Consider the following 57,671-nt stretch of genomic DNA (forward strand, 5'->3'; position numbering starts at 1 on the left):
CTACTACTACTACTACTACTACTACTACTACTACTACTACTACTACTACTACTACTACTACTACTACTACTACTACTACTACTACTACTACTACTACTAATAATAATAATAATAATAATACTAATACTAATACTAATACTAATACTACTAATAATACTACTACTAATAATAATAATAATCTCCACTCGCTAGCACTCGTTTGTAACGAGTGCTAGCTATAATTACTTCCGCTAACGCAAGCATCTTGCTTGTGCCGTCAATCCAATATCCTCCCAATTTATTATAACTTATTTATTTAGGTATTTTTATTGTGGATAGCGAAACGCCAGAGAAACCGACATATTAAGTTATAGTTATAATAATAGAGATTCCTGCCTCCGCAGGAATGTTTAACCCAACCAACCATCACGATCTAAACTACGATATTGAATCGCTTCGCTTATATGCGCTCCATTAATATTATTAACACCTTCTAAATCGGCTATAGTTCTAGATACTTTCAAAATCCTATCGTACGCCCGAGCCGATAAATTTAAGCGTTCCATGGCGGTTTTTAATAGTTGTTTCGAGGCATCATCTAAAACACAATGTTTTCTAATTTGCTTCACGTTCATTTGTGCATTATAATGCACGCTATCAGAATCTTCAAAGCGCTTAGTTTGTACTTCTCTAGCTTTTGTAACTCGTTTTCTAATATCTACCGACGTTTCTCCTTTTCTGTCGTCACTCAACTTGTCAAACGGTACAGGGGTTACTTCAATATGAATATCAATTCTATCTAACAACGGGCCAGAAATTTTCCCCATATAACGTTGCATTTCCGCTGGAGACGATGTTATTGGGGCGTCTGGATCGTTAAAAAAACCACTCGGACTCGGATTCATACTGGCCACCAACATAAAAGACGAAGGATAGGTAACCGTAAATTTTGCTCTAGAAATAGTAACCTCTCTATCTTCTAATGGCTGTCTCATCACTTCTAAAACCTCGCGTTTAAATTCGGGTAATTCATCTAAAAACAAAACACCATTGTGCGATAATGAAATTTCTCCGGGTTGCGGATAACTTCCGCCGCCAACAAGCGCTACGTTGCTAATGGTGTGATGAGGGCTTCTAAACGGGCGTTGCGCCATTAAACCTGTATCTTTTACACGCCCTACAACCGAATGAATTTTAGTGGTTTCTAAAGCTTCATGCAACGTCATTGGTGGTAAAATGCTAGGTAAACGTTTTGCTAACATTGTTTTACCTGCACCCGGAGGACCAATTAAAATAATGTTATGGCCACCAGCAGCCGCAATTTCCATACAACGTTTTATGCCTTCTTGTCCTTTTACATCGGAAAAATCAAACTCAGGAAAATCTAGATTCTTTTCAAATTCTTCTCTAGTATTTATTATGGTTTGCTCTAAGGGTTCGCCTTTATCAAAAAAATTAATAACCTGCTTAATATTTTCTACACCATAAACCTCAAGATTATCTACAATAGCGGCTTCTTTGGCGTTTTGTGCCGGCAGAATAAAGCCTTTAAATCCTTCTTCCCTTGCTTTTACAGCAATAGGTAAAGCACCTTTTATAGGTTGTAAACCGCCATCTAAAGACAATTCGCCCATAATAAGGTATTTGTCTAGATCTTCGGCTTTAATTTGATCTGTAGATGCTAGAATACCAATGGCTAAAGTTAAATCGTATGCACTTCCCTCCTTTCGTAAATCGGCAGGCGACATATTAATTATAATTTTTTTACCTGGAATTCTATAGCCGTTATTTTGAAGGGCTGCCGCAATTCTGAAATTACTTTCTTTTATAGCATTATCGGGTAATCCTACAAGATGATACCCTACACCTTTATCTACATTTACCTCTACAGTTATGGTTGAAGCTTCAACACCAAATACAGCACTAGCAAAAACTTTTTTAAGCATAAAATTTAGTTTACCCCTTAAATGTAAGAAATGTATTTTAATTTTAACACTAAATCATCGCCTTCTATATCAACCATTTTATAACGAGTACTCAATTTTTATGGCTTATATGATACTATTTCGAGAGAAACATTCTGCTTCTTGATAGTTTAAAAAAGTCCTATTTATGAACTAAAACATTAATTCATCAAAATATTGGAGTAAAAAACATCGACAAGAAGTAAATATGTTAGATAAAATACTTATTTTTGTAGCAGTAAAATTTTACGATTCACTTAATTTATGTTTTAATTTTAAACTTATTTTAGGAAATCATAAAATAAATTAGCCCCAAATGACTCTATACAAAAGCTTGCTTTTGATGCTCTTCTCTCGTAATTTACAATGTGAAACAAAGACTCAAAAGTCCTTTTATATTTCCTTTAATAATCAATCATTTATTGGTAGAAGTACACTTGGCGCATTTTTTTGTACAATTTAAAATTTTAATAACCTGATAAAAATCATGATGCCATAACAAGAGATTCTTTTAATTTGCCCAAATTATAGAATCTAAAGTTAGAACAGACACCTACTAAATGTTTAACTTAAAGTTACCCAAAAATATAATCTTCATTGCTAAGAAATTAGCATTTATCTGCATCTTTTTATGCGTGGGTAACATTGTTAATGCTCAAAAAATAGCTGTACCCGAAAATATTCAGGCGGCACTATTAACCAAAGTTTTAAAATATAACCCTCAAATACCCCAAAACAATAAAATTAAAATCTTAGTTGTTTATAACAATAATACTTTACTGGATAAAGACGAATTCATTAAAGGACTAGGATCTTCTATGGTTGTAAAAGCCATTACCCCAAAAGAATTAGAGAAAAACATTTCTGGTTTCCAAGTAGTTTATTTCATGGAAGGCATACATGGTTTTTCTGATCTATGTAAAGCTAATAAAGTTTTATCAGTAACCGCTACAACTCGATTTGTAGAGGAAGGCGAAGTTTCCCTCGGATTTGGAATTGAAAATAGTAAACCTAAGATATTGGTGAATTTAACATCGTTAGATATGGAAGGTCAATCATTCTCTTCAGATATATTGAGAATTGGAAAAATTTTTAAATGAAACAAGTTATGAATTTTAAGGAAAAAATACTTTTGTTCATTATCATCATAACATCAACGTTATGCCTTAAAACCTTTGCCCAACAGGACAAAGTGTATAATGAAATGACTCTTGAGGAGTTGTTGGATATAGATGTAGTTGTAACCGCTTCTAAGCACCCAGAAGATTTATTTGAAACCCCCTTATCTACAACTATTATTAGTAAGGAGGAAATAAGTAATTCTGGTGTAGCTAGTATTCCTGAGGCACTTCGATTATCTCAAGGTTTGATTGTTAGAGAAATAACCCCTGGTAACTATGATATTCATATTAGAGGGTATGATGATATTACAAAAAATGTGTATTTAACATTGTCTTATAATACAACCATATTGGTTATGATTGATAACCGAATTGTATATAGTTATTTTAGTGGTGGAACATTTTGGGAAACCTTACCTGTAGATTTAAATGATGTTGAAAGAATTGAAGTGGTTAGAGGTCCTGCATCTGCTTTATATGGCCCTAATGCGGTTACGGGTGTTATTAATATAATTACCTCTCATGCCAATAAAAAAGGAAAAAATATTACTGTAAACACCCAAATGGGAACAAATAAGGCTAAAAATGCAAGTTTAAATATTGGCTATAATTGGGATGACAAAACAAAACTAACGTTCTCTGGTAATTTTTCTGAACGCTATCGTTTTGATAGTAAGTACTATGATTTTATAAGAAAAGATTATGTAGGTGTAGATAGCTTAACCATGTTTGTGGCACCTGTAAAAGATCATGGCACCAATGAACCTTGGACCTTTAATGAATACCAAAAAGAATTAGAGGCTTTTTATGATGAAGATCTTAGCTTAAGAAGAGCTGGCGGAAACATCTTTTTTACACATAATTATGGTGTAAATTCTAATATAGATATTGCAGTGGGAGCTCAAAAGTCGCAAAGTCAAAGAACAGGCTTTTTAAATTTAGCAACACCATTGTCTCAAACCGAATCAGAAAGTTATTACATAAATGCAAAAATAAAGCACAATAATTTAAACGGACAGTTTAATATTAACTCTGGTAAAGACGAAAACAATTACCAATTTAATTCTTATAAATTCACTAATATTGAAGGTAACTTAGAGTACTTTAAAGAATTTAAAACGGTAAGTATTAGACCAGGAATTAACTATAAACATTTATCGTACAACAGTCCTTTTACCTATGAAGAAAGGTTTAGTTTTAATGATCTAAATTTCGATTTTAAAGATGAAGCACGAGAAACATCCTCTTTTTCAGCATTTATGCTTACAGAATGGAAACCTAGTGCAAAACTTAGGGTTATTGGTGCTGCTCGAGTAGATAAATTTGGATTTAACAAACACTATTTCATGAATTACGAAATAGCTTCTACCTATCGCATTAATAAAAACAATTTAGTACGTGCTGTACACTCTAAAGCGTCAAAATCACCTTTCTTTTTTGACACCTATTTAAATGGCAATATTCTAATAAATTATGATCGAACAGTAGAAGGGGTAACAGATCCCATCAACGTACCTGTTCATCTAACTATTAACGGAAAAGAGGACCTAAAATACCCTACTATAACAAGTACCGAGATAGGATGGAGAACTAAAATAACAAACAGTTTAAGTTTAGATTTGGAAATATTTTACTCAAATGTAGATAACTTTGTAAATCCTAATGCGTACCATAATTATACCAGCGAACAAGAACTAGACGAATCTGGAGCCCCAGGAACGTTATTATCAATAAGAGCAGATGGTGCTGTTAAATTTGAAAACTACAACCTAAATGCTAGCCAATATGGTTTAGGGTTTACGCTAGATTATGACTTTAGCGATAAATTTAAAGCAAAAGCTTTTGGTAATTATCAAAAAACGAACATTTCGGGTAGGAAAGATATTGATGTTCAATTAACAGATATTGAATTTAGTTTTAATCCTGAAGGAGATATTTTAACAACTACATTAAGCAATACCACAAACCCTACACAATGGAGTGAAGACGCTACACCATCATTTTTTGGAGGTTTTACTTTAAACTATAAACCAAATAGTAAATGGAGCTTTAATACAGATGGTTACATCTATTCTCAACATGAATTTGCAAGTTATAATTACTATCAAATAAGCGATTTAGAAAATCTTGAAAAGGATAAATCGCAAGTGGATATAAAAACCAACCTAGTTTTAAATGCGAAAACAACTTACCAATTAAATAAACACGCCTTAATACATATTACTGGAAAAAACCTATTAGGAAAACATCGCGAATATGGCTTTGCAGATAACATAGGCTCTATTGTATTAATAGGCTTACAATGGAAATATTAAATTAAAATAATTTAAACCCCAATTTATTATGAAAAGAAAATACTTTTTAATTACAATTTTCAGCTTAGTTCTTAGCTTAATCTCATGTAGTGAGGACGAATCGACGTCGTCTAATGATATATTAAGTTCTAAAACTTGGGTTATAAAAAGTAAAATGCTTTCTCCTAGCATAGTTTACGCAGGAGTAGAAATTACAGATATCACCTTATTTGAAACCGATGAAACCAAAGACTATTCTTTTTCATTTAATTCAGATGGTACATTAGTAGTAAATGATGCTAATAACAGCGTTGTTTTAGAAACCACTTGGGAATTAAATTCAGATGAAACAGTACTTACCTTTGGAGAAACATTAATATATGCCATACCATTAGTTGGAGATATTGGATATTCATCAATCGACATTAAATCGATCTCATCTTCAGCAATTGTAGGTACAGTTACTATGCCTTTTGAAGATGAAGTTTATATAGTAACAATGACCTTTAAATAGCAGCATTTCATTTATCATAGTATAATATATGTTATTTAAAAACCTATCCATAAAATTTAAAATGATACTTGTTATCCAACTCGTATCCTTATTTTCTCTTGTAATAGGTTTAACGTATGTCATCTTTAGCAATATTGCTAATTTTAAAGAAGACATGAAAAATAACACCATTATTAATGCTAATTTAATTGGAGAGTATTGTGCTGTTTCCCTAGATTTCGATGTTTCAGAAAACGCTGTAGAAACATTAGAAAAACTAAAAAACATTCCATCTGTAGATGTTGGAATTGTTTATAATAATGACAATGAAATATTTGCAGATTTTTATGCAGACGGAGAAAAAGTCGTAATTTCAAATACCAATAGTTCTGATTCTTGGGAGAATTTCGACGCCAATTTTTTAAGCGTTTTTAGACCCATTTATATTGAAAACAGTAAAGTAGGCTCTATTTACTTAAGAGTTTCTACCGAAGTGTTATCATTAAAAATTAGAGATTACGTAACCACTATGCTCCTATTATTAGTAGGGCTTCTTATTGCTAATTACTTACTTGCTTATTGGTTACAAAAAATAGTATCGGAACCTATAATACATTTAACAAAAGCCACTAAAGAAATTTCGGAGAAAGGGAATTATCAAATGCGTGTTGAAAAACAAGGCAATGATGAAATAGGCGTGTTAGTAGATGAATATAATAAAATGCTTCTACAAATTTACGAACGAGAAGAATCATTAAAACAACGAACAACCGAATTAACAGAAACATTAGCTAACTTAAAACAAACGCAACAAAAACTTGTTAATTCAGAAAAATTGGCTGCACTTGGTCAAGTTATCGCTGGTGTTGCACACGAAATAAACACACCACTTGGCGCAATTCGTTCTTCTATAGGTAATATTAAAAACACCTTAAATTTTGTATTAAATGAGTATCCAATATTCATTAATGAATTGCCAGAGAAACTTAGGGTCGAATTTTTAGCCCTTATGGAAGACTCCTTTAAAAACAGACATATGTTAACCTCGAAAGAGGAGCGTGTTTTCAAAAAAAAGATAGCAGAAATATTTGAAAACCATAATATAAAAAATGCCTACTCTTTTGCAGATACTTTTGTAGACATGATGGTTGTTGAAGGTGTCGAAAAATATTTGGATCTTCTAAAAACAGAAAATTCTGAAAAAATTCTAGAAGTTGCGTATAAAATTACAGGTTTACAACGCAGTACAGAAAATATTGAATTTGCAGCCGAAAGAGCATCAAAAGTAGTTTTTGCTCTTAAAAATTCTTCTCGAATTAATAATAATGATGAGCAAATGCTTGCAGATATAACTGAAGGCATTGAAAACATCTTAACGCTTTACAACAATCAAATCAAACAAGGTATTGAAGTCTCTAAAAGTTACGATAAAGTACCAAAAATCCTTTGTTATTATGATGAGCTAAATCAAGTATGGACCAATATACTTCACAATGCCATTTATGCCATGGAATTAAGTGGTAAGCTAGACATAAAAGTTTACACTGAAAAAGATTGGGTAGTTGTTTCCATTACCGATAACGGAAAAGGTATTCCTAAAGATGAAATAAACCGAATATTCGAACCATTTTTCAGCACCAAACCAACAGGAGAAGGAACGGGAATTGGATTGGACATTTCAAAACGAATAATAGAAAAGCATAACGGAAAAATTGAAGTAGAAAGTAAACCGGGTAAAACCACTTTTAGCGTTTATCTGCCTACAATGAACCGTAAACATGACTCAACAAAAATATAAGAATATTGCTATGGAGAAAACTGTAATCTTATGTGTCGATGATGAAAAAATCATATTAAACAGCATTAAAGCACAATTAAAGGCAAATTATGGGAATTCATTTCTGTACGAAACTGCCGAAAGTGCTAATGAGGCCTTAGAGATTATTGATGAAATAATGATGGACCTTACTGTTAGATTAATAATAATTAGCGATTGGTTAATGCCAGGTATTAAGGGTGACGAGTTTTTAATTAAAGTGCATAACAAATACCCTAATTCTTTAAAAATAATGCTAACAGGGCAGGCAGATACTAAATCCATTGAAAAAACTAGGAAAGAAGCGAGTTTATATAAATGTATTAGAAAACCGTGGGTTCAATCGGAATTGTTTTCTTGTATAGATTCTGGAAGTGCAACTAATTAAAAACTAGGACGTATGAAAACGGGAGTAATATTTTGTGTAGACGATGAAAAGATCGTTTTAAATAGCTTAAAAACTGAACTAAAAAATGCTTTTGGTAATAATTATATTATTGAAACGGCAGAATCTGGTATAGAAGCGCTAGAGGCTATCGACAATTTATTAGAATTAAATTATGAAATTCAAGTTGTTATAGCAGATTATGCCATGCCAATTATGAAGGGTGACGAGTTTTTAACTAAAATTCATGAAAAATCACCTCATGCATTAAACATATTACTAACCGGGCAAGCCACTATTGAAGGCGTTGCAAATTCAATAAACTATGCGAGCCTGTATAGATATATTTCTAAGCCTTGGCATACTAACGACCTTGTTTTAACTGTAAAGCAGGCACTTAAAAGTTACCAGCAAGACAGCCAGCTTAAAATAAAAAACGACGAACTAAGTGAGTTAAGCGCATCCTTAGAGCAAAAAGTTAAGTTACGTACCCAAGAGCTAAATACTAAAAACGGCTTACTTCTAGAAAAGCAACAGGAAATTACGCTTCAAAACGAAGAACTTGAAAAATACAGAAACAACCTAGAAAACTTAGTTAAAGAGCGCACTCTAGAACTAACGGATGCCAAGGAAAAAGCTGAAGAAAGCGACCGAGTAAAATCTGAGTTTTTAGCCACCATGTCTCATGAGTTAAGAACGCCTCTTAATGCTATTATTGGACTTTCAGATTTAATAGAAGGCGACTCATCCATGGAAGAAATCCTGGAGTATGTAAAAATCATTAATATAAGTGGAGAGCATCTATTAAAACTTATTAATGATCTGTTTAAGATGTCGCAAATTGAATCTGGTAAAGAAAAGTTGATTCTGAAGGATGTTGATTTAAACATTTTATTTTACGACATTCATAAATCAATTAGAGATTATCGAAATAATTTAGGAAAAGAGCACATAGACTTCAAACTATCCATTCCCACAAATTATAGCAAATTAATCATTTATACCGACGAGTTAAAACTTAAACACATTTTAACAAACCTATTAAAAAATGCTATTAAGTTTTCGGAAACCGGCACTATCGATTATGGGTTTAAAATTTGTAAAAAAGATGATGATATGCGTATTATCTTTTTCGTTGCAGATGAAGGTATTGGTATAGACCAAAATCATCAAGATTTAATCTTTAATGGTTTTACACAAGTTAATGGTTCATTTAACAGAACGCACGAAGGCGTAGGTATAGGCCTTACCATTGCAAAAAAACTAGTTAATCTTTTAGATGGTACTATTTGGGTAAATTCCAAACTAGGTGAAGGTAGTACCTTCTTTTTCTCCTTGCCATTAAAAGACGTTCAAGGAGACGTTACTATTGATGACAACTGCAATGATGCCGGTTTATCAATAAGAGCAAAAAACAACTAACTGTTAGCCTTAATTTATCTACTAGAATACATTTATTAAAGCAAATAACTTATGTTTCATTTAGTACAAACTAAATGAAACATAAAACTACTGTAGTTGCTTAATAACAAATTCCGATCTTCTATTAATTTCATGCTCCTCTTCGCTACAAGCATCTTCTGTAACGCACTTTTGTAACGGTTTAGACTCACCATAACCGATGGCAGTAATTCGGAAAGATTCTATGCCTTTAGACACTAAATATTCTTTAGTTGAAGTTGCTCGTTTTTGAGATAAATCTTTGTTATAAGCTTCATTTCCTCTAATATCGGTATGCGATTCAATCTCAATTTGCATATTAGGATACTTTTTAAGTAAATCGACCACAGGTTGCAAAACTTTTTTAACATCCTTTCGAATGTACCAAAGTTTATAATCAAAATTTATATCTGCCGTAACAATAACAAGCCTGTTGTTTTTGGTTTGTATATTAGGCTCCGAAGCTATAATATTATCAAATTCTTTCTTTTTATTTTCCGCATCCTTCTTAAGCTTTACTTGTTCTTGCTTTAGTTTTTCCTGCTCTTTTTGTCGTTCTTTCTCGAAAGCTATTTGCTGCTTTTCCTGCTCTTTTTTGTTAATTGAAGCTAAAGACACAAGTGCTAAAGATGCATCATTCATTAAATATCGCTCTCCTCCTATTGTTATTTTACGCTCAGCATCTTGATAACCATTAGCAGATGCTTTTACCAGCACTGTTATTTCACAATTAACATTGGTATTAAAAGCACCATCTTCCTTGGTTGTAAACGTAGCTAAATCTGTATTAGGATCTTCAGAAATTAAAGTAAGTGTCACCTTTGCATTTGCAATACATGCCTCGGTTTCTTTATCGGTAATAATCCCATTTATGTATTGCTTACAATTTTCTATAATTAAAGGTTTAGATTCGTTAAAACTATAAATATCGTCACTCCCTTTACCTTTTATTCTATTAGATGATACAAATCCAGATTTTAAGGTTTTATCTAAATAAAAAGCAAAATCATCGTAACCAGAATTAAGTGGTAACCCCAAATTGTCTGGCTTTTGGAAACTAGTTCCGGATTTCTTCGCCCAAAACACATCTAACCCTCCAAAACCAAATTGCCCGTTAGATGAGAAATATAAATCCCCATTATCTGCTATAAATGGAAACTGTTCGCGGTGTTCCGTATTTACGGCAGCACCTAAATTAACAGGAGCTCCGTAAGTACCATCTCCTTTTACATCGACATAAAACAAATCGAACTCACCTAAAGTTCCAGGCATATCCGAGGCAAAATACAATCTTGTACCATCCGGACTTAATGCTGGATGTTCTACTGAAAAATCATCACCATTAAATGGAAGGGCTTCAATGTTGGTCCAAACACTATCAATTAATTCGGCTTTATAAATTTTTAAATGAGTTACAGATTTATCGTCTTTTATCTCTTTACCTTTAGTATAATTATTTCTAGTAAAATAGATGGTCTTAAGATCTTGCGTAAACGCAACCGAACCTTCGTGAAGTTTAGTATTTATAGCCTCTGAGATAGACTCTGAAGCAGTATTTCCTTTTGAAACACTATCTTTATTAATCTTATAAATATCTAAAAAGGGCTGATTGTTCCAACCGTAATACTTACTAAAAATATTCTTTTTATGTACTTCCTTTCTTGAAGCTGCATACACTAAATTATCTTGATAAGCCAACATACCAAATTCTGAATTCTCAGTATTTATAGCTAAGTTTTCAAGATTATAACGATTACCAATAGCCATAATATTTTCTTGCTTAACAACCTCAGCATCAAAAGTTTTTAAAACTGAAACATCTCCTTTTTCTGCTAGAAATTCACGACTAACACTATTAGCATCTTTATAATTCCCAGAAGCTTTAAGCGCTTGAATGTACTTAAATACATTCTGGTCTGTTTTATTACCACGTTTACTATTTACTAAATAACCGTAAAGTCTTGCAGACGATTTAAGATCTCCAATATTATAATAACATGTTGCTAAATTTTCAACCACTTGAGTAATACGCTGTTTTGTATTTACTTTTTCGTAAAACGGAATAGCTTTAGCATAATCCGCACGCTCAAAATAGGCATTAGCACGTCGTAAATCATTATTAAAAATGGGTTTAACCGAAGCTTCTTTTTCCTGTGCAAACCCAGAAAACATAAGTATGAATGCAAATATTGGTAGTAATTTTTTCATCAATAATATTTTTAGAAAAATCTTGGTGATTTTTTATATCCTTCTTTTAAACCGAATAACGACACATCGAACAATAATACAATTTCGTGCGACCCGTTGTTATAATTAGAAAACTCTGAAACCGTAGCATCATAAGAGTAAGCCACCTTAAACGATGGTGTAACTCTAAACCCAACAATACCACTAACAGCATCGTCCAATCTATACGAAAGACCAGCTTCTAAACGATCGTGTATTAAGGCATTTACAGAAACATCAAAGTTAACTGGAGCTCCTTTTACGGCTCTAGCCATAAATGAAGGTTTTAATTTTAAATTTTCGTTTACAGGATATACATAACCACCAATCATATAAAAGTGCACCTCCTCTTTTCCTAGTTTTGTAGCTACAACAGCATCATCAAGTTGAGTTGTTCGTAAAAAATTAGGAGCAGATAACCCCAAATAATAGGAGTCTGTAAAATAATAAGCACCTGCACCAATGGTTGGATACACCTCATTTACATTATTAGTAAATGTTGGGTCGTTAGGATTTATTAAAGTTCCAGTAAAAGCAGTATCATATAAAGTAAAACCGGCTTTTAACCCTAAAGACAACTTACTGTTGGTATTAATATTTAAAACGTATGCAAAGTCTGCATTAATATTTTTTTCGTTTATTTCGATAACATCCTGCCCAATTTGATCGGTTGTAAATGTTAATCCCATTTCAATTTTATCATTAAAAGGGGTATGTGCAAAAAATGAAAACGTTCTAGGACTACCAATGGTGTTTGTCCATTGCTTACGGTAATTAGCACCTAAATTAACAACACCGAAATCGGTTGTGGAGTACGCAGGGTTTACAACGCTCATATTGTAAGTATACTGCGTAAATTGTGGGTCTTGTTGCGCCACTACTACATTGCAGAACAATAAAGCTAACAGCACAGATTTTATATATTTTGACATTTTTGAATTGGTATTGCTAGTCATTATCGTTTTAAATAAACTTGTCCTTGATATGGTTTTGTACCAAATCGATTAAAATTAATTACGTAGAAGTAAACGCCTGTTGGTAAAACTTCGCTGCTAGAAAATCCACCTTGATTACTTTTACCATCCCAGAAGCCAACTTCTATATCGCCTTTAAAAACAACACGTCCGTATCTATTATAAATTTCAATGTTATAATCTGGATACACAAATTCTATATTTAGTAACTCGAAGGTATCGTTGATGCTATCGCCATTAGGAGAAAATGCATCTGGAATGACTAATTCTTTTGGATCACAAGCTGTTAAATCGACTGTAATGCCTACCGCATTGCTTTCGCATGTTATGGTTTGTCCCGACAAAGTTGAAGTGACTTCGTAAACCGCGTAATAGGTGCCGTTATCTAGTACCGTGTTATTATCTAGACTGTTTCTTGTAGAAACATCATTTGAATCGTACCAAACTAAAGTATGGTTTGGTGGTGTAATGAAACGTGCATTTCCAGACTCATCTTCTAATAAATCTGCAATTTGTTTTTCTTGAATTCCACAGAATGCTGCTGTTGTAGCACTTGGTATAGGATCTTGAACATCCACCAAAGTTATTTGAATCTCTATAGCTTCACTTAAACAAGATTCCACTTCTACCTGCGCAAAATAAGACGTTCCGTTTTCTAATAAAACGGTTCCTAATAAAGGATTATCGCTTTCGTCCTTCCATACGACAGTTCCGTTGCCAAAATACACATCGTTTAACGTAGCTTGGTCTATACTACAGTGCAGTACTTGAAAATCGTTGCTTGAAATTGTTGGATTAGCCAAAGTAAAAGTAACCACCGTTCTTTCGTTACTTTCGCACCCTGCAGTAATGGTTTGAGAAGCGTAAATAGGCTCTGTAAGCGTCGATAATTCCAAAGTTGCATCTAATGCTGTTGTAGTAGTTTCATCTTCATAAATGGTGATAGTATTTGACGTTTGCGTTTCTAAAGCATCTATTAACTCTTGAATAGTAGGCTCGTTTTCTAAGCAAAACGTAACTCGTGTTAATTCTGGTTTTGAAGCTCTATTTTCTAACGAAAAATTAACTTCAACTATCGCACTAGAACATGCCTCTGCAATAATTTGTTGCACATAAACTGGACTTGTAACATTTTCTAGTAACTCTGTAGAAGGAATAGCTACTGTTCCTGCTGCATCTGAAAAATAAGTAAGCTCACCTTCTCGAGATAGTGACGATTCGTTATAATTCAAATTCTCTAAAGTATACACCGTACCATCGACTGTACAAAAACTGTTTGTAATAGGCTCTGGGTTTGGAGCGACATCGGTTGTTATAAATGTAACTTGAACACGCTCGCTCTCGCAACCTTGAATTGCTGTTTGCGATACCCAATATTCCTGTGTTTCATCTAGTGGTAAGGCGGTACTTGTGTATTCTGGTCCTGTTTCTGAAGTAAACCATTGTACAATAGCTGCGTCTGTTTCTACTTTCAAATCGCTTATTGTAGGCGTTGCAGAAGAACAAAACTCATTTGTTAATGGTGTTGGCGCATTAGCCTGATTAACAAAAGTAATTACAGCTTGAGTTCTTGTTGTACTTACACAACCTCCAGAAATGGTTATTTCTGCCCAATACGCATTATTAGTGTCTATAACGTCTGATGTGTTGTAAGCTGTTCCATCGGTTTCGGCATCGTACCACACGATATCTTGACCAGAAGTATCTAAATCTGAAACCGTATTGGTTACCAAACTACAAAATACATTGGTATTTAAAACCGGCGACGAAGCATTGGATACTACCGAAACCGTTAATTGCTCGGTTCCTAAATCGCAACCTGTTATAGTACTAGTAAATACGGCATTAAAAGTAGCATCTTCCGTTATTTCGAAAGTTTCTGGTACCTCAACATCATTTATATCGGTTAAAGCGATATTAACATCGGCTCCTGCAAAAATGGATAAATCGCCTAAAGTGACCGGTCCATTTAACAAACACACTTGAAAATTATTTTTAATTAATTTAGGTAATGGCGGCTCTCCAATTCTAAACGTTAAACGTGCATCGAAAATATGATTATTACCAGATTTAGTTAAGCCAACATCGATACCTTGAGCGGTATAATTATCAATTTCAGTCTGACTTAATCCTCTACAAGCGGCATTATCATCTTGTACACTTCGTATAACAAAGACATAATCACCATCAGGAAGTTGGCTAACATCGTTAGTATTAGAAATATTTAAATCGATACCATCACCTTGAGTATTATTAGTTAATGACACACTAGGATCTCTCGGTTGGAATTGTCCTGGTTCGCTACCATATTGGTAAATATCGAAAGTTACAGGGTTATACGCTATAAATTCCCCAGAAGGGCTATTAAAACCAAACTGAACACTTGTAGCATCGCACTTATTATCTGGTACAATACTAAACATAGGATTTGGTGGCGCAGGAATTAAATTAAGAGAAATGCCCGCATTTAAATCTTTACAATGCACAAAACTATTAGATTGATAAAACACCAATTGATTGCTACCTAACATAAAACGATCTACAGACACATTGGATACGGCATTTCCGTTAGAGAAATTAACCTCATCGGTAAAATCGACTCCGTTTATAGAATATGTTACAGATTGTGTTCCATCAATAGGATTAAAGTTAGAATCGACAGTATTTAAATAGGTAATTAAAATATCGTCGAGTTCACAACCTGTTGTGGATGTTATGGATATATTAGGTTCCACAAACATATCAAACATCTTTGGTGGCACATTTATTATAGAAGTACATAATGGAAGTCCGCCACAAGGAGATGGACCTGTTATATTGTCTATTTGTATGGTTAAGGTCTCGCTAGATGTTAAATTAAGGTCTGGTTCTAGGTTAAAAGTTGCATTTCCATTAGCAAAATCGACATCTTGTGCATTGGTGTGTGTCCCTAAATTGCTTCCTGTAACCGTATAACTTAAATTATATGTACCATTTGCCAACAGTGTACTATCATAATTTACAGTTACCACACCCTGGCAATCCACATCTAGAGCAGCCGTTAATTCTAGTTGCTCTTCAATACATATTGTAAAAACAGCTTCTTGCTCTTCGCAAATGGGGTGATCTGGTATAACTTTATAGCTAAAGGTATAGGTTCCAACACCCAAGGTGTTATATATATTTTCAACGTTTATTACAGAATCTGAACCGTTGGAAAGTTCGCCTGTACTTGGCACATTACCATCTGTCCATTCGCCATTAGTATCTTCGCCAGTTAATCTAGAAAAAAGATCTAAAGCTCTTAAACCAGACATATCGTCGCTTTCGCAAAGATTTAAATCGAATGTAACACCAGGATTTGGAGATCGTCTAACCTCTACATCTATAATTGCCGAACTTGAAGGGCAACCATTAACAGAGGGCACCGTATAGGTAAAGGTATAGGTACCAATTGGTACATTTCCAAAATCAAAAAATTCATTTGAGAGTAAACCCGTAGCCATATTTCCTGGACTTTCTGTCCAAACTCCACCTGTATCTGGACCAATCATGGCGTTAGCGGTATCTATAAAAATAAATAAATCTATAATATTTGCGGCATCATCGTCATCTGCCTTTAAAACCTGACAAACATTGTTTGTACCCGGATTTTGATTGCTTTCTCCTGGATAACCACCCAAGTTTATAATTACTGTGGCTGTACTGGCGTCGCAAGCGGAATTCATGTACGTAAATCCATGAGCACCAAACCTGTTAATGGCCCATAAGTTTACTATTCCTGCAGTTTCATCTAAAGCATCGGAATTAAAGTTACTATCTGCAACCCATGTTCCTCCAGGGGTTTCTCCGGTTATTTGATCGAATAGATTAAAAGCTTGTAAGCTGGGGTCTGTTTCTTTATCACATATTGTAATCTCCGACCCAGTACCTGCACATTGTGCAATTCCATAAGTCGAACTAAAAACAATAAAACTAGTAAAAATGAAACGGAATATATTGCGAAAGCAAGTATTCATTTAATTATAGATTTGAATTTAAAAGTTGGCAATATATAAAAAAAGTACTCGTAAAAATACTTTTAATCGTTTTTATATGCATTTCAAAGACAAAACACAATAAAAATATAAACCACTAAAAATTCAATCTTTTAATTATGGATTTGATAATGCGTATTATTTTGCACGTACTCTTTTCCTTTAATTTGAAAAAAAAATGAATAGATATTGTAATATGTTGAACGCCTAAAATTTAGTAAAGCTTTCTTAACCTAAACAAAGAATCCCGCCGAAGCGGGATTCAAATAAATTGGACTATCAAACTAACAACATATTATAAAATGAAATTATATCCAATTCACTGATGAAAAAAGTTAAATGGTATTTAGTTTAAAAACTTAGGCTTAATAACTAACATGGCCCAAGCCCAATTTTGCATGTCTGCAGCAGCATCTTCGGTTACACCTTTAAGTTCGTACATACCATCGTTAGCAAACATTTGCGAATAACCCGCAACTAGCGCATAACCTTTAAATGCTTTTTTAAATACAATATCAATTTCTGTTCCTAAAGATTTTTCTCCACTTGCTAATTCTTGCTCGCCGCTAAAATTTAAAGCCTTAACCATTAAACTAGACTTGGCACCTAACTTAAATGTAGCGCTAGCATGAATATCTACTAAACCTATATTGTTTGCGTGGTTACCCACATAAAAATAATCCATAAATCCGTTAAATTTATGATTGGTTCCGTATAAAGGAAAGAAGGCTTCGCTATCGGCAGTTTCAGTATCGTTTCCGCTAATAATTTCTAATCCTGCACCAAGTGTTACTTTATCAGAAGATTTATACGTAAAATCTAAACCTAATAAATAAGCACCATCAACGGTATCGCCCATTTGCAAAAAGGCATTCGCAGCAGCTCCAAATTTTCCTTTTTTATAATTTAAATGCGTTCCTATAGTTTGAATGCTATTTACACCATCTGGATTACTATCTGTATCATACTTTTGGAAACCATTATTTAAAACTAATAAGCTACCTGTAAAATTATCCCAAGCTTGATTTAAATATAAGTATTGCATGGTTTTATAAGAGAAAAAACCAGTAGTTGAGTATTGCGTGCCTACAGATTGAAACCCAGTTGGGTTAGAGTAATCTTGACTAAAAGCTAAACCAACATCGGCCATAAATTTACCTTTTTTGTACTTTAACAATGCCGCATCATGATTACGCCCTTGCTGTGCCCAATCTAGACCTCCAAAAATTCTTTGATCGTCGTAAGACAGCACTTGACGCCCTAATTTGGTAGAAAAACCTTCACCTAATTGGATATCTGCCCACGCTTGAAATACAGCAAACGAGTTGTTTTGATCGTAAGGCAAAATTTGTCTGTTTTCACCCCAAACCATAATATCTTGAAAGCTTAAATAAAACTTATAAGCATCGGTGCTGTATCCTGCATTTAATCTAATTCTTGTAGAAATTCCAAAACCTGCATCTGCCTCATCAGGAATAATGCTTCCAAATCCGTTACGATACTCTGTTCTTGGTCTAAATTCGCCATCTAATGTAAACTGCGCTTGTGCAAATTGAACCACTAGTGCTAGTAAACCTATTAATACATATTGTTTTTTCATGTTACTTGTTTTTAATTTTTGATTGTTTGAGTTTTTGTTAATTTATAGCTGTAGTTATCCTGTAATCATGAAAAAAACATTTTCATAACCTCAAAAAAATCACAACCTGTATTTGTATTATTTTTTAGTTAATGTTCTAAAAAATCAATTAAGTGTTTTCTGTATTTGTAGTAATCGTTATGCTCCAAAACCGACTTACGAGTTCTAGGTCTTTCAAAATCAATATTTAAAATATCGCCAATTTTAGCCTTTGGACCACTAGTCATCATTACCACGCGATCTGCTAGAAAAATAGCCTCATCCACATCGTGTGTAATCATAACCGCAGTAATTTTTTCCTTATTCCAAATTTCTATAAGTATATCTTGCAGTTCGCCTCTTGTTAACGAATCTAACATTCCAAAAGGCTCATCTAGTAATAATACTTTTGGTTTAATAGCAAATGCCCTTGCAATACCAACACGTTGTTGCATACCTTGAGATAACTCTGAAGCACGTTTATTAAACGAATCTTCCATGCCTACCTTTTGCAAATAATATTTAGCAATATCGGTACGCTGCGCTCTAGATGCATGCGGAAATACTTGGTTTACACCCAACATAACATTTTGTAAGGTCGTCATCCAAGGCATTAAACTAGGCGACTGAAAAATAACACCTCTATCTGGTCCCGGACCTTTAATATGTTTTCCTAATACCGAGATGTTTCCTCCCGAAATAGGATTTAATCCAGCAATCATAGACAGCATAGTGGTTTTTCCGCAACCAGAATGACCAATAATGGTAACAAACTCTTCCTTTCTAATCTGCAGATTTAAATCTTCAAGAACCACATAATCACCCTTTGGCGTTGGATACACCTTTTTAAGGTTTTTTAAATCCAACATAACATCTTTAGAAGGAAAAAGGCCATTTCCCACTAAACTTGTTTCTCTTTTATTATCCATTATAACACTCATAAAAATCTTATTTAAACTGGTTTACAAAATCCTTCGGACTCAATTCCGGAAGCACATATTCTACTGTAGATTTCGATTTTCTTTCATCGCCAATATCCATTAAGTACTCAATAATGGCATTTCTAGTTTCCTTAAAATTCGCGTTATCGTTCATTTCTGTTTTATCTCTTGGTCGCTCTAAATCTATTTTAAACTCAGGTCCCAAAGTGGCGTTTGGTCCTGGTCGTAATGGAATAATACGATCCGCCATATAAATGCCTTCATCAACATCGTTAGTAATCAATAAAGCGGTACGTTTATCTTGTCCCCAAATATTTAAAATTTCGTCTTGTAAATTACCACGTGTTAAGGCATCTAACGCCCCTAATGGCTCATCCATAATTATCATTTCTGGTTTCATGGCTAAAGCTCTAGCCACAGCAACACGTTGGCGCATACCACCAGATAATTCCTTAGGACGTTTATTAATAGCCGGTGTTAAACTTACCATTTCAACATAATTAGCAACAATGTCATTTAACTCGGTTTTACTTTTTTTCGGAAAAGCCTCCTTAACAGCCATAAAAACATTTTGTCCTACCGTTAACCAAGGCAACAACGAATAATTCTGAAAAATCACACCACGTTCATGGCTCGTTCCTTGCACAGGCGCACCTTTAAATAAAACTTCTCCTTTAGTAGGCTCAATTAAACCATTAATTAAATTTACCAAAGTTGTTTTACCACTACCAGTAAATCCCACAATAGCAACAAACTCCCCTTCTTCAATTGTCAAATTAATGTTCGACAACACCTCGGTTTCGCTATCACCTTGTCCGTAAGTTTTATAAATATTATTTAATTCTAAATATGCCATTTCTTATATCTTTATACGTTTACTTGCCTGTTGCTTATCCAGTATTCTTAGATAAACAATTCACATTTAAAGGCTGTTTTTTTTGGGCGTTACCACAAGGGTCGGGCTTTACATTACAAGTCCTCGCTCCGTACCTCCGCTGTGGGCTTTTCATTACAATCCCTAACGCGGGTAAGTTTGCTGTTGTCAGTCTTCAGTAGGTAATCATCAGCTTATCCTCAAAAGAGCTAAACTTCCCTCTTCCGTTAACCGTCTTCTATCAATAATTATATCGCATCCGTTTTATCAAAACTCACCCAGTTCTGTATTGTTAGCATTAATCGGTCTAACAAGAAACCTATAATACCAATTACAAACATGGCAACAATAATTTTTGCGTTAGAGTCGTTTGCACCATTTTGGAATTCCTCCCAAACAAACAATCCTAAACCAGGACTTTGGGCTAATAACTCAATAGCAATTAAAACCATCCACGCTACCGATAACGTAATTTTTAAACCTGTAAAAATTAATGGTAAAGACGATGGTAAAACCACTTTAAATATTTTCTGAAAATTACCAAGCTTTAATACTTTAGCAACGTTTATATAATCCTTATCCACAGAAGATACTCCCATTGCTGTATTAACTAAAGTAGCCCACATAGAACATAATCCTACACTAATAAACGAGATGGTAAACGAGCTATCTTCATTAGAGCCTATTAGTAATGTTTTTACAATCATAAAAACCAGTAAATACCAAACCACCGGCGATACAGGTTTAAATATTTGAATAAACCAATTAAAAGCACTTTTTAAAGTAGGACTTAGCCCTATAAAAATTCCTAAAGGAACAGCAATAAATAATGCCAATAAAAAACCAGCAAAAACTGTTTTTAAACTTCTAAAAATTTGATCTACAAACGATGGTCTTCCCGTATACGTTATAGCATCCAAACCTTGAGCAGTACGTGTTTCGTTTAAGGCAGCCGTTTTTTCTATAAAAGCCGCTTTATCTGCCGCAATAATATTGTGGTCACGTAATAGCGATTTATAAGAATCCCAAACCTGACTTGGCGATGGTAATGTGTTTGGCTGGCATCCAGATTCTCCCGATGCTATACAAGCACGTAAAGCAACTGCAGCTTCTTGTCCTTGATCTGTTAAAGCTTTTTCAATTTTATGATCGGCTTCAATATTATACAAAGACTTTGCCCCCATATGCCACAAACCAATAAATAACAAAATAGAAGCAATTGGCACCACCGTTTTACGTAAAAAAGTTTTAAATTCTTCCTTATCTAGCTTCCCTGTAAATAGGCCTTTTAATGTGCTTAAAAAACCGAGTCCCATAAATTTGGTTACTTTTCCTAATGTTAAACTTTGCTTCATGATGATTTGTTTAGTGTATTCTTTCTTTTAAAAACGTTGTTAGTTCCAGTGATTTTAGTGATGAGTAAAATCACCAGAACTAACAATAATTTATTTTATGTTATTGTACCGCTTTATCCTTGTTACCAATTTTAAAACTATTAATGTAAGCGATAGGATCTTTAGCATCATACATAGTACCATCTATAAAATCTGTGGTAGCTGGTTTAAAACCATCTGTTGTTGGAATATCTACTGCAGGAATATTACCTTCTTCTACTAAAAGCTTAGCAGCTTTTGTCCAGATATCTGGTCTGTAAATATCTTTAATAGTATTTGCATACCAATCTGCAGGTTTTGCTTCAGGAATTTGTCCCCATCTTCTCATTTGAGTTAAAAACCAAATCCCATCAGAATAAAAAGGATATGTTGCATTGTACTTGTAAAAAACATTAAAATCTGGCATCTCACGTTTGTCTCCTTTTTCAAATTCAAAAGTTCCTGTCATAGAATTAGCTAATACTTCTTCTGGAGCACCAACATATTGAGACATTGATAAAATTTTAACTGCTTCTGCTCTATTTGATGGTTCATCTAACCATTTTCCTGCTCTAATTAAGGCTTTAGTTACAGCAATAGCCGTATTAGGGTTGTCCTCAACAAATTTCTCTGTCATTACAAATACTTTTTCTGGATTGTTTTTCCAGATGTCGTAGTTAGTTACTACAGGAACACCAATACCTTTAAAAACAGCTTGTTGGTTCCATGGCTCACCTACACAGTAACCATAAATAGTACCTGCCTCAAGTGTAGCTGGCATTTGTGGCGGAGGCGTTACAGATAGTAAAACCTCGGCATCGATTTGACCTTGTACATTATCTGCTGTATACATTCCAGGATGAATTCCAGCTGCTGCCAACCAATATCTAATTTCGTAATTATGTGTAGAAACTGGGAAAACCATACCCATTTTAAAAGCGTTACCATTAGTTTTATACTCGTCTATAACTGGTCTTAATGCCTCTGCTTTAATAGGATGTACAGGTTTTCCATCGGCACCCTTTGGTACATTTGGTTTCATTTTAGACCATACATCGTTTGATACTGTAATACCGTTACCATTTAAATCCATAGAAAATGCGGTAACTAATTTAGCTTGACGCCCAAAACCAGCACCTGCAGCAATAGGCTGACCTGCTAACATATGAGAACCATCTAACTGACCATCTATAACACGATCCAAAACATTTTTCCAGTTTGATTGTGCCTCTACCGAAACAAATAAACCTTCATCTTCAAAAAACCCTTTTTCCTTCGCAATAGCTAAAGGCGCCATATCTGTTAATTTAATAAAACCAAAAGTTAATTGAGGCTTTTCAATAGCTAAGGTTTTAGTTTTAGAAGTTTGAGTAGCTGTGTTTTCTGCTATTGCATTTTTCTTTTCTTTTCCACCGCAGGCTATTAATAAAGCAGCAACGGGTAAAATCCAAGTTGTTTTTTTTAGTAGAGATTTCATTTTTGTTATGTTTTAAGTTATTCTAAGTATTAATACTTATACAAGGCAAATATATAAGTAGAGTTTATTTCATTTTATGAGTATCCCCATATCTATACCTTTTTTTAAACCATAATAAAACCTGCTAAAAACCATGTTTTAATCATAAAAACCTAACAAATAAATAGTTAATAATGAAATAAATAATACGTATACCTACGTAAATTAAAGAAAAACAAGAAAAAATAAAGTAGATGCTAAAAAAGAAAGCAGTAGTTATTTACTCTAAAAAGAATTACTGGAAACTAGAATAAATACTATTACATTTTCAACCTAAAAGGTTGTTATAGGATGGTTTATAATTAAAAAGTTTTGAAGACATTAAGTATCTAAGAAATAGTTATGCTCACTAATTTCATTTTTTAAAAGCTGCACATCTGTAATGCCAATTTTTTTCCCTTTAGCACTTATTAAGCCTTCTTTTTTTAAGATAGAAAAAACTCGAATTACCTGTTCTTCGGTAGTTCCTGCATAATCTGCATACTCCCTTCTACTTAAAGGTAAATTTAAAAAGCCACGTAAGTCGCCAAACTTGCGGTTAATATATAGTAAGCTATCTATAACACGCTCGCGAACTGTCATTTGAGAAATAGACTTTACTTTATTCTCACTTCTATTTAACTCATTAGCATAAAACAACATCATGCTATAAGCAAATTTCGGGTTTTCAAGTAAATAGTTCTGTAGTTTTTCTTTAGCAAAATAATACAACTCGGTGTCTTGCAAAGCAATAGCTCCAATAGAATAGTACTCTTGAGTTCCAAAACCACGATGCCCAACAATTTCACACGCCTTTGCAAAACGTACAATCTGTTCGCGGCCATTTATACCTGTTCTAATAACCTTTACAGTGCCAGATTTTATAAAATAAAGCCCATTTACTGGGGCGCCTTCTATAATAAACTGTTGTCCTTTTTGACACTTTAGTATAGGATTATTTCGTGCTTCTTTGGAATTAAAAAGCACATCATAAAAATTATGTATCAAGCAATTATGGCTTCCACAAACACCGCAGGTGCCATCTAATGATGTTTTATTTTCGAATGGATCGTTTGATGTAGAAACCAACATGAAGTTATATATTTACGTAAAAATACGTATTAATACTTAAAAACCATACTTAGAATGTCATTTTTACAAGTCCTACAATAAAATACACTTATTAATTAAGTAATCTAAATTTTAACAGCCATTTTTTATTTGATTTCTATTAATTTTAGAAGAACCATTTATAATATTGACCAACTAAAACAGATTCGTTATATTTGCTAGGACATAACGAAAAACACTTATGATCTCTATTTCTGAAGCCATTTCAATTGTAAAACATAGCAGCAAACCGCTTTTAAAAGAAACCATTAAGCGTGTTGAAAAAGCGGGAGGTTATATCTTATTTAAAGATGTTATATCACCTATTAATATGCCGCCGTTCAGGCAATCGGCCATGGACGGATATGCTCTTAATTTACATGATAATTTAACATACACTTTAATTGGCGAAGTTAAAGCTGGCGATGGACACCAGCCTACACTAAAAAAAGGAGAAGCTGTTAGAATATTTACAGGAGCGGCTGTACCAGATTCGGCTAATGCCGTTATGATGCAAGAAAAGGTCTCCAATACAGGAAACAGTATCACTCTAGAAATACAAGCAAATACACAGCAAAACATTAGGCCATTAGGCGAGCAGGTTAAAACCGGAGATATTGCTTTAAAAAAAGGCTCTAAGTTAACTCCAGCAGCTATTGGCTATCTTATTTCATTGGGTATAACAGAAGTTTCTGTATTTAAAAAACCAAATATTGCACTGGTTACTACAGGTAATGAGTTGATTGAAGCTGGCCAAGAATTAACTTTCGGGAAAATTTACGAGAGTAATTCTAAAATGCTTTTAAGCGCGCTGTACAGTTTAAAGTTTTATGATGTTACGCTCTACAAAGTGGAAGACAATTACACTAAAACTGTCGAAACGCTACAAACAGCAATAAACGACAATGATCTTGTTCTTATTACTGGTGGAATTTCTGTTGGCGATTACGATTTTGTTGGCAAAGCCTTAAACGAATTAAAAGTCCAAGAGCTTTTTTATAAAGTAAAACAGAAACCAGGAAAGCCTTTGTTTTACGGCAAAAAGAATGATACCCAAATTTTTGCTTTACCGGGTAACCCTGCTGCTGCTCTGTCGTGTTTTTATGTATATGTGTTTATAGCCTTGCAAAAACTAATGAATAGAGATCCTGAAGAATTACCTAGGGTTACCGCCAAATCCGTTTCAAGTTTTAAGAAAAAAGGAGATAGACCCCAGTTCCTAAAAGCCATTTATAACAACGGAACTGTTGAGATTTTGGAAGGCCAAAACTCATCGATGTTGCAAACTTTTGCCCTTTCTAATGCCTTAGTTTATGCTCCAGAAACGTTTACAGATATTATTGAAGGAGATACGATCGAGGTTATTCTATTACCTGTTTAAAACGACATTATGGGATATAAAATAAAAAGTAGAATCTGGATAGAGGCCGATAACAATGTCCTTCTAGGCGAAGGTCGTGTGCACCTTTTAAAGGCGATTCAAAAAACGGGTTCGCTTTCAAAAGCTGCTAAATCACTTAACATATCTTATAAAAAAGCATGGCAATTGTTGGACTCCGTTAATAAATCGGCTAAAAAACCGGTTACCATAAATAGTATTGGTGGTAAAGGCGGCGGAGGCGCAGAACTTACAGAATATGGACAAGCCTTAGTTAAAGCTTTCGATGAAATCAATAAAAACTGTTGGGACTTCCTAGACAAACAACTAGAAAAAATTGAGCGTATTTAAATGTTACAGACTGAAAACATATATCTCTTTCTATTAATCCTACCTGTCGTATCCTTTTTATACGCTAGCGTTGGTCATGGCGGCGCTAGTGGTTATTTAGCCTTAATGGCGTTGTTTTCTTTTGCTCCCGAAACCATGAAACCTACTGCCCTATTGTTAAATCTTTTTGTTGCAGGCATCTCATTTTACTACTATTACAAAGCGGGTCATTTTAATAAAAAGTTATTCATATCATTTGGTATAGCTTCCATCCCACTCGCTTATTTGGGTGGCACTTTAGAGGTTGATGCTTCTATTTACAAAAAAATACTCGCCGTATTATTAGTCTTTGCTATTTTAAAAATGCTAAACGTATTTGGTAAAGAAAGCAATAGTATAAAACCTATTAAACTTTGGCAAGGTTTAATTACAGGTGGTATTATAGGCTTCTTTTCTGGGCTTATTGGCATTGGTGGTGGCATTATATTAACGCCTATAATTCTGCTATTACATTGGGGTAAAATGAAAGAAGCCGCAGCAGTTTCGGCGCTTTTTATTTGGGTTAATTCGGCAGCAGGATTAATAGGCCAACTAAATAGTGGCGTAACTATACAAAAAGAATCCTTCCTATTGGTTGCCATTGCACTCGTTGGAGGCGTTTTAGGTGGTTATTATGGTAGTAAAATAATTAACAACCAACGTTTACGATATATTTTGGCCTTTGTATTAATCATTGCCTGTGGCAAATTATTTTTCACTTAAATGATAGACAAAAAAAACATAACAGGCATTATTTTAGCTGGTGGAAAAAGCTCTCGCATGGGTACAGATAAAGGTTTTCTACTACTAAACAATAAACCTTTTGTTCAATATAGCATTGATGCTTTATCGCCGTTGGTTTCCGAAATTATAATTGTTTCGGATAATGCTGATTATGATGTTTTCGGGTTAAAACGCATTACCGACATCACTAAAAATGCAGGTCCCGTTGCAGGAATATGCTCAGGTTTAGAAGCGTCTTCAACAGACTATAATTTAATTTTAAGTTGCGATATTCCGTTAATTAATACGCAAATACTTGAAAAGCTAATTGATAATATTGATGATTATCACGAAATTATTCAAGTAGAGAGTAATGGTAAAAGCATGCCATTAATAGCCTTATATAAAAAAGATGTTGCCCAGACCTTTAATACATTTTTAAAACATGACGAAAGACGTTTACGGGTTGCTATTAAAAGCTGTAAATCTAAAAACGTCGTATTAGAAAAAGAAAATGAATTTACAACCATGAATGTAAATACTAAAACCGAATTAAAATCCATAAAAGATGCAAATAACCATTAAATATTTCGGGCAATTAACCGAAATCACTCATATTGAAGAAGAAACATTAGAAATTTCCGGAACATATATTTTTGAACTTTTAGAAACGCTTTATAGAAAATACAACACCTTAAAAACTAAAGATTTTCAAGTGGCGCAAAATCAAGAACTCGTTTCGAAAGAAACCGAATTAACAGGTGCCGAAATTGCTTTATTACCACCTTTTGCAGGAGGCTAAAAAAATAACTGGTAGGATAGATTCCTGCCTTAGTACGAATGATGAGCAGATACAACAGACATATCATATTATCCGAAATTGGTCAACTAGGTCAAGACAAAATTTCCAACGCTAAAGTATTGGTTATTGGTGCTGGTGGCTTGGGCTGCCCTATTTTGCTATATCTTACTGCGGCAGGAATTGGAACGCTTGGCATTATAGATTTTGATGTGGTGGATATTACAAACCTGCAACGCCAGGTGCTTTATGGTAAATCATCGTTAGGAGTAAATAAAGCCATTGCAGCAAAAGCACGTTTAGAAGATTTAAACGATAGTATTTCTATTATCGCTTACGCGGAACAGTTAACGTATAAAAACGCCATAGCATTATTTAATGAATATGACATTATTGTAGATGGTTCAGATAATTTTGAAACGCGTTACTTAGTGAATGATGCCGCTATAATAACAAACAAACCATTGGTATTTGGAGCTATTTACAAATTTGAAGGACAAGTTTCTGTTTTTAATTATAATAACGGACCAACTTACCGTTGCTTGTTTCCAAATACACCAGCGCAAGACAATATACCCAATTGCTCAGAAATAGGAGTTTTAGGTGTCCTTCCTGGTATTATTGGAAGTATGCAAGCTAATGAGGTTTTAAAAATAGTTTTAGGTATTGGTAATATCCTGTCCGGACACATACTTTGCTATAATGCTTTAACTTGTAAAACCTCCACTTTAAAAATTAAAAGAAATGAAACCGCTATTTCTAAAGTTCTAAAAACCGAAGAAAACTTCCATAATACCAAAATGGAAGTTAATTGCGAAACGGAAATTAATACGATTTCTATTCACGATATATTAACTAAAGACAACATCCAATTTATTGATGTTAGAGAAGCTCATGAATTACCAAAAATTGAAGGTTTAAATGTAAAAGCTATTCCGTTAGGCGATTTAGAAAACAATTTACACGAAATAAGTACAGCTAAAAAGAAAGTCCTTTTCTGTCAATCGGGTATAAGAAGCAAACGTGCGGTTTTAATATTGCAACGTGCAAATATTACAAACTGTTTTAGTTTAAAAGAAGGCGCAAAGGAAATAATTGATACTTACAAGGTTTTTAAAACGGCGCAAAAGAACGAAAGTTAAAAAGACCTGTAAGGCTGAAAAAGTAATAAAAAAAAACACCTCCATTTGGAGATTGAAAAAACATAATCATGACAAACAAAAAACCCAAAAACGTATTCCAACCTGGTGCCATAACTTCAGAATTTATAGGTAATTCCATTTATAAACATCAAACAAAAACAAGTATTGGTGCTCATAACATTTTCTTAGGACAAGTAAGAGCAGACGAGATTGATGGTAAAACGGTTTCGGCCATTGAATACACCGCTTATGAAGATATGGCAAATCAGAAATTTCATGACATTAGAGAATCCGCCTTTGCTAAATTCGATTTAACATGCATGCATATTTACCACAGCCTTGGTACAGTAAAGGCAGGAGAAATCTGCTTATTTGTATTTGTGTCTTCACCAAGAAGAAAAGTAGTTTTTGATGCTTTAGAATATATCGTTGAAGCTATAAAAGCAGAAGTTCCTGTTTTTGGTAAAGAAATATTTGAAGATGAATCACACCAATGGAAAGTGAATAATTGATTATTTTTTATTTACTATTTATTATTAAACTACCATGAAAGAACAATTAAAAAATAGAACAAAAGTATTTGCCCACAACTGTATTAAAATAACAAAATCTTTACCAAACACATACCTTTCTAATCATATTAGAGGTCAATTGATTAGATGCTCTACTTCTGTTGCTGCAAATTATAGAGCTACATGTATTGCTCAGTTTAAACCTAGTTTCATTGCTAAAATTAGTATAGTTATTGAAGAGGTGGATGAATCTAATTTCTGGTTAGACTTTGCTTTGGATGAAAACTTAATTGAAAAGAGTTTAATTGAAAATTTTTTGAAAGAATCTAGCGAATTAACAGCAATTTTTATGGCTTCAAGAAAAACTGCAAGCATAAAATAATCAATAAAAAATAATAAATATTCAATTCGAGATGGTCGATATTACACATAAAGTAACAACACTAAGAACCGCAATTGCTCAAGCTGTTGTAAAGGTTAGCAAAATAGAAACAATACAAGCTATTAAAAAAGACACCGTGCCTAAAGGCAATGTATTTGCCATGAGCAAAGCGGCTGGATTATTAGGCGTAAAACGCACACCCGATATTTTACCCGATTGCCACCCCTTACCTATTGAATTTACAGGTGTTGAATATGAAATAAACGATTTAGAAATAACGGTTTTATTTACGGTAAAAACAATTTATAAAACGGGTGTTGAAGTTGAAGCTATGCATGGTGCAAGCGTTGTAGCCTTAAACATGTACGATATGCTAAAACCTATTGATAAAGGCATAGAAATACACGCCATTAAATTATTAAAAAAGAAAGGTGGTAAATCAGATTTTAAAGATACATTTAGAAAAGATTTAAAAGCTGCTGTTGTGGTGTGTTCCGATACTATTTCGGCTGGACATAAAGAGGATAAGGCTGGAAAAGCGATCATAAATAAGCTTGAAAGCTGCGATGTTAAAATATCGGAATATGTTATTATTCCCGATGAGATTGAAGCCATTCAACAAAAGGTAAAAAGCTATCAAGAACAAGGTATCGACATGGTAATTTATACTGGTGGCACAGGACTTTCGGGTCGAGATGTTACCCCAGAAGCCCTAATACCATTATTGGATAGAAGAATTCCTGGTATTGAAGAAGCGATTCGTAATTATGGGCAAGACCGTATGCCTTTTGCAATGTTATCAAGAAGTGTTGCAGGCACCATTGGCAATACGTTGGTTCTAGCGTTACCTGGCTCTACAAACGGAGCCAAAGAATCTATGGATGCCATATTTCCATCGGTTTTACATGTTTTTAGAATTTTAAAAGGCGCAAGACACGATTAGTTTTTCGCGCTAAGGCGCTAAGAAAAAAAGTCGCAGGATTCAGCAGCAGTTGGCAGTTTGATTAGTTGTAGTGATAAGCTTTACGTTAAAATTCTTGCTAAAGCACAAAGTTTAAACAATGAAGTTAAACCAGTTAGCAAGACTGAGCGTGAAACTGTAAATTGAGATAAAACAAAAATGAAAGACAAAACAAACATATTACAAGATTCGCATGGTAGAGATCATGCCTATCTTCGTATTTCGTTAATTGAACGTTGCAATTTACGCTGTACCTATTGTATGCCAGAAGAAGGCGTAACATTATCGCCTAAAAGCCAATTAATGACTTACGAAGAAATCTACAAAATTGCTAAAACGTTTGTAGACCATGGCGTTACAAAAATTAGGTTAACAGGTGGCGAACCTTTAATTAGAAAAGATATTCCGGTAATTTTAGAAAAGTTAGCGACACTTCCGGTTGAGCTTTCCATAACATCCAACGCTGTGATAATCGATAAATTTATTGGGGTTTTAAAAGCCAACGGTGTTAATAAAATAAATGTTAGTCTAGACTCATTGGACGCTGCCAAATTTAAACATATTACGCGCCGCCATGAGTTTAAAAAGGTTTACGACAACATTTTACTTTTGGTTAAAGAAGGTTTTACGGTTAAAGTAAATGCGGTATTAATGAAGGGTTTTAACGATAATGAAATTATCGATTTTATTCATTTTACCAAAGATTTACCAATTTCTGTTCGTTTTATTGAATTTATGCCTTTTGATGGTAATAAATGGGATATGAGCAAAATGGTATCTTATGCCCAAGTTATGGATTATGTTAATAACGCTTTCGCGGAAGACCGCATAGAACGTTTACAAGATGCCCCTAACGATACCTCGAAAAACTATAAAATAAAAGGCTATAAAGGCAGTTTTGCTATTATAAGCTCGGTAACCAACCCGTTTTGCGATTCGTGTAATAGATTGCGTTTAACAGCAAATGGACAACTAAAAAACTGTTTGTTTTCGGCTGGCGAATCGGATTTATTAACCACTTTAAGAGCTGGAGGCTCCATAGAACCTATTATACAAAAAGCCGTTGCCGCTAAATTTAAAGTACGCGGTGGCATGGATACACTTAAAAAACTACAGGAACCTAAATTGCACAACAATAACAGAAGCATGATTACTATTGGCGGGTAAATTGTACTGTTTTATATTAACAAACCGTCATCGGAGTGATCCTTAAGCTTTAATAAATCGAAACTCAGGATTTTGTTTTTATAATTCACCAATATTTCCTTTTTTAATAATTTTCTAGGTAAGGGAATTCTCATTTTAAAATAAGCAGAAGGGTAACAATAAGAATGTTTTTTCCCTTCAGCATTTTCATTACTGTCTTGGTTTAAATTACTTTTATCGGTAGTAACTACCAAATTATCTCGACTTACATAAAAATTAAAATCTTCTTTAACATAACCAGGAATTTCTAATTCGTAGTGAAAACTAGAATCTGTTTCTAGAACTTTTAAATCTGGATTTTCGTTAGTTTTTGAAAAATAACGCTTGTAGGTTCTTGATAACCTTTGTTTGTTTTTTGAAAATGGAGACATAATTAATAGAGATAAAATTAAACAGCAATATAATGGGTAAACCTATTAGAGTAGAGTAAATATAAAAAGACTTTAATCATACTCTATCTATCTGAAAATCAATTAAAAGTATAACAAAAAATTGAAACAAACAATTAAGGCTTTGTTAATTTTAATGTCTTAATAATTATTTAACATTTAGAGGTTTAGTATTTATTAACATATAAATAGCCAGACTCCAAAACCAAGTTATTTATTTAATAGGAATCGATTTTTTAGCCCTGATAGAAGTGGCATCCTTTTTTGTGTAACGCAGTGTTACTTGATAAAGAAGACTTTAGTATTTGCTATTACTATTATAAAAGATACTATAGCCCAAACATAAAAAAGATATAACGGATAGCAGGTAACAGCTTCAAATACTTATAATTTTAAATCGAATAATAATTTAAATGTGTCGCTTACTCCTTAAAATTAGACATTTAATAATTTTTGGTTGGAAAATCTTACGGTTTATTTTAAATTTACTTTTAGCTATTAATTAATAATTTAAAATCTCTTTTTATGAATGTATTAAAAAAATCCCTCATTCTATGTGCTTTTGTTTCACTAACCTTTATGGGTTGCAGCAGCGACTCCGATGGCGATTCTGGAAATGCCAAAGGCACTATTACCTTATCTGGTGAAGAAACCGCTATATTTGGTACCAGCCTAACGGTTGGTAATATTGCTGAAGGTGCTTACCAAACAGGCACTAACAAATCGGTTACGTTAACACATAAAAGCATTGAAATTGATGAGGATGGAGAAATAAACCCAACCACAGCAAGCTTTACCAACAGTTTTATAATTGTTACGGCACAATTTGATGATGAGGATAATGCAGCTGCTACAAAAGCTATCTCGATGGTTATTGTTAAAAATGGTGAAGAATATCGATTTGTTTGTGCCTCTGATTATAACGGCGGATCTGATGAATTGGATTGTGGCACTGGCTTTAATGTAGACCAGGAAAACAATGAGGTTATTTTTGACGATACTACCGTTGAAAATACTGAAACTGGTAAAATACTAACCATGAATGGTACTGTTACTTGGTAAATAAAAAAACTCAGGCTTAAATTAAGCTTGAGTTTTTTTGTCTTTTTAATCACTTGGCTAATATGGGGTCCTAGATTTTTCTAAATATTCCGTTATTGAAAACACAGATTGAAACATGGTTTGTTTCATTACGCTATCTTCCTTAAGTTGTTTATTGTATTCTAAAATATAATCTTGATTTGTTCTTATATGCTTAATTAAGCCACAAATGCTATACTTTTTTTTATTTAAAAAATTGGTACTAACATACCCGATATGGTTTAAATTAAACTGACTAAACATATACCTAGAGCCGGATCGCACTGCGGAGTTATCTGATTTATACCTTTTAACATCTAATATTGAAAAATTCTTTTTACTTATTTCCTTTATATCTTTTAATATTTGATGTGTATTGTCTTTACTGGCATTATTTACAAAACAAAATTCTATGTTTTTCGCTTTATTTAAATGTTTAACAAATAAATCTGTATTTATATTATTTTCAATATTATGACAGACTATAATAATTCCTATTCGTATCATAATTGCAGCTGTTATATCATTTTTAATTCATTTCCAACCACAGATTTCATCTTATACTTTTTAGCTCTGTATACCCAAGCAATTTGTGCCAGTTGTCCAACAATTTTTACTGAATCCTTCATGGATAGTTTAGAACCATCGGCATGAATCCATCTTTTTAAAGGTTGTTCGCATAACATAGATTTTGCGTTTTTTAATCCGAAATAAATACTCATTCTTTTAAAAATTTCGACATCGAAAATCCATTGCGTTACAAACTTTTCCCCAAACGCGATATTAATAACGTCTTTATGGAAAATTTTAGCCCCACATTGTGTGTCTTTAAAATCCATTTTTAAAATTTTTCGGATTATATAGTTGATGGTTAAACTAATTATTTTACGAGCAGATTCTTTGGTTATGTTAGCTCCCATTCTAGAAATACGTGAACCACTTACAATTTTAAAATCTGATGTTTCAATGGTTTTTACTAAATCGTCAAAATCGGCTAAGTCGGTAGATAAATCGGCATCTAAGAATCCTATATAATCCAAATCTTCTTTTTTTGCCATGTGCAACATCCCTAAACGCACAGCTTCGGCTTTACCTCCGTTTTTTTTACAATTGTACACGGTAATAAAATCTTCTCTTCCTTTTTGCAATTCTTTTAAAACCTCTAAGGTTCTATCTGTACTCCCATCGTTTACAAAACATAAATGATAACCAGAGTTTTTAACGATATAAGTAATAAACTCATTACTTAATAAACGCTCTTCTTCGTTATAACAAGGTATTACAACACCTACACAACGCTCCTGAATCATAACATTACTATTACTAACTGTATTTTCCCCTGCTGGAGCACCAATTAATCGCTTAACACGAGCACTAATTTCGTTTAAGCTTAATGGTTTTTTCATGTAGTCGTTAATACCTAACTCAAAACCAGTAGTAATAATATCGTCTGCTGTATTTCCAGATAATACCATAACTGGAGTATCTGCGTTTTTAGAGTTTCTTATATACTTTACTATATCTAAACCAGAAACATTAGGCATATTAATATCTACTATTACTAAATCTGGGTTTTCATGGTTGTAAATAGAAATACCTGCATAGGCATCTGTTTCTATTATTACTTCGTACCCTAATTCTTGTAATCTTTTTTGTAGTGGTAATAAAACTAATTGTTGATCGTCTATGGCTAATATTTTCATGATTTGAGGTTTTTAATTTTTTGATTAATGCGTTTGAAAAAAGATATTTAATCGTTTAATTCGTGAACAGATATCATTTAAGCAAATTGGTTTTTTAATATAATCGTTAATACCTAGTTTGAAAGCTTCTGCTATAACATCATCATTTGTATTACCAGATAAAACAATAATTGGTAAAGACGAGTTTTTTTTAATTCGTATATGGTTTATAAATTCTATTCCAGAAATTTCAGGCATATTAATATCTACTATTACTAAATTTGGTTTAAAACTATCGAACAATAAAATACCATCTATGGCATCTGGTGTTGTACAAACTTGATACCCTAATTCTTCTAACTTTTTTTTAATAGGCATTAGTACCGTTTGTTCATCATCTATAACTAACACTTTCATTTTGAGGGATTTTTTTAAATTAATTATAGGTCAAAAGTACACTAGAAACCTCTATTTAATCTTTAAATTAGACTAATCCATTTATAAGTGTAGACGAATGGTAAAAAGCTATAGATAAATTAAATTTGTAGCCTAATTAAATTATTTATCTTTACCATGTAGCACAGCCTCCAAGATATTTAATGAAAGAAACCTCAAACAAATATTTAATCTCCGCCCTTCTTTTAGGGTTAGCTTTTCATGGTAGTGCTATATTTTTCACTTTAGAAACTACTTATGACGCTTTAATACATTTGTTTTTTGCAGATCATTATGCGAATAGCTGGTTTGAGCCCTGGAATTACGAGTGGTACACCGGGTTTACTGTACAGAGTTATCCGCCTTTGGTGCATCAAACTATAGGTTTATTGTCTTTAATTGGAGGGCTAAAATTTGGCATGTTTAGTGTGGCACTAATTGCCATTGTACTGTTTATAACGGGTACTTATCGGTTTTCGTTGCTAATGACCTCCAATAAAACGGTAGCCGGTTATGCAACAGTTTTGGCGGTATTTTCATCCTCTTTTGTAGAAACACTTCATATTTTTGGCCAATTACCTAGTATAGTAGGTGTTTCTGTTTTAATGCATGCATTACCAGAAATATACTTATGGCTAAAAACGGGTGAAAAATGGTATTTAGCCACATCCTTATCCTTAATAGCCGTAACGGTAACCTCGCATCATGTTACTCCAATTTTCGGGATGATCTTTTTTATATTCCCCCTAATTGGTATGGTGTTAATGGATGTTTCTAGAGAACAAGTAAACTCCATGAAAGAGGTAACATTCAAGGTCTTTTTAAATAGCTTTTTTAAGCTATTTAAACGTATTGTGAGTTTTGGTATGTTATCCTTAGTACTTATAATAGGTTGTATTTTCCCTTATTGGTTAAACTCTAAAGCAAATCCTATTACACAAGTGCCTATACCTCATGGCTCTAGAGATAACTTTTTAGAAATCACCTCGTCTGGTTTGGTTTTCTTTTTAATTCCTTGGGGTGTTTTACTTATAGTTTTACCATACATTTTTTATAGATATTATAGCAAACGTTATTTGTTTTTCGGTTTATCGATAACCATTTGTACCATTTTAGGAACTGGAGGCACAACACCAATTCCTTTAAAAATGTTAGGCGAAACAGCCTTTAATATTTTAACCTTAGACCGCTTTACACTTTGGGCATCTATTATGTCTATTCCCTTATTAGGTGAGTTTGCGTATCGCTTGGTTGAAGGTGATTTAAAAACCCTAATACAAACTAAATTTGGCGCCATTTACCACCGCATCATTGGAGGTATACTTGCTGGTTTATTTGTATCTATGGTTATTTTTACAATGAGTTTGGGCTACTTTAGACCATCGCAACCACAAAAAATTAAGATGCTACCTATTGTGAATTTCCTAAACCAGGACGATCACGACAAGTGGCGCTTTTTAACTTTAGGTTTTGGCGACCAAATGGCATGGTTAAGTGCACAAACTAATGCTATGACTGTTGATGGTAATTACCATTCGGCAAGACGTTTACCAGAATTAACCACACGCCCCATAGAACGCTTAGAAAACTCAAAGTTTAAAGGCGTTGCAGGTATAGGATCTCTTCAACAGTTTTTAACAACACCAGAAAAATATAACCTGAAGTACATTTTTTCTAACGATAAGTTTTACGATCCCATACTCTACTTCTGTGGTTGGCAGCGTTTGCGCCAGTTAGAAAATGGTATTATGGTTTGGGAGCGTCTTAACATTCCTCCGGTATCCTCTATTCTTCCTAAAGAAGATGTTGCCAAATGGCTAAAAATCCATTGGGGTATTATGCCGTTTTTAACCGTTTTAATTGCCTTTATTTTAAATATACAAATGCTATGGGTTAATATGCTAAAAACCCGTGTTAAACCAATACCCGACTTTTTAAAATACCCGGTTGCATACACCAAATTCAATAGAAATGTGCTACGCATTACTCATATTTGGTCTTTTATTTTAGCCATTATTATGTGCTACGGTATATACTTGTTTTACTTAAAAAACGACACACAGCGCAGTCCTGAAAATGCCATAATGGCTTATTATGATGCCTTAGATTTTAAGGAGTTTGAAAAGGCGCATAGTTTAATAGATCCTGAAAGTAATTTACCCATTGCACAATACATGTTAGAAATATCGGTAACAGATGGTTTGCTTAGTAGCTATGCCAAAATGGACGCCATTGAAACCGAAATTACAAAACATAACGATAGTACCGTATCTGCAAAAGTAACTAGCCAATGGATTACACCTTTGGAGAAAATTGAAAAAGTTGATTACAAATCATTATCGAAACACAAGGGTAAATGGTATTTACAACCAGACGATTTAAACAACGATTTACCTCCAGACCAATTGTATTCTGATAATGCAACTAAATATTTTAATCAAGGTAGACGACGCATAACAACAGAGCAAACCCACCACGAAGATATTTTAAAACAACCAGTACTAGAAGTGGTTTCGGCTAAATTAGTTAAGTACAACGGTAGTTACGCCATTATTGGCGAGGTACAAAATATAGATAATGTTCCAGCCGATGTTATTCTAAAAGGCACACTTTATAACGATAACAATAAACAGCTCGCAACTTATAACGCTAAGTATCATGTAAAACATAAATTGATGCCTAAAGAATCGAGTAGCTTCCGTATTAATTTCGAAGGTATTGCATGGTCTAAAACGCAAGATTCCATTCCGGATACCTTTAATCCAGATGAGTTTACCCCCGTAGAATTTGAAGAACAACCTACCAAATTTAATCTTCAAGTTGCAGGAAACGTATCGGGTTCCGATTTATATAAAAATGTAGTACTAAGCGCCGTAAATTTTAACAAAGGAACCATACATGGTAATTTGTTTAATAGCGGTTTGCAAGAAATAACCATTCCTCAGCTATTAATTACGTATTACGATGCTAATAAAGAAATGCTTTGGGTAGATCATTTATTTGTAAAAGCTGGAGTAAGACAACAACGAAAGCAAGATTTTGAATATCAAATTTTAAAAGATGGTACGGTAAAAATCATAAATAGCGATATGGAAAATATTTTTGTAAACGGTTTACCAAATGATGCCATTTCTAGTAAAATTGTGCCTAATAGAATTAAAAAGCGCAGTGACGCACAATTACAAAAAATCGATCACCCTAACTTTAGTTATATAAAAATTGAAATTAACACCTATATAGGTAGTCCTAATTAATGCAGATAAAGAAAACACATATCATTCAATTAGTTTTGATTTTATTATCGGGGTTTGCTGTGGCACAACAACATGAACAAACCGCTACCATTAAACCGGTTACAATGAAAACCGAGTATGAAGTTGGTAGTTCTATTGTTTTAAAATTCCCTGCAACAAAAGCCATTGCCCCACTACTCTACTGTTCCAATAGTTATGGTTCTACTTTAATTTCTGGAAACAGAGAAAACCAAGAATTACACTATAAAATACCAGATAATATTTCGGAAAAAATTGGTCTTATTAATTGGCAATTACTTGATGCTAAAACACCTGTATCTGGTAACATAAGCATTACTCCAAAGGCCGAAGTAGCTACCATGGAAACTTATATTGGCCCGCCAAGTATTGAAGCTGGAGGAACAGATTATACCATGCTAGTAGTTATACCTACCGATAGTTTAGATAATCCTGTACCAAATAACACCGCTGTACATGCTAATTTTCAGTTTTTAGATTCGGAAGAAAAAGAAGCCATACTTACTAATAATTTAATAGCATTTAAAAATATTAATTCTAAAAAGGAAAGTGGCCGCATGTTAGTGTCTTCAGAATGTTTAGGTATAAACTCCAAGGAATTTACCATAAATGTATTTGCCGCAATTCCAACAAATTTTAGAATTTCATCAACACGACCACATGATTATGCCGATGGCAACCAAATTACCACATTTTCAACCTCAATAATTAAAGACCGGCACAATAATGTAGTTAGCGATGGCACTTTTGTAACCTTTATTATAACTAATGCCGAAAACAATATTTTAAAAACAACAGGCACTACAATTGATGGTGTTGCTACGTCAAAAATAATTCATCCAGATTTTAAAGACCAGTGGCGTATTACCGCATTTGTAGATGGAATGGCAGAAAGTAACGGTATAACACTAAATTACAAACAAGTTATTGAAGATTTTGAAGTTTCCTTTTCTAACAATAATAGAACTATTCTTGTTGGACCTTTACAAAGTTTCATGGAGCAAATGATTCCTGATGGCTTACAAGTAAAACTCTTAGTTTTTAAAGGAGATAAGCTATTTAAAACGCTAACAAAAACATCTTTTAATGGCTATGCTAATTTTACTTTAAAACCCGCTATTTTCGAGAATGAAACTTATAATTTCGAATTGAAAACAGCCGGAAAAACCAAAGTATTTAAATCTAAAAAATTATGGTAGGCTTTAATAAAAATATCTTGCGTACCATATTACTGGCTTCCTATATTCTTCTCATAGGGCTTATTATTGCAGGCATTAGTGCACTCTTTAGCTATTTAAATACCGGAGCAGACAGAAGCACTATGCTGCATACCGAAATACAAAAAGTAGAACAATATTTACCTACATTAAATTGGGAACCCTTACAAAACGAAGGTAGACCCATAGATAGCGAAAACTTAAATGCATTACAAAACGATTACTTAGACGCTTGGTATGTAAAACAAATAGCCTACAAAACCAATAAAACTGCTGGCATTAAAGATTACTATACCGATAGTGCTAGACTAAACTTATATGATTTTATTGCATTAAATAAAGCTGAAAACATAACTATTGAAGCCACTACCTTACAGCACAACCCTACTTTAGAGTTTTTTAGTGAAGATGGCCAATTAGCCGTTATTACCGATAGAAATGTATTAGAGTATAAACGTGTTTTTAAAGACGAAACATTAGTATTAGAAACTAAAGAATTATCAACCTATAAAATTGTTTTTTTATTAGAAGATGGCTTTTGGAGAATAAGACATTTAGTTAAAGAACATACCGAAATTTATAAACCAGAAAACAAAATGGTAAATACCGATAGCTTGAATATTAAAGGTATTAACTATTATCCACAAGCAACACCTTGGAATATGTTTGGCGATAATTTTTCTAAAGATACTATTTCGAGAGATTTTAAAATTATAAAGGATGCGGGTTTAAATGCCGTTAGGTTATTTGTACAATATGAAGACTTCGGAAAAGCGAGCGTAGATTATAAAAAATTAGAAAAACTAAAACACACCTTGGATGCTGCAGAAGAACAGCAATTAAAAGTCGTTTTAACCTTGTTTGATTTTTATGGCGATTACTCCGTTTTAAATTGGACTTTAAATCAAAAACATGCCACAACCATAGTAAATAGTGTAAAAAACCATAATGCGTTATTGGCTTGGGATATTAAAAACGAACCTAATTTAGACTTTAAATCTAGAGGAAAAGATTTGGTTATAGCTTGGGTGGGTAATATGATAGATTTAGTAAAATCTATAGATGATAAGCATCCGGTTACCGTTGGTTGGTCTAACACAGAAAGTGCTTCAATATTAAAAGATAAAGTAGATTTTATCTCATTTCATTATTATGAAGATTTAAATGATTTTGACGAAGCCATTAGTAAAATAAAAACAGAAATACCTAATAAACCTTTGGTGCTTCAGGAGTTTGGGCTGTCTTCTTATCGTGGCATTTGGAATCCATTTGGTAATTCAGAAAACGATCAAATGGCATATTATAAACTGGCTCAAGAGAAATTTAAAACCCACAATTTACAATTTATGTCTTGGACATTATACGACTTTACAGAAATACCAAAGGAAGTCGTTGGACGACTTCCTTGGCGTAAACGAGCTCAAGAGCATTTTGGCTTTATCAACCAAAACGGAGAGACTAAGCCCGCGTTTACTTATATATCAACACTTTAACTTTACGCCATTACTGTTCCTGTTTTACTTTTTTTAGCAATTATACTATCAAAAGTATCTAAATACATAGTTGCTATTTCAGACATTGGATGTGCTGTTGCTGCCTGGTAATTTACTTTACCCAACTCTATTCTGTAAGCTTCGTTAGTTACAATTTTTTCTATAGCCTGCGCTAAACTTTCAACCGAGGTTGCTTCAAAAAATTCACCTCTATAACCTTCATCTTGCACTAATAAGGCTAAATCTCCAAGATCTGGCATTACTACGGCCTTACCATAACTTCCTGCTTGGTGTAATACTCCAGAGCTTCCGGTTGTTGATGTATATGGAAATACAACTACGGCACTTTCGTTAAATAATGTTGGCACCTCATATTCTTCAACATACCCTGTAAAACGCACTTGCGGTATATGTTTGTAATCGGCCTGTACTTTAGCTAAGTAACCAGGTACATTTGGGTTATCTGTACCCGCAATAACAACTTCTAAATCTAAGCCTGTAGATTGTCTTACTTTTGCCACCGCCTCAATCATACCTTCCACTTTTTTATAAGTTCCAAACTTTCCAAAAGTCATAATTTGCATAGGTGATGTTGGCACTTTATAATCTGGTTCTAATGGTATTTCAAAAGTACCATGAGGTATTAATTTTACGTTTTTAGCCTTATATTTTGCTTCTAAAATATCAACATACTTTTGCATAGTAACAGCAACCGTATCTGCTTGAAGTATTAGTCTAGTAAGCGTACTACCAATAAAACCATAAATTTTTTGCATTAATTTATTACTTGTAAACCCTGCACTTCCTAAATCAACTTCTTCTAGAATATTATGAAGTAAAACAATATTTGGTATTTTTTTAAGCTTACAAACTAAGGGTAACATTAAGCCTAATGCCGCAGCTGCTTTTTTATCGCCAAATTTCATGAATTGTAAATTAAACAATACAGCATCTGGTTTTGTTTGATTAATAGCCTTAGTAACCGAGAGAATGCTACTAAAACTATTAAAAGACCAACACTCCTTAATTGTAATTTTACAACCAGCCTCGGTAAAAGCAATATCCTTTTCTCCTTTGGTAGTATCTGTTAATAATACTAATTCTGTAATATCATCTTTTTGTCTAAAATGCTTAACTAAATGATAAGCGTATTCATTTAAAGTGACTTTACTAGGCGGATAAGCTGTTACGATGGCTAATTTCATGATTTTGGGTTTTTGTGTAATTTTAATTACAGTACAAATTTGAGGTTTTATTCGCCTGTAAACAGTATTATTAGATAGGCTAACATTTACTGTAGACGAATGGTCTTTTACCTTAGATAAGTGGATTTCGATTTTATTTGATCATATTTAAAAAAGACTAATTGAATAGCTAATAAGAATAACATGGCTATAATTTGCATGTGCACCACTTGCTCTAAACTATCGTGGTAAAACATAACCAATCCCATTTGCAACATGCCAAATACACCCGAAATAACTACAGGAATATATTTATCTAAAGACAGGTAGTAATAGGCGAAAATATTAGAAATGGCAAACATAGATGTTGCTATGGCATATTTCCATAAAAGCGGAGCCATGGCAATGTAACTATCTCCAAAAAGAAGCGTAATAATAGTTTCAGGAAAACTTAAGCACACCAATATTATTGTCATTGAAATAGCCGCTATATAGCCCACATATTTAAAAAGTATAGATGCCGTTTCTTTGCCATCTTTTTTCAGTTGAACTACAGTTGGTAACAGCAGCATGACAAACATCCAAGCTATAAAGTACACAATGCGTCCTATTAAAGCTAAAGAAGCATACAAACCAGCTTCGTAAGATTCAAAGTAATGCTTAACTAATAGGATATCACTATTATTTATAATTATTTGGGTAAGTTCATAAAAAGCTGTAATTATAAAAAAACTTTTAATATCCTTAGCGTGTGTTTTACTTAATTGTAAAGCTTTTTTTGGAATAAGCGTTGGAAATTTAAAAGGTATCAATCCAAAAACAAATGATGCCAAAATACCAACTGCAATAACTACCGAAGATCGGATATCGAATATTAAAATAAGCCCTAAAGTAATTACAAGTCGGCTTAACATTTCACCTTGATAAGTAATAGATAAAGATTTAAAGGCTTTTTTCCCTTGAAAAACACCTCTATTAACACTCATTAAAAAGTAAAGTGGCACACCACAACCAAATACCACAAACATATTAGAAGACGAGGTATTAAATAGACTTTGTAATTGGCTTGCAAAAACAACAATCAGCACACCCATAAGTAGGCCTACCAAAAGTGCATTTTTATATATTTTAGAAATGAAGCTTTTAAAAATCTCATTTTCAAAAAGCACCGAAAATTTAGCGGTAACCAATTGAAAGGTCATGGCTGCAAAACTTAACACCAATAAAAACGTAATAAGTACCGCGGCGTCAGCAAATTGAGCAGGTCCTAAAATACGACCTAAAATTAAATTATATAAATAATTACCTCCATTTACAGCGAGAACGCTTAGCATAAATAATTGCTCTGGAGAAACTTTTTTTGATTTTAAAATAGTAAGAATTTGCATGATTGGGGTATAAAAATTAAAAACTACTATTTAAGCTGTAACAGGAATTTCAAAGGTCTTATAAATAGTTTTACAACCGTAACCAATAATCGAAAACGATTTGTTCTTAGCATTAGCTATTTGAAAAAGCTCTTGAATAAAATTTAAACCATGATTATCGATAGCAGAAACCTTTTCAATATTAATAGTTACCGATTTCGTGTTGGTTATTAGAAACTCTAAACGGTCTTTAAACTTTTTTAAAGTTGTGGTATTAATAATACCTTCTAACAAAAACACGCCATTACTTTCTTTAATATTCAAGGACATAACTATATATTTTTAATTAATATGGTTTTAATTTCCGATACAAATATCTATCAAGAATCACTAGAGGGCGCCTAAATTTCGTTCAGTGGCATTTTGCTTTAGACGAATGAATCTGTTCTATTGATGAGATAATAATCCAATTATACTCGTAAAATTGTAATATCATTAATAGGTTAAATCGCCATTAAAAAATACACTTAAACCTATAAATAACGCATTAAATCGTACAAATATAGCTTTTTATCGATAAAAACAATAAAAACAAGCCTAATTTTCTTTCAAAATATATTATATTTACGCCGTGATAATGTTCACAATACGATAAATAACCCCAAATTATCTACTATTATGATTAAAATTCTAGCCATAGACGATCAACAATTAATATTGTTATCTCTAGAAAAACACTTATCCGATTTAGGTTTCGATATTAAATGTGCCAGTTCTGGCGAAGAAGGATTAAAGATTTTTGACGCCTTTAAACCAGACATCGTAATTGTAGATATTAATATGGATGGCATGACAGGGCTAGATGTTGTTAAAACCATTAGACTTGAGAAAAAATCGGACACTAAAATTTTAGTGCTTTCTGGAAATACCAACGAAGACACCATTATTGATGGTTTTGATTTAGGTATTGATGATTACATGAAAAAACCGGTTTCTCTAAACGAAGTAACGGTAAGAATAAATAGAATTTTTGGTATAAAAACCAATAAATCACAAAACGAAACTACTAAGGACCAAATGTTACAACAACGTTGCGTAGGTGTTGTAATTCCTTGTTATAATGAAGAAGAAAGACTCTCAAGTAAAGAGTTTCATAATTTTATAGATAGTAATTTAGGCTATCACCTATGCTTTGTAAACGATGGTAGTACAGATAAAACCTTAGAAGTTTTAAACACACTAAAAAAAGGTAGAGAAAATAATATTAGTGTATATGATTGTGCACAAAATGGCGGTAAAGGCGAGGCTGTAAGGCAAGGTGTTTTGCATTTAGCCAAAGACCCTCAGTTAGATTATATTGGATACTTAGATGCCGATTTATCAACAGATTTTAGAGATTTTGACGATTTAGTAAAAACTATTGAAACTTCAGATTTTAAAATTGTGAGCGGTTCTAGAATGACTAGAATGGGTGCCAATATCGCTAAAGAATCTGCACGTGCTATAATAAGTAAAACCATAAACCTAATTATCCGTACCATATTAGGTATGCCGTTTAACGATACGCAATGTGGTGCAAAAATTATGGACAAAGACATAGCTAATCTGGTATTTAAAGATAAATTTATAACGCGTTGGATTTTCGATGTTGAAATATTTATACGTATGAGAAAACATTACGGTAAGAAAAAAGCAATCTCTTACATTTGCGAACAACCGCTTAAGCGCTGGATTCATGCTGATGGCTCTAAACTATCCATGAAAGACTCGGTAAAAATTGTTGGTCAACTAGGTCAAATAGCATTGCATTACAGATAACATTAAATAAAATTAGGTTACAACATTCTATTTAAAACAACCAAAGGTCATTGTGTGTCGTTGAATAACCATTTACTGCAGGTTAATAATGCCATACTATTAATTAACTTGCATTTATATAAACAATACCTAATATGTCCTTGAAAAAGCTATTATTTTTATCCCTTATTTTGACCTCTTTCTCTGGGTTTTCGCAAAATATGCAAGAAGGTTTCACCTATTTAGAAACAGGAAAATATGCCGAAGCAGAAACCTATTTTAAAGGTGTTTTAAAAGAGTATCCAGATAATAAAACCGCAAGATTATGTTTAGGAAGAGCTATAGGCCTTAACGGAAATCCAGAACAGGCCAACAGCCTTTTTACCGAGTTATTAGCAGATTATCCCACAGATTTTGAGGTAAAACTTAACTACGGAGAATCCTTATTATGGACCAGTAATTTCCCTAAAGCAAAAACGTATTTTAAAAGTTTAATTGAAGAAGATCCTAAAAGCTTTCCTGCTCTATTAAGCTACGCCAATACCCTATCTAACTTAAAAGAATATGAAAATGCTATAATATATGTAAACAAAGCACTTGATGTTTTACCGGGCAATCCTAACGCCTTAACCTCAAAAAAATATATGTATTTAGGCTATGCCTATCAAAACCAGCAAGCCCAAAATTATGCTGAAGCCGAACGCCTTTTAAAAGAAAACTTAACGCTTTTTAATAATGATAAAGACACACTATTAAATTTAGCAAACCTCTATTTAATTGCAGGCGAATTTGACAAAGCTGAAACCACATATAATACCATTGGAGAAACACCAGAAAACAAAACCATAGCTTTAAATGGTTTAGCCTTAGTAAAACATTTAAAAAGTAAAGATAAAGAGGCACTACAACTTAGTGAACAAGCCTTTTTAGGTTTAGGCGCTCAAACCGATGCCGCATTGGTACAACCTACCACCGAACGTTATATACAAGCTCTAATTTGGAATAAGAAATATAAAACAGCCAACACGTTAATTAGTAATTTAATTGAAACCAAACCTAACGAAAACTGGCTATTAGCCTTACGCGCTACTTTAAATATTTATAAAAGTGATTTTAAAAAAAGTGTTGCAGATTATAACCGTATACTAGTAAACGACAGTAGCTCGTTTGATGGTAACCTAGGAAAAGCAAATGCCTTAAAAGCCATTGGAAATTATGATGATGCCTACCAATCGGCAGAAAATACATTAACGTTTTACGACAAACAAAAAGATGCCACCAATTTTATAAAAACATTAAATACTAGCTTTACTCCGTTTTGGGAAACTAAAGCCTCCTACTCTTTTGATAATGGCGATAATAAAGCCTTTGGCGTTACCACAAAAATAGAATTTCCAACATCGACCAAATTTAAATGGTTAGCAAATTACGGGTACAGAACAACAAGCAATAAGGTTACCGATTTTAATGCCACATCAAACGATTTTTCATTAGGATTAGCATATCAATTATTACCTAATTTAACCTTTAAAGGTACTGCAGGTGTAACATCGGCTAAAGCTAGTACTAACGATTACACCCAATTTGTAACCGATTTAGCTTTAAATATTAAGCCTTTTAAATTACAAGTTCTAGATGTAGGTTATAAAAGCGAAATACAAAGTTTTAATGCCGAATTATTAAACAGAGAAATTGTAATGCATAATATATATGCCAATTACAGCTTAAGCACCAACTTTAATTTAGGTTGGTTTACGCAATATTTTCACACCTGGCAAAACGATAATAATGCTAGAAACCTATTATTTACCTCGTTATATTACAATATTTTAGCAAAGCCTTCGCTTAAAACGGGTTTAAATTACCAATATATTACGTTTAAAAACCAAGTGCCTACTATTTATTTTAGCCCAGAGCAGTTTAATGCTGGCGAAGTATTTGTTAATATTATTAAGGACGAAGCCATAACCAAACCTAAAGCGTGGTTTTATGAGTTAACGGCTGCAACAGGTTTACAATACATTGAGGACGATGAAAGCCAAAGCACGTACCGCATACAAGGTAAATTAGGCTATAAATTTTCTGAAAGAGCGCTACTAAACCTTTACGGAACTCGAAGTAATATTGCATCTGCTACAGCTGCTGGTTTTACTTTTAATGAAATTGGCCTACGTTTTAAATGGTATTTATTTGATGCTCCAGTTTTCAGAAAGTAATTAAAAGCCACTTATAAAGGCATATTTAAAAACTTTAGCCTTTATAAAAACAATAAACCATTCGACTACTTAAAGTTTTCTTTAGTTACTGAATTACAAAAAAATAAGGAATTTTATAAAGTCCAGTATTAAAATATACAACAGCTTTGTCTCCAACCTTCTTACTATTATAAATGTTTTTTGAAACAGAAACTTCATCAATTTCATTTTGTGGTCCCCATTTTTCGAGTTCTAAGTAATACGATGTGGTTTTACCTTTACTAATTCGTTTACTCAATATTCCAACATCATAAACCATAGGATCTGCTTCTTCAAATGCTCCGTTTGTTGTGATTATAAGTCCATAGGCATAAGAACTTCCTAGCATAAAAACACCTAGCAGTGTTAAATATGTACTTCCTTTTTTAAAATTATAATGCACATACGCATCATTCATAAATATATATCCAATTACTAGAACTAGTGTTGAAACGGGAACCCAAAGTCCGGAATAATCTAATATTTGAAAATCAGTTAACGCTCGTATTAATAAGGTTAATGAGGGAATAATAAGCGTTGAATGTATATTAGGATAAGGCGAGTTAGGTTTTTCGTCCAAACGAATCAACCCTTTGGAGGTTTTAAAAATTATTAGTCCAATTATTGGCAACATACCACAAAGAATAATTTGAATTTGATAATACTTTGGGTAAAACCAAGTGGATAGAGCAACAATCCAAGAGATAACATTTATAATATTTGTCGTTTTTTTTGCTTTAAGTAAGTTATCCGTTCTTTCTTTCGGAGTCATACCATATGCTCTGTTCTCCAATATCTCTTGTTCATCGTTTTTAAATTCCTCTACATCTAGATCATCAAAAAACTGTTGAGACCAGGAAAGTAATTCGCCAAAACCGCCAACATACCTACTCACTTTAATCTTTTTCTCATTTTCATTCTTAGAAAAATAAAAAAGATAATTTTTATCTACCTTAAACCCTTTAATATTTTTAATAAGTAGCGATTTAGTTTTAAAAACTCCAATGCTAATAATCCGTTCTTTTTCGATAATTAACTTGTTCTTTCTAGTGTCTATTAATCCAAGAATCAAAAGAAACTCTAAACCCAACGCAAAAGGAGTTAAGATAATGGCTAATGTTACATTCACTTTTTCTTCCAGGTATGGCATAATTCCTAAATAGAGAAACAATATCATCAACAGAGGTAAACATATCCATATAAAAATTTCCCAACCTTTTGCAATCCTGTATTCTTTCCGCATATATAAATCATCGAAGCATGCCTTTTTTTTTAATTGCTCTATCCAAAAAGAAAACCAATCACTATAAAAACAGTACTATTTAAAGGCGAAATATACCAAAAAAAAAGGCAAAAAACTTTCGTCTTTTGCCTTACTACATAGAATAAAACTGCTATTAATTAATCCATGAGTAGTTTTGTTGTATTGTAATTACCTTGGGTACTTTTAATAGTGCAGAAATACAATCCTGAACTTAATTTTCCGCGTTGCAGAGTCACTTGGTTAGCTCCTTGTTTAGCATCTACTTCTAACGATTTTACTAAGCGTCCAACTTGGTTATAAACCTGTAGTTGTAAAGTTTCGGCGTATTCTGCAGTAAAGTGTATTGTTGTTTGATTTTGCATTGGGTTAGGTATAGCCGTTGTAGCTATGCCATTCGTTTTCTCTTGCGAAGCGACAGATAATGTGCTACTTGTTGCAAAACGTAATTGATTTAAACTCATTTTTTTGGTGACTTGCTCGCCGTTATCAGCTAACATGGTGAACACTATAGAGGTTATATCGTTTGCCTCAAAAGGCGCTCCGTTGCTAGATTCAAAATCTGAAAACATTAACGTATAATCTTCTAAATCGTTAGTTAAAGTAATACTTGTTTTATATTGCGTTTGCCAGTTGTTTACGCCCTCTTTTACCAATCTTATTATTAAGGTTCCAGTACCTTTAGCCTGTAACTTAAAACTGTTATACGCTGTTAAATCTATTGGGTTGAATTTTGGCGTTAATGCTCTGTATGCCGCTATATAATCGCTTGTTGTTGCTTCTAGGTTTATGCTACGTTCTATGGCATACTCATCGATACTAAACATATCCTCGGTTTCGTTAACCGCATAATTTGTAACCGTTGTTGAAGGCGCTGCATCATCGTATCCCCAAGGTCCATCGGACATGAATAAATCGTCTGGTGTTGCTACACCATCGCCAATTCTAAATCCAATATCGAAAAGATTTCCTGCATCAACTTCGATGTTTGAAATATAATCGCCTGTTAAATTAATTGTTGTCGATACATCTTCTACAGTTTCGGTTTCTGTAGCTCGCAATCCGCCATCAAAAGCAACAGTTTCACTCCTATTAGTATTTACAACTTGTAAATTAAGCTTACCGTTTTTATAAGTTCCGGTTCTAACAAAAACTGTTGGTGGTGTGGAGTTGTTGTAGCTTGTTACAGGTTGTTGCACATCTAATAAACGAACTACTTCTTCTCCTAGTTTTACTAAATCGTCTAAATTATTAGACCAGATTTGAAAATTATAAAACCCAACGTTACTTTCGTATTTATCAAGATTCCAGTGGCTTTCAATTGCAAAATTAGCGTTGTTGTTAATTGATTTTGCCGAAAGACTTAATACAAACTCTAAGCTACCATCAATATTTCTTATTAAAGATTTTATAAATTGTTGCTCGTTGATTTCTATAGTTGATACAGAGATTAATTGTGCGCCTAACAACCTATCGCAAATGTATTTTGTATGCTCGTAAACGCCTTTATCTGTTTTTAGTAATAAGATAGATGCAATAGCATCGTCATTTTTCATATAATCTACTGAATAAACTTCGGTAGCATTAGTAATTCCTATTAAATCTGATGGCGAAGATTCGATAACAGCATCCTCATTAATAACCTCTAAAGGCATAAAATCTGAAAGGTTAAAACCGTTACTTTTAGCTGCACTAGCTTTACCGTAATTTTTAGATTTTTTAAAACGTTTTGCCGTAACTATATCGAATTTATAACTTGTTTTTACTCTATTAAAATTACGTTTGCTTATTTGTTGAGACAATCTGTTATTACTTTCTAACCCACCTGCATTTGCACTAGATGCCGTTGAAGTTTCTAGTACTGGGCAACCTGAGTAACCAGAACATGAAGGATCTTCGCAATCAATTAACCCATCGCCATCATCATCAATACCATTATCGCAAATTTCTTGAGGAACTGGTGCTGTAGGACAACGTGCACCATCGTTTTGAGAGCTTGATGGTCCAAAGGCAAATAGGTTAGATTCTATAACATTTAAGCCATTTAAATCTTGTACACTTTGAATAACGTAAATAGTTCCTGTTTGATTAGCCGACACATAAAAACGTCCCGAAGCATCAAAATAAACCGCTCCATAGGTATAATTTAAACCCGAAAGGATTGGTACAATACCTAAACTTTCAACACTTCCCGTTTCAGCATCAATTCTGTATAAAATATTTGTGTTTTTTTCTAGGGCATATATTTTACCATCTACGGCATTAAAAGCCCAGTCATGAATACTAATATTTTTAGATAGGTTTTTTGTGGCTATGTATTTTGTGTAATTCTCAGATTCTGGGTTTACATCAATAGCGTAATACGTTGTTCCTCCTCCTTTTAAGTAATACACACCGTTACTACTAACATCGCCTACATAGCGGTTATTAGTTGGTAACTCATCAATATAAAAAGTTGTGGTTTTAAAATCTTTGCCTATACGTACAATAGATTTTTGAGGTGTACTTAATGATCCCCAAATGTAACCATCGGCAGGATTGTAAGCCGTTGCGTTTATATTACCTTCAGTAACATTACTTGCTACTTCGTACGAGTTCCCTGAAGCTAAATCGACAGCATAAACATCGTTATATTGAAATAAGTAAGCACTATAATCGCAATTAAATGGTGCGCTTTGAGCGGTAAGTACGCTCGTTATAAGTAGTGATAGAAGTAATATTTTTTTCATGATTTGGGTTATTTATAGTACAAACTTATTGTATTAAAGGGCTTATTATTAAAATATTCGCTAGATGAAAATTAAGTGTAGGTAAATGGTAGATTTGTGCCGTTAAGTAAATTAGCGTTTTACAAAAATGTTTGTAAAATAATGCCTTCCATTCTGGTCTTCCTTGGATGAAATTCCCAAATCTGTGAATTCTGGAGTTTCAATATTTTTTCTATGATTCTCACTTTTTAACCAAGCATTTACAATAGATTGTGCAGAAGAATAGCCAAAGCCAACATTTTCGGAAACACTTTTAGCATTCACATTTTTCTTTAGGTTTTCTAATCTTTCAAAAAAGTAATCATGACTTGCTTCACCTTTTTCAACCATATATAAATTATGCAAAAAAGCTTCCTTTGAGGCTTCAACAAGAATATTAAGTTTAGACAAACCTTTTAAAGCTCTGTAATCGTTAATAATTTCGGCAATCTCATAATCCATTTGAGAATATTCCATTTGAATATGGGTTGCATTATATTGTTCCGGAATTTCTACATCTTCCTTAACAGAGCATGATAAGACTGAAATATTTAATAATAGGATGACTAATACAAGGGATAATTTTTTCATGAGGACTTGTTTAAATTCATGACAAAATTAATTTGAAAGACCTTTGCATTTTTTAATTTTCGATTAGTCCATTTTTATGTGTAGACGAATGGTTGTTTTTATCGGTTAAACTACGCTTTAACGTGAAAAAGGCAAAAGATTCCTCTTTTGCCTTTTCATATAATTTTAATATAATTTTTCAATAATTTATTTACAACTCTAATTTACAGCAAATTAAGACGCTTCATTAACTCCGGGCGGTTGGATCGACTCACAGGAATAACGTCCTTTTTAATAAGTACGCTATTGTCCTCGATATCTATAATCTTCTGAACATTTATAATATAAGAACGGTGTACTTTTAAAAACAAATCGTTGGGTAATTTGTCTGCAATCTTTTTTAATGTGGAGTGTACGGTGTAATTTTTATCTTCAGTTTTAACTTGTATATAATCACCTTTAGCCTCCACCAAATAAATACTTGGTATATCTATTTTAATTAGGCGTCTATCTATATTAACATATAAGTCGTTTCCTGAGCTTGATTCTGTTTTTTCTGAAGTTACCTTCTTAGTTGGTTTACGTTTTAACCCTGATGCTTCAGCCTTTTGTATGGCTTTTTCAAAACGTGGCAATAACAAAGGTTTTACAAGATAATCTACAATACATTCATACTCGAAAGCTTCGATTGCAAATTTAGGGTCTGAGGTTGTTAATATTATTTTAGGCGGATTTTTTAGGGTTTGAATAAAATCAAAACCAGTAAAATCTGGCATATGAATGTCTAAAAATATAAGATCGACTTCATTTTGATTTAAATATTTTATGGCTTGCATTGCATTAGGAAACTCTTCAAGTAGATTTAAACTAGGAATATGAGTACATAGCTGAGTAATAATTGTTCTAGCCATGTCCTCATCATCAATAATAATACAATTCATAAAATAATATTAGATAGTAGTTAAGTAGTCTGTAATAGCCTGCAAAATGGCGTCGAATTCTATTTTTCCCGACGTATTTTGCTCTAAAAGATTATTTTCATAATCATCGGCTACAGCATAACTTTTTTCAAGTCCTAAAATACTAATTTTATGTTTAAGTTTGTGTACATTTTCGGCAGCTTCTTTATAATTGTTCGCCGATATATTTTTTATGTAGATAGCTTTCTCCTCTGGAAACTCTCGTTTCACAACACCTATGAGCTTATCTTTAAAGGCTTTATCATCACCAGACAGTTGATTTATATAAGATAAATTAGGTTGTTCCATAATTATTTTTTTATAGTAAAAAAGAATGTTGAACCTTCAGTAATTTTAGATTCAACCCAAATTTTACCGTTATAAAGTTCTACAATTTTTTTTACAATTGATAATCCAATACCCGACGAACCAGGTGTATTTTCTAATTTTTCGAAGGTTTTAAATATTTTATCAAAATATGTTTCCTCAATACCTTTTCCGTTATCTTTTATATAAAACTGCCAGTGTGTATTACGATCCTCTACACCTATTTCAATAATGCCTTTAGCTTTATCGTTATACTTTATAGCGTTACCAATTAGGTTTTGAAGCAGTTGCTGTAACCTGTATTTATCGCCTTGTACAGTTGGTAAGTTGCTTTTTTTAATAGTAATCTGCTCGGGTACTTCAACACTATTTAAAATATCTTCAATTATAATATTTAAATCGACGTCGTAACTTTCTAATTGATTTTTACCAATGGTTGAATATTCTAAAATACCACTAATTAAAGTATCCATTTTCTCAACATTAGATCGTATTAAGTTTAATGTTTTTTTACCGCTGTCATCAAATGTTTCCTGATAATCTTGAGATAACCAAGCTGTTAAGGTATCTATACTACGCAATGGCGACTTTAAATCGTGAGAAACCATATGCGCATAATCATTAAGTTCTTGGTTTTGATGTGAAAGTTCGTTTAGCATAGACTGCCTTTGCTTGTTCATCTTAATGATCTCTTTAGTTTTATTATCAATAAAATCGACCAAATTGGAACCTGTTAACTCTACAACTTCCGCCTGCTCCTCTTCTTTTAAATTATAAAACTTTAGCGTATCGATTACACTTTTTAATTTTTCAATAACTTCTTTTTGCTCATCTGCTTCCTTTTGTAATTTTCGGTTTGCAGCAAATAATTCGTCAGAGCTAATGGCCATGGCGCGCTGAATCATTTTGGACTGTTCGTCAAAGTTATTGTACGATAAGTTTACAGCATTAAGAAACGTTGTTAATTCTTCATTGTTTTTTAATTCTTCACTTAAATATTTACGAATTTGTCTTTTTAAGAGTGAATTCATTATTCGCTTATTAGCGTTATAGTCATGGTTTGGTTATGTAATTGGCACGCTACTTCACCATGAAAAGGTGCAATTTCTCCGTAGGAATAAAAACCACTAATAACAGCGTCAGTACCTATTACTTCAATTACCTCTTCTATTTCTTCTTCAACGCGTTGGTCTAACACTAATTTTCTGCCAATACAACTTACTAATAACGCTAATTCTGGTTTATTTTTTCTGTATTCCAATGCCTGTGTTGCTGCACGTTCTGATGCATTTGCAATATTATCTACATTAGTCATCATGAGCTGAACCTTAGAGTTCTCTTTAATATCACCTGCTAATATTACCGCATTTTGTTCTTCATCTATGTTTAAAATAGACCTTACAATAGATTGGTTTTCGTCTGTAGAAGTTACATTTAATGGGTACAACAATGCTGCTCCAGGTAAATCTTTAGCCTTTTCGCCTAAGTAACTCTTATATAAATCTAATGCCGGTTGACCATCTAACTCATACAAAGTATTTCCTTTAGATTTTGTTACTACACGTTCTGGTCCAAAAGGCGTCCATCCGCCATGAATAGAAAACGAGATCTCTAAGGTATCGCCATAAAAACCAATAGCGACTAACTCTCCTTCTTTAGGGTTTTCGTTGTAAGATGCTAATGTTTTTTCAAAGCGATCATCATCACCACACAATCCACCTGTTATTAAAACATTGTCTTTGGTAGAGGCACTTAACCCTTTGGTTAACTGACTTCCGTTAATAAAACTACCTTCTGAAACTACTAAAACATATTTTAAGTCGTCTTGCGGAAGCTGGTTTATTAAGTCGTTTCCTGTTTTATAACTATCTAAATCTGCATTTAAAACATTACTTGTTTTAATAATAAATTTACTTTTTTCAAACTCGATAGCCGTTATAGTAATACTTTCTTGATTTACTGTATTAGATGAGATTTCTGCACAAGACGATGCAAATACAATATGTCCGTCTGGAAAAAGCTCCTTTATATCATTATAAACATTAGAATCTTCTAGCATATGTCTATTACCAAAAACTAAAACTAAAGGTGCTTTTAGTTCTTGTTTAGGTTTAACATATTCCCAATCTTTATTTTTATGTTTTAATAATTGTACTATTTTCATTACTTATTTTTTTAATGTGAAATAAAAAGTGGTTCCTAAATTTGGTTCACTATCTAACCATATTTTACCTTCGTGTAAGCCTATGATTTTTTTAACGATAGATAGCCCTATTCCCGAGGACTCTTTACTTTTCTTTAAGGAATGGAATATTTTAAATATTTTATCGTGATACTTTTTTTCAATACCTATACCATTATCCTTAATTGAAAATTTATAATGACTTTTTAAATCTTCGACATCTATATCAATAGTTCCAAAATCTTTATCAATAAACTTTATGGAGTTACTAATTAGATTTTGAAACACCTGTTGTAGCTTGGTTTTATCGCCTTTTACCACAGGTAATGTATTTAAAAAACTTATTTTTATACGGTCTGGTTTATACATGATTTTAACCAACTCTGTAATAACCACATCTAAATCTACATCTACTTTTTCGTTTTCGTTTGTACCAACGCTAGAATAATTTAAAACATCTGTTATTAGCTGTTCCATTTTTTCTAAAGTAACATCAACAAGGTTTAAATTCTGCATAGTCACAGGGTCTAGCTTACCTTCATTATCTTGTTTAACCCAAGTTACTAAAGCATTTATACTACGTAATGGTGATTTTAAATCGTGAGATACAATGTGAGCATACTCTTGCAAATCGTCATTACTTTTTGCTAATTTTTCGAGTAAATTTTCCTTTTGAAGTTGTAAATTTTTTAACTCGGTAATATCAAAATTAATACCTATTGATCCTGTAATATTACCATCCAAATCATAATTTGGAGCTCCACTTACAAGCCAATACCTTACTTCTCCGTCCTTCTTTTTAATCCTTAATTCGTAAGACTCTGTTTTACCTCGTCTTCTTTCATTTATTTTTTCTTCTAACAAATCTCTATCATCATCAATAGGCAGAAGATTAACACCATGCTTTCCAACAAGTTCTTCTTCGGTATAACCCGTCATATTTAACAAACTTTGGTTTACCATAATGATACGATCATCCAGATCTACCTCTACTAAACCTAAGTTCATGTTAGAAATTATATTATAGTATTTAAGTTTTTCTGTTTCTAAACCTTTTCGATATTTTCTTTGCAATGTAATATCTCGAACTATACCTTGGGCAGCAACAGGTATGCCATCGTCATAAATAATACTAGCGTTAATATGTACTAGTTTTTCTATATTTTTATTGGTAATTACTGTTACACTAAAATCGGTAATAGAGCCGGTATTTAGTAGCATTTTAAAGGATTGTGCTACACGCTCCATTTCATTGGGCTTTACCATTTCAAGAAGGTTAAAATCTTCTTTGGAGTCGCTAAGTCCTAATAAACTTACTGCGGCATCGTTAACTTTAAGAATATTACCTTGTAAATCTATAATAACGTAAGCATCTACAATATTTTCGAAAACACCTTGTAATTGAGAGTCTGTTTTATTGAGTAAGGTTTCTAACTCGGCATATGATTTTTCTAGAGCTTGTTTAGCCTCATATAATTCGGCAGCCTTATTTTCTAGAATTTTTTCTGCCTGTTTTCTAGCTAATTTTTCGCGAGCAAGTGCCCGCTGGAGCATGTCAATTTTGTCTTGACTCATTAATCTTTATTAATTAAAAACTTAACCTCTGTTCCGTCTTCTTTTAATTTTTCTAAAACAATGGTAGCAGTTGAATTAAAATGTTCGAATGTTTTGTTCATTAATCCTAAACCAAAATGATGCATTGCCCTACTAGATCTATAAATTACTATTAACGAATTTTCCGTTTTTTCCACAACTTCAAAAGTTGGTAATTCGGCATCAGGATAAATTTTTCTTACTTCTACATGTATATGATTTTCAATGGACGAAATCATTTCAATTGGATCTTTGTACGTTTCTAAAAGCCCTGGATAGCTATCCTTTAAT

Annotated in this window: 49 protein-coding genes (1 of these 49 running past the window's edge); 23 read left to right on the forward strand and 26 right to left on the reverse strand. The window is 33.0% G+C overall.

All coding sequences use genetic code 11. The annotated features are described in order from the left end of the window. On the forward strand, nucleotides 1–215 hold a 215-nt coding region (locus HNQ90_RS17890; RefSeq protein ID WP_221279838.1), incomplete at its 5' end, for a hypothetical protein. A gap of 174 nt (nucleotides 216–389) precedes the next feature. On the opposite strand, the gene HNQ90_RS12805 is transcribed toward HNQ90_RS17890, so the two are convergent. After that, the gene (locus HNQ90_RS12805) at nucleotides 390–1,925 is read right to left on the reverse strand and encodes a YifB family Mg chelatase-like AAA ATPase (protein WP_144117445.1); all 1,536 of its coding nucleotides are present in this window, start codon (nucleotides 1,923–1,925) and stop codon (nucleotides 390–392) included. Nucleotides 1,926–2,578: 653 nt separating this feature from the next. Here HNQ90_RS12805 and HNQ90_RS12810 point away from each other — a divergent pair. The 6 genes from HNQ90_RS12810 (at nucleotide 2,579) to HNQ90_RS12835 (ending at nucleotide 9,474) form a co-directional block, all read left to right on the forward strand. After that, on the forward strand, nucleotides 2,579–3,043 hold the full coding sequence (locus HNQ90_RS12810) for a YfiR/HmsC family protein (RefSeq protein ID WP_172625909.1): 465 nt from the start codon (nucleotides 2,579–2,581) through the stop codon (nucleotides 3,041–3,043). An 8-nt stretch (nucleotides 3,044–3,051) separates the two neighbouring features. Then, nucleotides 3,052–5,379 (forward strand): TonB-dependent receptor plug domain-containing protein, encoded by a 2,328-nt coding sequence (locus HNQ90_RS12815; protein WP_172625910.1) that lies wholly within the window; start codon nucleotides 3,052–3,054, stop codon nucleotides 5,377–5,379. Between the two features lie 28 nt (nucleotides 5,380–5,407). Next, complete coding sequence (locus tag HNQ90_RS12820; protein WP_144117450.1) at nucleotides 5,408–5,872, forward strand: hypothetical protein; 465 nt, start codon at nucleotides 5,408–5,410, stop codon at nucleotides 5,870–5,872. A 61-nt stretch (nucleotides 5,873–5,933) separates the two neighbouring features. Further along, a complete protein-coding gene (locus tag HNQ90_RS12825; protein ID WP_172625911.1) occupies nucleotides 5,934–7,649 on the forward strand; it encodes a HAMP domain-containing sensor histidine kinase in 1,716 nt (571 codons plus the stop codon). Continuing rightward, nucleotides 7,630–8,055 (forward strand): response regulator, encoded by a 426-nt coding sequence (locus HNQ90_RS12830; protein ID WP_206669654.1) that lies wholly within the window; start codon nucleotides 7,630–7,632, stop codon nucleotides 8,053–8,055. The genes HNQ90_RS12825 and HNQ90_RS12830 overlap by 20 nt, the downstream gene beginning before the upstream one ends. A 12-nt stretch (nucleotides 8,056–8,067) precedes the next feature. Further along, on the forward strand, nucleotides 8,068–9,474 hold the full coding sequence (locus HNQ90_RS12835) for a hybrid sensor histidine kinase/response regulator (protein ID WP_144117454.1): 1,407 nt from the start codon (nucleotides 8,068–8,070) through the stop codon (nucleotides 9,472–9,474). Between the two features lie 87 nt (nucleotides 9,475–9,561). Here the strand turns inward: HNQ90_RS12835 and HNQ90_RS12840 are convergent, their stop codons facing one another. From HNQ90_RS12840 to HNQ90_RS12880, 9 genes are all read right to left on the reverse strand, one after another. Beyond that, complete coding sequence (locus tag HNQ90_RS12840; RefSeq protein WP_144117456.1) at nucleotides 9,562–11,700, reverse strand: OmpA family protein; 2,139 nt, start codon at nucleotides 11,698–11,700, stop codon at nucleotides 9,562–9,564. 11 nt (nucleotides 11,701–11,711) lie between these two features. Then, nucleotides 11,712–12,650, reverse strand: coding sequence for a PorP/SprF family type IX secretion system membrane protein (locus HNQ90_RS12845; RefSeq protein WP_144117458.1), 939 nt, complete (start codon nucleotides 12,648–12,650; stop codon nucleotides 11,712–11,714). Between the two features lie 23 nt (nucleotides 12,651–12,673). Then, nucleotides 12,674–16,690: a T9SS type B sorting domain-containing protein gene (locus HNQ90_RS12850; protein ID WP_144117460.1), complete on the reverse strand. Its 4,017-nt coding sequence runs from the start codon at nucleotides 16,688–16,690 to the stop codon at nucleotides 12,674–12,676. A gap of 364 nt (nucleotides 16,691–17,054) precedes the next feature. Further along, nucleotides 17,055–18,308 (reverse strand): alginate export family protein, encoded by a 1,254-nt coding sequence (locus tag HNQ90_RS12855; protein WP_144117462.1) that lies wholly within the window; start codon nucleotides 18,306–18,308, stop codon nucleotides 17,055–17,057. 128 nt (nucleotides 18,309–18,436) lie between these two features. Further along, nucleotides 18,437–19,267, reverse strand: a complete 831-nt coding sequence (locus HNQ90_RS12860; protein WP_420837401.1) for an ABC transporter ATP-binding protein — start codon at nucleotides 19,265–19,267, stop codon at nucleotides 18,437–18,439. A 7-nt stretch (nucleotides 19,268–19,274) separates the two neighbouring features. Next, a complete protein-coding gene (locus tag HNQ90_RS12865) occupies nucleotides 19,275–20,123 on the reverse strand; it encodes an ABC transporter ATP-binding protein (protein ID WP_144117464.1) in 849 nt (282 codons plus the stop codon). Between the two features lie 266 nt (nucleotides 20,124–20,389). Next, nucleotides 20,390–21,496, reverse strand: a complete 1,107-nt coding sequence (locus HNQ90_RS12870) for an ABC transporter permease (RefSeq protein ID WP_144117466.1) — start codon at nucleotides 21,494–21,496, stop codon at nucleotides 20,390–20,392. A 100-nt stretch (nucleotides 21,497–21,596) separates the two neighbouring features. Beyond that, entirely contained in the window at nucleotides 21,597–22,991 is a 1,395-nt protein-coding gene (locus HNQ90_RS12875; RefSeq protein WP_144117468.1) for a CmpA/NrtA family ABC transporter substrate-binding protein, read from the reverse strand. Nucleotides 22,992–23,351: 360 nt separating this feature from the next. Next, a complete protein-coding gene (locus tag HNQ90_RS12880) occupies nucleotides 23,352–24,101 on the reverse strand; it encodes a Crp/Fnr family transcriptional regulator (RefSeq protein ID WP_144117470.1) in 750 nt (249 codons plus the stop codon). A gap of 220 nt (nucleotides 24,102–24,321) precedes the next feature. On the opposite strand from HNQ90_RS12880, the gene HNQ90_RS12885 reads away from it, so the two are divergent. The 10 genes from HNQ90_RS12885 to moaA all read left to right on the forward strand — a co-directional run bounded on the left by HNQ90_RS12885 (nucleotide 24,322) and on the right by moaA (nucleotide 31,552). Then, nucleotides 24,322–25,500 carry a molybdopterin molybdotransferase MoeA gene (locus HNQ90_RS12885; RefSeq protein WP_144117472.1) on the forward strand — a complete coding sequence of 393 codons (1,179 nt, stop codon included), beginning with the start codon at nucleotides 24,322–24,324 and terminating at the stop codon, nucleotides 25,498–25,500. A gap of 9 nt (nucleotides 25,501–25,509) precedes the next feature. Then, nucleotides 25,510–25,848, forward strand: coding sequence for a winged helix-turn-helix domain-containing protein (locus tag HNQ90_RS12890; protein WP_144117473.1), 339 nt, complete (start codon nucleotides 25,510–25,512; stop codon nucleotides 25,846–25,848). Continuing rightward, a complete protein-coding gene (locus HNQ90_RS12895; RefSeq protein ID WP_144117475.1) occupies nucleotides 25,849–26,589 on the forward strand; it encodes a sulfite exporter TauE/SafE family protein in 741 nt (246 codons plus the stop codon). Next, entirely contained in the window at nucleotides 26,590–27,174 is a 585-nt protein-coding gene (mobA, locus tag HNQ90_RS12900) for a molybdenum cofactor guanylyltransferase (protein WP_144117477.1), read from the forward strand. It begins immediately after the preceding gene. Further along, nucleotides 27,158–27,391 carry a MoaD/ThiS family protein gene (locus tag HNQ90_RS12905; protein WP_144117479.1) on the forward strand — a complete coding sequence of 78 codons (234 nt, stop codon included), beginning with the start codon at nucleotides 27,158–27,160 and terminating at the stop codon, nucleotides 27,389–27,391. The genes mobA and HNQ90_RS12905 overlap by 17 nt, the downstream gene beginning before the upstream one ends. A gap of 38 nt (nucleotides 27,392–27,429) precedes the next feature. Further along, nucleotides 27,430–28,530 (forward strand): HesA/MoeB/ThiF family protein, encoded by a 1,101-nt coding sequence (gene moeB / locus HNQ90_RS12910; RefSeq protein WP_241678395.1) that lies wholly within the window; start codon nucleotides 27,430–27,432, stop codon nucleotides 28,528–28,530. A 68-nt stretch (nucleotides 28,531–28,598) separates the two neighbouring features. Next, nucleotides 28,599–29,042 carry a molybdenum cofactor biosynthesis protein MoaE gene (locus HNQ90_RS12915; protein ID WP_144117481.1) on the forward strand — a complete coding sequence of 148 codons (444 nt, stop codon included), beginning with the start codon at nucleotides 28,599–28,601 and terminating at the stop codon, nucleotides 29,040–29,042. A 34-nt stretch (nucleotides 29,043–29,076) separates the two neighbouring features. Continuing rightward, nucleotides 29,077–29,424: a four helix bundle protein gene (locus tag HNQ90_RS12920; RefSeq protein ID WP_144117483.1), complete on the forward strand. Its 348-nt coding sequence runs from the start codon at nucleotides 29,077–29,079 to the stop codon at nucleotides 29,422–29,424. Nucleotides 29,425–29,455: 31 nt separating this feature from the next. Next, nucleotides 29,456–30,367, forward strand: coding sequence for a bifunctional molybdenum cofactor biosynthesis protein MoaC/MoaB (gene moaCB, locus HNQ90_RS12925; RefSeq protein ID WP_144117485.1), 912 nt, complete (start codon nucleotides 29,456–29,458; stop codon nucleotides 30,365–30,367). Between the two features lie 177 nt (nucleotides 30,368–30,544). After that, on the forward strand, nucleotides 30,545–31,552 hold the full coding sequence (gene moaA / locus HNQ90_RS12930) for a GTP 3',8-cyclase MoaA (protein WP_144117487.1): 1,008 nt from the start codon (nucleotides 30,545–30,547) through the stop codon (nucleotides 31,550–31,552). A gap of 11 nt (nucleotides 31,553–31,563) precedes the next feature. Here the strand turns inward: moaA and HNQ90_RS12935 are convergent, their stop codons facing one another. Then, on the reverse strand, nucleotides 31,564–31,962 hold the full coding sequence (locus HNQ90_RS12935; protein ID WP_144117489.1) for an Hsp20 family protein: 399 nt from the start codon (nucleotides 31,960–31,962) through the stop codon (nucleotides 31,564–31,566). 543 nt (nucleotides 31,963–32,505) lie between these two features. Between HNQ90_RS12935 and HNQ90_RS12940 the strand changes: the two genes are divergently transcribed. Beyond that, on the forward strand, nucleotides 32,506–33,042 hold the full coding sequence (locus HNQ90_RS12940) for a hypothetical protein (RefSeq protein WP_144117491.1): 537 nt from the start codon (nucleotides 32,506–32,508) through the stop codon (nucleotides 33,040–33,042). Between the two features lie 57 nt (nucleotides 33,043–33,099). On the opposite strand, the gene HNQ90_RS12945 is transcribed toward HNQ90_RS12940, so the two are convergent. The 3 genes from HNQ90_RS12945 to HNQ90_RS12955 are packed head-to-tail and all read right to left on the reverse strand — an operon-like array spanning nucleotide 33,100 to nucleotide 35,159. Next, nucleotides 33,100–33,567, reverse strand: coding sequence for a glycosyltransferase family protein (locus HNQ90_RS12945; protein WP_221279842.1), 468 nt, complete (start codon nucleotides 33,565–33,567; stop codon nucleotides 33,100–33,102). Nucleotides 33,568–33,578: 11 nt separating this feature from the next. After that, nucleotides 33,579–34,763: a response regulator gene (locus HNQ90_RS12950; RefSeq protein ID WP_144117493.1), complete on the reverse strand. Its 1,185-nt coding sequence runs from the start codon at nucleotides 34,761–34,763 to the stop codon at nucleotides 33,579–33,581. A 24-nt stretch (nucleotides 34,764–34,787) separates the two neighbouring features. Further along, a complete protein-coding gene (locus tag HNQ90_RS12955) occupies nucleotides 34,788–35,159 on the reverse strand; it encodes a response regulator (RefSeq protein ID WP_144117495.1) in 372 nt (123 codons plus the stop codon). Nucleotides 35,160–35,341: 182 nt separating this feature from the next. Between HNQ90_RS12955 and HNQ90_RS12960 the strand changes: the two genes are divergently transcribed. From HNQ90_RS12960 to HNQ90_RS12970, 3 genes are all read left to right on the forward strand, one after another. Then, entirely contained in the window at nucleotides 35,342–38,431 is a 3,090-nt protein-coding gene (locus HNQ90_RS12960) for a hypothetical protein (RefSeq protein ID WP_144117497.1), read from the forward strand. A 104-nt stretch (nucleotides 38,432–38,535) separates the two neighbouring features. Then, nucleotides 38,536–39,648, forward strand: coding sequence for a hypothetical protein (locus HNQ90_RS12965; protein ID WP_241678396.1), 1,113 nt, complete (start codon nucleotides 38,536–38,538; stop codon nucleotides 39,646–39,648). Then, a complete protein-coding gene (locus HNQ90_RS12970; RefSeq protein WP_144117501.1) occupies nucleotides 39,642–41,159 on the forward strand; it encodes a cellulase family glycosylhydrolase in 1,518 nt (505 codons plus the stop codon). The genes HNQ90_RS12965 and HNQ90_RS12970 overlap by 7 nt, the downstream gene beginning before the upstream one ends. 2 nt (nucleotides 41,160–41,161) lie before the next feature. On the opposite strand, the gene HNQ90_RS12975 is transcribed toward HNQ90_RS12970, so the two are convergent. The 3 genes from HNQ90_RS12975 to HNQ90_RS12985 all read right to left on the reverse strand — a co-directional run bounded on the left by HNQ90_RS12975 (nucleotide 41,162) and on the right by HNQ90_RS12985 (nucleotide 44,040). Then, nucleotides 41,162–42,364 carry a glycosyltransferase gene (locus HNQ90_RS12975; RefSeq protein ID WP_144117503.1) on the reverse strand — a complete coding sequence of 401 codons (1,203 nt, stop codon included), beginning with the start codon at nucleotides 42,362–42,364 and terminating at the stop codon, nucleotides 41,162–41,164. Between the two features lie 107 nt (nucleotides 42,365–42,471). Further along, on the reverse strand, nucleotides 42,472–43,731 hold the full coding sequence (locus HNQ90_RS12980; RefSeq protein WP_144117505.1) for an oligosaccharide flippase family protein: 1,260 nt from the start codon (nucleotides 43,729–43,731) through the stop codon (nucleotides 42,472–42,474). Nucleotides 43,732–43,761: 30 nt separating this feature from the next. Continuing rightward, nucleotides 43,762–44,040, reverse strand: a complete 279-nt coding sequence (locus HNQ90_RS12985) for an STAS domain-containing protein (RefSeq protein WP_144117507.1) — start codon at nucleotides 44,038–44,040, stop codon at nucleotides 43,762–43,764. 351 nt (nucleotides 44,041–44,391) lie between these two features. Here HNQ90_RS12985 and HNQ90_RS12990 point away from each other — a divergent pair, with 351 nt between their 5' ends. Further along, on the forward strand, nucleotides 44,392–45,528 hold the full coding sequence (locus tag HNQ90_RS12990) for a response regulator (RefSeq protein WP_144117763.1): 1,137 nt from the start codon (nucleotides 44,392–44,394) through the stop codon (nucleotides 45,526–45,528). A gap of 134 nt (nucleotides 45,529–45,662) precedes the next feature. Further along, nucleotides 45,663–47,723, forward strand: a complete 2,061-nt coding sequence (locus tag HNQ90_RS12995; protein ID WP_144117509.1) for a tetratricopeptide repeat protein — start codon at nucleotides 45,663–45,665, stop codon at nucleotides 47,721–47,723. Between the two features lie 85 nt (nucleotides 47,724–47,808). Here HNQ90_RS12995 and HNQ90_RS13000 read toward each other — a convergent pair whose 3' ends face one another. The 9 genes from HNQ90_RS13000 to HNQ90_RS13040 all read right to left on the reverse strand — a co-directional run. Beyond that, nucleotides 47,809–48,984: a hypothetical protein gene (locus tag HNQ90_RS13000; RefSeq protein WP_183822356.1), complete on the reverse strand. Its 1,176-nt coding sequence runs from the start codon at nucleotides 48,982–48,984 to the stop codon at nucleotides 47,809–47,811. A gap of 158 nt (nucleotides 48,985–49,142) precedes the next feature. Continuing rightward, a complete protein-coding gene (locus tag HNQ90_RS13005; RefSeq protein WP_144117513.1) occupies nucleotides 49,143–51,731 on the reverse strand; it encodes a DUF6923 family protein in 2,589 nt (862 codons plus the stop codon). Between the two features lie 111 nt (nucleotides 51,732–51,842). Continuing rightward, the gene (locus HNQ90_RS13010) at nucleotides 51,843–52,340 is read right to left on the reverse strand and encodes a CAP domain-containing protein (protein WP_144117515.1); all 498 of its coding nucleotides are present in this window, start codon (nucleotides 52,338–52,340) and stop codon (nucleotides 51,843–51,845) included. Between the two features lie 203 nt (nucleotides 52,341–52,543). Continuing rightward, nucleotides 52,544–53,260: a LytR/AlgR family response regulator transcription factor gene (locus tag HNQ90_RS13015; protein WP_144117517.1), complete on the reverse strand. Its 717-nt coding sequence runs from the start codon at nucleotides 53,258–53,260 to the stop codon at nucleotides 52,544–52,546. Between the two features lie 9 nt (nucleotides 53,261–53,269). Next, a complete protein-coding gene (locus HNQ90_RS13020; protein ID WP_144117519.1) occupies nucleotides 53,270–53,587 on the reverse strand; it encodes an Hpt domain-containing protein in 318 nt (105 codons plus the stop codon). Nucleotides 53,588–53,589: 2 nt separating this feature from the next. Further along, nucleotides 53,590–54,636: a sensor histidine kinase gene (locus HNQ90_RS13025; RefSeq protein WP_144117521.1), complete on the reverse strand. Its 1,047-nt coding sequence runs from the start codon at nucleotides 54,634–54,636 to the stop codon at nucleotides 53,590–53,592. Further along, the gene (locus tag HNQ90_RS13030) at nucleotides 54,636–55,769 is read right to left on the reverse strand and encodes an FIST signal transduction protein (RefSeq protein ID WP_144117523.1); all 1,134 of its coding nucleotides are present in this window, start codon (nucleotides 55,767–55,769) and stop codon (nucleotides 54,636–54,638) included. The genes HNQ90_RS13025 and HNQ90_RS13030 overlap by 1 nt, the downstream gene beginning before the upstream one ends. Before the next feature lie 3 nt (nucleotides 55,770–55,772). Continuing rightward, nucleotides 55,773–57,362: a PAS domain-containing sensor histidine kinase gene (locus HNQ90_RS13035; protein WP_144117524.1), complete on the reverse strand. Its 1,590-nt coding sequence runs from the start codon at nucleotides 57,360–57,362 to the stop codon at nucleotides 55,773–55,775. After that, nucleotides 57,362–57,671, reverse strand: the 3' portion of a protein-coding gene (locus HNQ90_RS13040; protein ID WP_144117526.1) for a heme NO-binding domain-containing protein. It continues 230 nt past the right edge of the window; only the last 310 of its 540 coding nucleotides appear in the window; the start codon falls outside the window, past its right edge; the stop codon is at nucleotides 57,362–57,364. Before HNQ90_RS13040 ends, HNQ90_RS13035 begins: the two co-directional genes overlap by 1 nt.

This window comes from Algibacter amylolyticus, assembly GCF_014202225.1.
Lineage (GTDB): Bacteria > Bacteroidota > Bacteroidia > Flavobacteriales > Flavobacteriaceae > Algibacter_B > Algibacter_B amylolyticus.

Excerpts from the sequence above, each read along its gene's own strand:
- HNQ90_RS12805 (WP_144117445.1), bottom strand. The coding sequence starts at position 1,925 with ATGCTTAAAAAAGTTTTTGCTAGTGCTGTATTTGGTGTTGAAGCTTCA.
- HNQ90_RS12815 (WP_172625910.1), top strand. The coding sequence starts at position 3,052 with ATGAATTTTAAGGAAAAAATACTTTTGTTCATTATCATCATAACATCA.
- HNQ90_RS12820 (WP_144117450.1), top strand. The coding sequence starts at position 5,408 with ATGAAAAGAAAATACTTTTTAATTACAATTTTCAGCTTAGTTCTTAGC.
- HNQ90_RS12825 (WP_172625911.1), top strand. The coding sequence starts at position 5,934 with ATGATACTTGTTATCCAACTCGTATCCTTATTTTCTCTTGTAATAGGT.
- HNQ90_RS12830 (WP_206669654.1), top strand. The coding sequence starts at position 7,630 with ATGACTCAACAAAAATATAAGAATATTGCTATGGAGAAAACTGTAATC.
- HNQ90_RS12835 (WP_144117454.1), top strand. The coding sequence starts at position 8,068 with ATGAAAACGGGAGTAATATTTTGTGTAGACGATGAAAAGATCGTTTTA.
- HNQ90_RS12840 (WP_144117456.1), bottom strand. The coding sequence starts at position 11,700 with ATGAAAAAATTACTACCAATATTTGCATTCATACTTATGTTTTCTGGG.
- HNQ90_RS12845 (WP_144117458.1), bottom strand. The coding sequence starts at position 12,650 with ATGTCAAAATATATAAAATCTGTGCTGTTAGCTTTATTGTTCTGCAAT.
- HNQ90_RS12850 (WP_144117460.1), bottom strand. The coding sequence starts at position 16,690 with ATGAATACTTGCTTTCGCAATATATTCCGTTTCATTTTTACTAGTTTT.
- HNQ90_RS12855 (WP_144117462.1), bottom strand. The coding sequence starts at position 18,308 with ATGAAAAAACAATATGTATTAATAGGTTTACTAGCACTAGTGGTTCAA.
- HNQ90_RS12860 (WP_420837401.1), bottom strand. The coding sequence starts at position 19,267 with ATGAGTGTTATAATGGATAATAAAAGAGAAACAAGTTTAGTGGGAAAT.
- HNQ90_RS12865 (WP_144117464.1), bottom strand. The coding sequence starts at position 20,123 with ATGGCATATTTAGAATTAAATAATATTTATAAAACTTACGGACAAGGT.
- HNQ90_RS12870 (WP_144117466.1), bottom strand. The coding sequence starts at position 21,496 with ATGAAGCAAAGTTTAACATTAGGAAAAGTAACCAAATTTATGGGACTC.
- HNQ90_RS12875 (WP_144117468.1), bottom strand. The coding sequence starts at position 22,991 with ATGAAATCTCTACTAAAAAAAACAACTTGGATTTTACCCGTTGCTGCT.
- HNQ90_RS12880 (WP_144117470.1), bottom strand. The coding sequence starts at position 24,101 with ATGTTGGTTTCTACATCAAACGATCCATTCGAAAATAAAACATCATTA.
- HNQ90_RS12885 (WP_144117472.1), top strand. The coding sequence starts at position 24,322 with ATGATCTCTATTTCTGAAGCCATTTCAATTGTAAAACATAGCAGCAAA.
- HNQ90_RS12890 (WP_144117473.1), top strand. The coding sequence starts at position 25,510 with ATGGGATATAAAATAAAAAGTAGAATCTGGATAGAGGCCGATAACAAT.
- HNQ90_RS12895 (WP_144117475.1), top strand. The coding sequence starts at position 25,849 with ATGTTACAGACTGAAAACATATATCTCTTTCTATTAATCCTACCTGTC.
- mobA (WP_144117477.1), top strand. The coding sequence starts at position 26,590 with ATGATAGACAAAAAAAACATAACAGGCATTATTTTAGCTGGTGGAAAA.
- HNQ90_RS12905 (WP_144117479.1), top strand. The coding sequence starts at position 27,158 with ATGCAAATAACCATTAAATATTTCGGGCAATTAACCGAAATCACTCAT.
- moeB (WP_241678395.1), top strand. The coding sequence starts at position 27,430 with ATGATGAGCAGATACAACAGACATATCATATTATCCGAAATTGGTCAA.
- HNQ90_RS12915 (WP_144117481.1), top strand. The coding sequence starts at position 28,599 with ATGACAAACAAAAAACCCAAAAACGTATTCCAACCTGGTGCCATAACT.
- HNQ90_RS12920 (WP_144117483.1), top strand. The coding sequence starts at position 29,077 with ATGAAAGAACAATTAAAAAATAGAACAAAAGTATTTGCCCACAACTGT.
- moaCB (WP_144117485.1), top strand. The coding sequence starts at position 29,456 with ATGGTCGATATTACACATAAAGTAACAACACTAAGAACCGCAATTGCT.
- moaA (WP_144117487.1), top strand. The coding sequence starts at position 30,545 with ATGAAAGACAAAACAAACATATTACAAGATTCGCATGGTAGAGATCAT.
- HNQ90_RS12935 (WP_144117489.1), bottom strand. The coding sequence starts at position 31,962 with ATGTCTCCATTTTCAAAAAACAAACAAAGGTTATCAAGAACCTACAAG.
- HNQ90_RS12940 (WP_144117491.1), top strand. The coding sequence starts at position 32,506 with ATGAATGTATTAAAAAAATCCCTCATTCTATGTGCTTTTGTTTCACTA.
- HNQ90_RS12945 (WP_221279842.1), bottom strand. The coding sequence starts at position 33,567 with ATGATACGAATAGGAATTATTATAGTCTGTCATAATATTGAAAATAAT.
- HNQ90_RS12950 (WP_144117493.1), bottom strand. The coding sequence starts at position 34,763 with ATGAAAATATTAGCCATAGACGATCAACAATTAGTTTTATTACCACTA.
- HNQ90_RS12955 (WP_144117495.1), bottom strand. The coding sequence starts at position 35,159 with ATGAAAGTGTTAGTTATAGATGATGAACAAACGGTACTAATGCCTATT.
- HNQ90_RS12960 (WP_144117497.1), top strand. The coding sequence starts at position 35,342 with ATGAAAGAAACCTCAAACAAATATTTAATCTCCGCCCTTCTTTTAGGG.
- HNQ90_RS12965 (WP_241678396.1), top strand. The coding sequence starts at position 38,536 with ATGAAAACCGAGTATGAAGTTGGTAGTTCTATTGTTTTAAAATTCCCT.
- HNQ90_RS12970 (WP_144117501.1), top strand. The coding sequence starts at position 39,642 with ATGGTAGGCTTTAATAAAAATATCTTGCGTACCATATTACTGGCTTCC.
- HNQ90_RS12975 (WP_144117503.1), bottom strand. The coding sequence starts at position 42,364 with ATGAAATTAGCCATCGTAACAGCTTATCCGCCTAGTAAAGTCACTTTA.
- HNQ90_RS12980 (WP_144117505.1), bottom strand. The coding sequence starts at position 43,731 with ATGCAAATTCTTACTATTTTAAAATCAAAAAAAGTTTCTCCAGAGCAA.
- HNQ90_RS12985 (WP_144117507.1), bottom strand. The coding sequence starts at position 44,040 with ATGTCCTTGAATATTAAAGAAAGTAATGGCGTGTTTTTGTTAGAAGGT.
- HNQ90_RS12995 (WP_144117509.1), top strand. The coding sequence starts at position 45,663 with ATGTCCTTGAAAAAGCTATTATTTTTATCCCTTATTTTGACCTCTTTC.
- HNQ90_RS13000 (WP_183822356.1), bottom strand. The coding sequence starts at position 48,984 with ATGCGGAAAGAATACAGGATTGCAAAAGGTTGGGAAATTTTTATATGG.
- HNQ90_RS13005 (WP_144117513.1), bottom strand. The coding sequence starts at position 51,731 with ATGAAAAAAATATTACTTCTATCACTACTTATAACGAGCGTACTTACC.
- HNQ90_RS13010 (WP_144117515.1), bottom strand. The coding sequence starts at position 52,340 with ATGAAAAAATTATCCCTTGTATTAGTCATCCTATTATTAAATATTTCA.
- HNQ90_RS13015 (WP_144117517.1), bottom strand. The coding sequence starts at position 53,260 with ATGAATTGTATTATTATTGATGATGAGGACATGGCTAGAACAATTATT.
- HNQ90_RS13020 (WP_144117519.1), bottom strand. The coding sequence starts at position 53,587 with ATGGAACAACCTAATTTATCTTATATAAATCAACTGTCTGGTGATGAT.
- HNQ90_RS13025 (WP_144117521.1), bottom strand. The coding sequence starts at position 54,636 with ATGAATTCACTCTTAAAAAGACAAATTCGTAAATATTTAAGTGAAGAA.
- HNQ90_RS13030 (WP_144117523.1), bottom strand. The coding sequence starts at position 55,769 with ATGAAAATAGTACAATTATTAAAACATAAAAATAAAGATTGGGAATAT.
- HNQ90_RS13035 (WP_144117524.1), bottom strand. The coding sequence starts at position 57,362 with ATGAGTCAAGACAAAATTGACATGCTCCAGCGGGCACTTGCTCGCGAA.